This window comes from Dehalobacter sp. TBBPA1, assembly GCF_040931655.1.
GTDB lineage: Bacteria > Bacillota > Desulfitobacteriia > Desulfitobacteriales > Syntrophobotulaceae > Dehalobacter > Dehalobacter restrictus.
On record NZ_CP162385.1, the window covers coordinates 200,172 to 257,842 of the forward strand.

General features: G+C 44.2%; 59 protein-coding genes, 3 riboswitches and 1 other annotated feature (2 of these 63 cut by a window edge). Of the genes, 55 read left to right on the forward strand and 4 right to left on the reverse strand.

The genetic code is table 11. The annotated features are described in order from the left end of the window. From AB3489_RS00995 to AB3489_RS01230, 48 genes are all read left to right on the forward strand, one after another. Window positions 1–396 carry the 3' portion of a DUF3842 family protein gene (locus AB3489_RS00995; RefSeq protein WP_368293624.1) on the forward strand. Its footprint begins 15 nt before the window's first position, so the window shows 396 of its 411 coding nt (coding positions 16–411); its start codon lies beyond the left edge, outside the window; the stop codon is at window positions 394–396. A 10-nt stretch (window positions 397–406) separates the two neighbouring features. Further along, window positions 407–595 carry a CooT family nickel-binding protein gene (locus AB3489_RS01000; protein WP_368293625.1) on the forward strand — a complete coding sequence of 63 codons (189 nt, stop codon included), beginning with the start codon at window positions 407–409 and terminating at the stop codon, window positions 593–595. A 307-nt stretch (window positions 596–902) separates the two neighbouring features. Beyond that, on the forward strand, window positions 903–1,715 hold the full coding sequence (locus tag AB3489_RS01005) for a class I SAM-dependent methyltransferase (protein ID WP_368293626.1): 813 nt from the start codon (window positions 903–905) through the stop codon (window positions 1,713–1,715). Between the two features lie 41 nt (window positions 1,716–1,756). Continuing rightward, the gene (locus AB3489_RS01010; protein WP_368293627.1) at window positions 1,757–2,287 is read left to right on the forward strand and encodes an FmdE family protein; all 531 of its coding nucleotides are present in this window, start codon (window positions 1,757–1,759) and stop codon (window positions 2,285–2,287) included. 40 nt (window positions 2,288–2,327) lie between these two features. Further along, window positions 2,328–3,413 carry an iron ABC transporter permease gene (locus tag AB3489_RS01015; RefSeq protein WP_025205006.1) on the forward strand — a complete coding sequence of 362 codons (1,086 nt, stop codon included), beginning with the start codon at window positions 2,328–2,330 and terminating at the stop codon, window positions 3,411–3,413. After that, window positions 3,410–4,162, forward strand: a complete 753-nt coding sequence (locus AB3489_RS01020; RefSeq protein ID WP_025205007.1) for an ABC transporter ATP-binding protein — start codon at window positions 3,410–3,412, stop codon at window positions 4,160–4,162. The genes AB3489_RS01015 and AB3489_RS01020 overlap by 4 nt, the downstream gene beginning before the upstream one ends. A 70-nt stretch (window positions 4,163–4,232) precedes the next feature. After that, the gene (locus AB3489_RS01025) at window positions 4,233–5,351 is read left to right on the forward strand and encodes an iron ABC transporter substrate-binding protein (protein ID WP_368293628.1); all 1,119 of its coding nucleotides are present in this window, start codon (window positions 4,233–4,235) and stop codon (window positions 5,349–5,351) included. A 122-nt stretch (window positions 5,352–5,473) separates the two neighbouring features. Next, entirely contained in the window at window positions 5,474–5,596 is a 123-nt protein-coding gene (locus tag AB3489_RS01030) for a hypothetical protein (protein WP_368293629.1), read from the forward strand. 10 nt (window positions 5,597–5,606) lie between these two features. Next, entirely contained in the window at window positions 5,607–6,041 is a 435-nt protein-coding gene (locus AB3489_RS01035) for a flavin reductase family protein (protein WP_368293630.1), read from the forward strand. Window positions 6,042–6,090: 49 nt separating this feature from the next. Then, on the forward strand, window positions 6,091–6,585 hold the full coding sequence (locus AB3489_RS01040; protein ID WP_368293631.1) for a flavodoxin family protein: 495 nt from the start codon (window positions 6,091–6,093) through the stop codon (window positions 6,583–6,585). Between the two features lie 559 nt (window positions 6,586–7,144). Next, the gene (locus tag AB3489_RS01045; protein ID WP_368293632.1) at window positions 7,145–7,393 is read left to right on the forward strand and encodes a DUF5320 domain-containing protein; all 249 of its coding nucleotides are present in this window, start codon (window positions 7,145–7,147) and stop codon (window positions 7,391–7,393) included. Window positions 7,394–7,455: 62 nt separating this feature from the next. Further along, window positions 7,456–7,833, forward strand: a complete 378-nt coding sequence (locus AB3489_RS01050) for a DUF134 domain-containing protein (protein ID WP_368293633.1) — start codon at window positions 7,456–7,458, stop codon at window positions 7,831–7,833. A 33-nt stretch (window positions 7,834–7,866) separates the two neighbouring features. Continuing rightward, entirely contained in the window at window positions 7,867–8,238 is a 372-nt protein-coding gene (locus AB3489_RS01055) for a NifB/NifX family molybdenum-iron cluster-binding protein (protein WP_368293635.1), read from the forward strand. Further along, a complete protein-coding gene (locus AB3489_RS01060; RefSeq protein WP_368293636.1) occupies window positions 8,235–9,092 on the forward strand; it encodes an ATP-binding protein in 858 nt (285 codons plus the stop codon). Before AB3489_RS01055 ends, AB3489_RS01060 begins: the two co-directional genes overlap by 4 nt. After that, window positions 9,070–9,933: an ATP-binding protein gene (locus AB3489_RS01065; protein ID WP_368293637.1), complete on the forward strand. Its 864-nt coding sequence runs from the start codon at window positions 9,070–9,072 to the stop codon at window positions 9,931–9,933. The genes AB3489_RS01060 and AB3489_RS01065 overlap by 23 nt, the downstream gene beginning before the upstream one ends. A gap of 80 nt (window positions 9,934–10,013) precedes the next feature. Continuing rightward, a complete protein-coding gene (locus AB3489_RS01070) occupies window positions 10,014–11,252 on the forward strand; it encodes an iron-sulfur cluster carrier protein MrpORP (protein ID WP_019226718.1) in 1,239 nt (412 codons plus the stop codon). 399 nt (window positions 11,253–11,651) lie between these two features. Next, the gene (locus tag AB3489_RS01075; RefSeq protein WP_368294552.1) at window positions 11,652–12,158 is read left to right on the forward strand and encodes a permease; all 507 of its coding nucleotides are present in this window, start codon (window positions 11,652–11,654) and stop codon (window positions 12,156–12,158) included. A gap of 644 nt (window positions 12,159–12,802) precedes the next feature. Then, complete coding sequence (locus AB3489_RS01080; protein ID WP_368293638.1) at window positions 12,803–13,231, forward strand: DUF3842 family protein; 429 nt, start codon at window positions 12,803–12,805, stop codon at window positions 13,229–13,231. Continuing rightward, entirely contained in the window at window positions 13,224–13,412 is a 189-nt protein-coding gene (locus AB3489_RS01085) for a CooT family nickel-binding protein (protein ID WP_368293640.1), read from the forward strand. The genes AB3489_RS01080 and AB3489_RS01085 overlap by 8 nt, the downstream gene beginning before the upstream one ends. A 334-nt stretch (window positions 13,413–13,746) precedes the next feature. Then, window positions 13,747–14,910: a [FeFe] hydrogenase, group A gene (locus AB3489_RS01090; RefSeq protein WP_368293641.1), complete on the forward strand. Its 1,164-nt coding sequence runs from the start codon at window positions 13,747–13,749 to the stop codon at window positions 14,908–14,910. A gap of 29 nt (window positions 14,911–14,939) precedes the next feature. Beyond that, the gene (locus AB3489_RS01095; RefSeq protein ID WP_368293642.1) at window positions 14,940–15,311 is read left to right on the forward strand and encodes an iron hydrogenase small subunit; all 372 of its coding nucleotides are present in this window, start codon (window positions 14,940–14,942) and stop codon (window positions 15,309–15,311) included. A 129-nt stretch (window positions 15,312–15,440) separates the two neighbouring features. Continuing rightward, entirely contained in the window at window positions 15,441–16,133 is a 693-nt protein-coding gene (locus AB3489_RS01100) for a formate dehydrogenase subunit gamma (protein WP_368293644.1), read from the forward strand. A gap of 41 nt (window positions 16,134–16,174) precedes the next feature. Then, window positions 16,175–16,459 carry a hypothetical protein gene (locus AB3489_RS01105; RefSeq protein WP_368293645.1) on the forward strand — a complete coding sequence of 95 codons (285 nt, stop codon included), beginning with the start codon at window positions 16,175–16,177 and terminating at the stop codon, window positions 16,457–16,459. 91 nt (window positions 16,460–16,550) lie between these two features. Further along, window positions 16,551–17,558, forward strand: coding sequence for a cobalt transporter CbiM (cbiM, locus tag AB3489_RS01110; RefSeq protein ID WP_368293646.1), 1,008 nt, complete (start codon window positions 16,551–16,553; stop codon window positions 17,556–17,558). 12 nt (window positions 17,559–17,570) lie between these two features. Then, window positions 17,571–18,362: an energy-coupling factor transporter transmembrane protein EcfT gene (locus tag AB3489_RS01115; RefSeq protein ID WP_368293647.1), complete on the forward strand. Its 792-nt coding sequence runs from the start codon at window positions 17,571–17,573 to the stop codon at window positions 18,360–18,362. Window positions 18,363–18,385: 23 nt separating this feature from the next. Then, window positions 18,386–19,177: an energy-coupling factor ABC transporter ATP-binding protein gene (locus AB3489_RS01120; RefSeq protein ID WP_368293649.1), complete on the forward strand. Its 792-nt coding sequence runs from the start codon at window positions 18,386–18,388 to the stop codon at window positions 19,175–19,177. Window positions 19,178–19,304: 127 nt separating this feature from the next. Then, window positions 19,305–19,364: a hypothetical protein gene (locus AB3489_RS01125; RefSeq protein ID WP_368294553.1), complete on the forward strand. Its 60-nt coding sequence runs from the start codon at window positions 19,305–19,307 to the stop codon at window positions 19,362–19,364. An 80-nt stretch (window positions 19,365–19,444) separates the two neighbouring features. Continuing rightward, window positions 19,445–19,723 (forward strand): hypothetical protein, encoded by a 279-nt coding sequence (locus tag AB3489_RS01130; RefSeq protein WP_368293650.1) that lies wholly within the window; start codon window positions 19,445–19,447, stop codon window positions 19,721–19,723. A 235-nt stretch (window positions 19,724–19,958) separates the two neighbouring features. Next, a riboswitch (cobalamin riboswitch) is annotated at window positions 19,959–20,149 on the forward strand. Window positions 20,150–20,289: 140 nt separating this feature from the next. Next, the gene (locus tag AB3489_RS01135; protein ID WP_368293651.1) at window positions 20,290–21,012 is read left to right on the forward strand and encodes a precorrin-6A/cobalt-precorrin-6A reductase; all 723 of its coding nucleotides are present in this window, start codon (window positions 20,290–20,292) and stop codon (window positions 21,010–21,012) included. Between the two features lie 39 nt (window positions 21,013–21,051). Beyond that, window positions 21,052–21,804, forward strand: a complete 753-nt coding sequence (locus AB3489_RS01140) for an energy-coupling factor ABC transporter permease (RefSeq protein ID WP_368293652.1) — start codon at window positions 21,052–21,054, stop codon at window positions 21,802–21,804. Then, complete coding sequence (locus AB3489_RS01145; RefSeq protein ID WP_019226631.1) at window positions 21,801–22,130, forward strand: energy-coupling factor ABC transporter substrate-binding protein; 330 nt, start codon at window positions 21,801–21,803, stop codon at window positions 22,128–22,130. The genes AB3489_RS01140 and AB3489_RS01145 overlap by 4 nt, the downstream gene beginning before the upstream one ends. A gap of 72 nt (window positions 22,131–22,202) precedes the next feature. Continuing rightward, window positions 22,203–22,994 (forward strand): cobalt ECF transporter T component CbiQ, encoded by a 792-nt coding sequence (cbiQ, locus tag AB3489_RS01150; protein ID WP_368293653.1) that lies wholly within the window; start codon window positions 22,203–22,205, stop codon window positions 22,992–22,994. 89 nt (window positions 22,995–23,083) lie between these two features. Next, window positions 23,084–23,270, forward strand: a riboswitch (cobalamin riboswitch). Between the two features lie 124 nt (window positions 23,271–23,394). Next, window positions 23,395–24,552 carry an ABC transporter substrate-binding protein gene (locus AB3489_RS01155; RefSeq protein WP_368293654.1) on the forward strand — a complete coding sequence of 386 codons (1,158 nt, stop codon included), beginning with the start codon at window positions 23,395–23,397 and terminating at the stop codon, window positions 24,550–24,552. A 91-nt stretch (window positions 24,553–24,643) separates the two neighbouring features. Continuing rightward, window positions 24,644–25,747: an adenosylcobinamide amidohydrolase gene (locus tag AB3489_RS01160; RefSeq protein WP_368293655.1), complete on the forward strand. Its 1,104-nt coding sequence runs from the start codon at window positions 24,644–24,646 to the stop codon at window positions 25,745–25,747. A 60-nt stretch (window positions 25,748–25,807) separates the two neighbouring features. After that, on the forward strand, window positions 25,808–26,836 hold the full coding sequence (locus AB3489_RS01165; RefSeq protein ID WP_368293656.1) for a FecCD family ABC transporter permease: 1,029 nt from the start codon (window positions 25,808–25,810) through the stop codon (window positions 26,834–26,836). After that, window positions 26,833–28,059, forward strand: a complete 1,227-nt coding sequence (locus AB3489_RS01170; RefSeq protein ID WP_368293657.1) for an ABC transporter ATP-binding protein — start codon at window positions 26,833–26,835, stop codon at window positions 28,057–28,059. The genes AB3489_RS01165 and AB3489_RS01170 overlap by 4 nt, the downstream gene beginning before the upstream one ends. Continuing rightward, on the forward strand, window positions 28,056–29,177 hold the full coding sequence (locus tag AB3489_RS01175) for an adenosylcobinamide amidohydrolase (protein WP_368293658.1): 1,122 nt from the start codon (window positions 28,056–28,058) through the stop codon (window positions 29,175–29,177). The genes AB3489_RS01170 and AB3489_RS01175 overlap by 4 nt, the downstream gene beginning before the upstream one ends. 68 nt (window positions 29,178–29,245) lie before the next feature. Beyond that, the gene (locus AB3489_RS01180) at window positions 29,246–30,460 is read left to right on the forward strand and encodes an ABC transporter substrate-binding protein (RefSeq protein WP_368293659.1); all 1,215 of its coding nucleotides are present in this window, start codon (window positions 29,246–29,248) and stop codon (window positions 30,458–30,460) included. A gap of 12 nt (window positions 30,461–30,472) precedes the next feature. Beyond that, complete coding sequence (cobN, locus tag AB3489_RS01185; RefSeq protein WP_368293660.1) at window positions 30,473–34,261, forward strand: cobaltochelatase subunit CobN; 3,789 nt, start codon at window positions 30,473–30,475, stop codon at window positions 34,259–34,261. A 16-nt stretch (window positions 34,262–34,277) separates the two neighbouring features. Beyond that, window positions 34,278–36,266, forward strand: a complete 1,989-nt coding sequence (locus AB3489_RS01190; protein ID WP_368293661.1) for a VWA domain-containing protein — start codon at window positions 34,278–34,280, stop codon at window positions 36,264–36,266. Between the two features lie 25 nt (window positions 36,267–36,291). After that, window positions 36,292–37,338 carry an ATP-binding protein gene (locus AB3489_RS01195; RefSeq protein WP_368293662.1) on the forward strand — a complete coding sequence of 349 codons (1,047 nt, stop codon included), beginning with the start codon at window positions 36,292–36,294 and terminating at the stop codon, window positions 37,336–37,338. A gap of 49 nt (window positions 37,339–37,387) precedes the next feature. Next, window positions 37,388–38,446: a radical SAM protein gene (locus AB3489_RS01200; protein WP_368293663.1), complete on the forward strand. Its 1,059-nt coding sequence runs from the start codon at window positions 37,388–37,390 to the stop codon at window positions 38,444–38,446. A 56-nt stretch (window positions 38,447–38,502) separates the two neighbouring features. Then, window positions 38,503–39,342: an ABC transporter ATP-binding protein gene (locus AB3489_RS01205; RefSeq protein WP_025205049.1), complete on the forward strand. Its 840-nt coding sequence runs from the start codon at window positions 38,503–38,505 to the stop codon at window positions 39,340–39,342. Further along, window positions 39,342–40,076 (forward strand): ABC transporter permease, encoded by a 735-nt coding sequence (locus tag AB3489_RS01210; protein ID WP_368293664.1) that lies wholly within the window; start codon window positions 39,342–39,344, stop codon window positions 40,074–40,076. Before AB3489_RS01205 ends, AB3489_RS01210 begins: the two co-directional genes overlap by 1 nt. A 224-nt stretch (window positions 40,077–40,300) precedes the next feature. Beyond that, window positions 40,301–40,390: riboswitch (cyclic di-GMP riboswitch) on the forward strand. A gap of 511 nt (window positions 40,391–40,901) precedes the next feature. Beyond that, entirely contained in the window at window positions 40,902–41,324 is a 423-nt protein-coding gene (locus AB3489_RS01215; RefSeq protein ID WP_368293665.1) for a sigma factor-like helix-turn-helix DNA-binding protein, read from the forward strand. Window positions 41,325–41,841: 517 nt separating this feature from the next. Continuing rightward, on the forward strand, window positions 41,842–42,087 hold the full coding sequence (locus tag AB3489_RS01220) for a helix-turn-helix domain-containing protein (protein ID WP_368293666.1): 246 nt from the start codon (window positions 41,842–41,844) through the stop codon (window positions 42,085–42,087). After that, window positions 42,065–43,150 carry a tyrosine-type recombinase/integrase gene (locus AB3489_RS01225; RefSeq protein WP_368293667.1) on the forward strand — a complete coding sequence of 362 codons (1,086 nt, stop codon included), beginning with the start codon at window positions 42,065–42,067 and terminating at the stop codon, window positions 43,148–43,150. The genes AB3489_RS01220 and AB3489_RS01225 overlap by 23 nt, the downstream gene beginning before the upstream one ends. A gap of 598 nt (window positions 43,151–43,748) precedes the next feature. Next, on the forward strand, window positions 43,749–45,266 hold the full coding sequence (locus AB3489_RS01230) for a protein O-GlcNAcase (RefSeq protein WP_368293668.1): 1,518 nt from the start codon (window positions 43,749–43,751) through the stop codon (window positions 45,264–45,266). A gap of 432 nt (window positions 45,267–45,698) precedes the next feature. Here AB3489_RS01230 and AB3489_RS01235 read toward each other — a convergent pair whose 3' ends face one another. Beyond that, entirely contained in the window at window positions 45,699–47,615 is a 1,917-nt protein-coding gene (locus tag AB3489_RS01235) for a DUF2334 domain-containing protein (RefSeq protein ID WP_019226627.1), read from the reverse strand. A 306-nt stretch (window positions 47,616–47,921) separates the two neighbouring features. On the opposite strand from AB3489_RS01235, the gene AB3489_RS01240 reads away from it, so the two are divergent. Further along, window positions 47,922–49,373: an aminotransferase class I/II-fold pyridoxal phosphate-dependent enzyme gene (locus AB3489_RS01240; protein WP_368293669.1), complete on the forward strand. Its 1,452-nt coding sequence runs from the start codon at window positions 47,922–47,924 to the stop codon at window positions 49,371–49,373. 3 nt (window positions 49,374–49,376) lie between these two features. After that, window positions 49,377–50,231, forward strand: coding sequence for a polyamine aminopropyltransferase (gene speE / locus AB3489_RS01245; protein ID WP_368293670.1), 855 nt, complete (start codon window positions 49,377–49,379; stop codon window positions 50,229–50,231). A 263-nt stretch (window positions 50,232–50,494) separates the two neighbouring features. Here speE and AB3489_RS01250 read toward each other — a convergent pair whose 3' ends face one another. Continuing rightward, complete coding sequence (locus tag AB3489_RS01250; RefSeq protein ID WP_368293671.1) at window positions 50,495–50,995, reverse strand: demethoxyubiquinone hydroxylase family protein; 501 nt, start codon at window positions 50,993–50,995, stop codon at window positions 50,495–50,497. Between the two features lie 381 nt (window positions 50,996–51,376). Here AB3489_RS01250 and AB3489_RS01255 point away from each other — a divergent pair, with 381 nt between their 5' ends. Beyond that, window positions 51,377–52,522: a diguanylate cyclase gene (locus tag AB3489_RS01255; RefSeq protein WP_368293672.1), complete on the forward strand. Its 1,146-nt coding sequence runs from the start codon at window positions 51,377–51,379 to the stop codon at window positions 52,520–52,522. Then, window positions 52,509–53,141 carry a cyclase family protein gene (locus AB3489_RS01260; protein WP_368293673.1) on the forward strand — a complete coding sequence of 211 codons (633 nt, stop codon included), beginning with the start codon at window positions 52,509–52,511 and terminating at the stop codon, window positions 53,139–53,141. Before AB3489_RS01255 ends, AB3489_RS01260 begins: the two co-directional genes overlap by 14 nt. A 36-nt stretch (window positions 53,142–53,177) precedes the next feature. Here the strand turns inward: AB3489_RS01260 and AB3489_RS01265 are convergent, their stop codons facing one another. Together AB3489_RS01265 and AB3489_RS01270 are read right to left on the reverse strand one after the other, a co-directional pair. Further along, window positions 53,178–53,507, reverse strand: coding sequence for a metalloregulator ArsR/SmtB family transcription factor (locus AB3489_RS01265; RefSeq protein ID WP_019226620.1), 330 nt, complete (start codon window positions 53,505–53,507; stop codon window positions 53,178–53,180). Window positions 53,508–53,622: 115 nt separating this feature from the next. Next, the gene (locus AB3489_RS01270) at window positions 53,623–54,708 is read right to left on the reverse strand and encodes a hypothetical protein (RefSeq protein WP_368293674.1); all 1,086 of its coding nucleotides are present in this window, start codon (window positions 54,706–54,708) and stop codon (window positions 53,623–53,625) included. Between the two features lie 167 nt (window positions 54,709–54,875). Here AB3489_RS01270 and AB3489_RS01275 point away from each other — a divergent pair, with 167 nt between their 5' ends. The 3 genes from AB3489_RS01275 to thrS form a co-directional block, all read left to right on the forward strand. Next, on the forward strand, window positions 54,876–55,520 hold the full coding sequence (locus AB3489_RS01275; RefSeq protein ID WP_019226618.1) for a hypothetical protein: 645 nt from the start codon (window positions 54,876–54,878) through the stop codon (window positions 55,518–55,520). Between the two features lie 121 nt (window positions 55,521–55,641). After that, the gene (locus AB3489_RS01280; RefSeq protein ID WP_368293675.1) at window positions 55,642–56,475 is read left to right on the forward strand and encodes a putative sporulation protein YtxC; all 834 of its coding nucleotides are present in this window, start codon (window positions 55,642–55,644) and stop codon (window positions 56,473–56,475) included. 51 nt (window positions 56,476–56,526) lie between these two features. Then, window positions 56,527–56,769, forward strand: a binding site (T-box leader). 81 nt (window positions 56,770–56,850) lie between these two features. Further along, window positions 56,851–57,671 carry the 5' end (the start) of a threonine--tRNA ligase gene (thrS, locus tag AB3489_RS01285; protein ID WP_368293676.1) on the forward strand. The gene runs 1,105 nt beyond the window's last position, so 821 of the gene's 1,926 nt are visible here — the first part of the coding sequence; its start codon is at window positions 56,851–56,853; the stop codon falls past the right edge of the window.

The following is a 57,671-nucleotide window of genomic DNA, read 5'->3' on the forward strand; positions in this document are numbered from 1 at the left end:
ATAGATGGTCAAGGCGGCGGCATCGGCAAAGCGATTGTCGAAAAGCTTCGGAGGGAACTGCCTGAAGATATGGAAATCATTGCTCTGGGCACAAACGCACTGGCCACATCTTTTATGCTGAAGGCTGGTGCCAATGAGGGGGCTACAGGGGAAAATGCGATTGTTTTCAATGTGGGCAAAGTTGATATCATTATTGGCACGGTAGGAATAATTGCCGCGAATTCTATGCTTGGCGAGTTAACTCCCCTTATGGCCAAAGCAATTGCTGAAAGTCCGGCGAGAAAAATACTTCTGCCGCTAAACCGGTGCAATATTGACATAGTAGGAGCGGATAAAAGCCAACCCCTGCCGCATTTGATAGATAGTGCCATCCAAAATATTAAAGCATTATTTTGAGGTGAGGAAAATGTGTGAAGCGAATGTTTATCTAATTGATGGAAAAGGAGAAGAAAAACTGTTTCTCGAATCTGTAGACAAGATATTTCCAGAAGAAGAAAACCTTGTGCTGGAGAATATCTTTGGTGAAAGGAAAATTGTTAAGGCGAAAATCAAAGGAATGGAACTGGTAGATCATAGAATCGTGCTGGAAAAATAGGTTATTTAATAAATATTTTTTTGATATAGACATGTAAGCTAATATATTTTATAATTTGACTAATAAAATGAGTCATGAAGGCTCATAGGATATTTAGATCCAAAAAAACAAACGAAAGATATGGATTAAAGCAAGCCACGAAGGCTGAGAAACATCCGCAGGAGCGGAGGTTTAGCTTCGTGGTTTTTTATTTTTGCTAAATTCCGTATTTTAGTAACAAGAGAACAATGAGAATTTTAATCCCCCCCTAGCGGATTGTAGAATATGGGAAATCCTGATATTCTGATTTTCAACTGAGGTGATAAAAATGAATATTGAAGAAATCCGCGAAAGATGGAGCCTGAAAGAACAAAACAAAAAAGCCAGCGTAGATATGTGGAATTCAATGGCCGCAAGCTTCGGTGAAAATGTTCGCCCTGGTTTTGAGGAAGATGCGTTTTTGAAGCTGCTGCTAAACAAGAATATGCTGAATCCGGAAGGACTGATCCTGGATGTCGGATGCGGCGCGGGCAAATATGCGTTGGCCTTAGCAGGGAGATGCAGTCAGGTGACCGGAGTTGACCTGTCTCCCCAAATGATTGCGATCGCCGAACAAAAAAAGAAAGAATATAAAACCGACAACGCTGCTTTTCATTGTAAGGATTGGCATAACCTGGATCTTATGCAGGTCGGGTGGCAACATAAATTCGACCTCGTGTTTGCCCATATGACGCCGGCCGTTCAAAGTGCGGATACTTTTGAAAAGCTGAGTGCCGCGTCAAAAGGCTGGTGTATACTCTCCAAGCCGATTCGGCGAACCGATCCGGTGTCTGATGCCGTTAAAGCGCTGGCTGGAATCAAGGATAAACGGGAAAGCAGCGACGAAGAGCTGGTATTCGCGTTTGAGCTACTTTGGCGTCAGGGGTATCTTCCGGAACTGCAATACGAGAAGCAGGTCTGGAAAATGAAGAAAACGTTGGAGCAAGCAAAAGGTATGTATATCAACCGGATAAAAACCTACCGCGATATTTCCTCTGCAGAGGAAAAAGAAATCGAAACCTATTTGGGATCCCTGGCCAAGGACGGTTTTGTTTATGAAGAGGTTGATACAACCGTTGCAACAATGGTTTGGCAGGTTTAATGAAATACCGAATCGATAATAGCAAGCAAGGAGGAACTAAAATGTGTGTAAAACCTACTGAATGGGAAAAGGCGGTGGAATTCCATGGACATCAGTGTCCGGGACTGGCTATCGGCTATAAAGCGGCAGTCACGGCTCGGGAAAAAATGGGCGTGCGCTTTTCTGTGGATGAAGAAATTGTCTGTGTTACCGAAAACGATGCCTGCGGCGTCGATGCGATCCAGGTCATGACCGGCTGCAGCATGGGAAAAGGGAATCTGATCTATAGGGGAACCGGTAAAATGGCGTTCAGTTTTTTTAACCGGAGAAACGGGGAAAGCCTGCGATTAATTCTAAAGCCGTTTGAAGGGGAAATGAACAGGGAAGAGCGTCAGGCATATATCCTGAACGCCCAGGCAGAAGAAGTTTTTCAGATGATGAAACCAAGTTATGAATTGCCTGAAACGGCAAGGCTCTTTACCTCAGTAGTTTGTGAAGTCTGCGGAGAAAACGCGCCGGAACATAAAATCAGATTGCAGGACGGCAAAAAAGTCTGCCTGGACTGTTTCAAAGATTACGGCAGGGGCTGGTAGAGATATAACGGTAGAAAAAAATTAAAAGGAACAAGACTTAATGAAGCATAAACAAACTGATGCGGGTAATTTACAAGAAAAGGATATTTATCACCAATATACGCATAAGAAAAAAATAGTGATTTTGGTGTTGGCTTTTTTAATTGTCTTGTTAGCTATAGCCGCGGTCAACGCCGGCTCATTTAATCTCAATCCGCTTCAGGTAATTCAATCGCTCCTGGGAAAAGGAAGCGATGCTTCCAGTGTTGTCATCTGGCAAATACGGATGCCCAGGATTCTGGCGGCGATAACTGCCGGCGCCGGGTTGGCGGTGGCCGGATGTGTCATGCAAAATAATCTGAGGAACCCGCTGGCCGCGCCCGATACGCTGGGGGTCTCCCATGCGGCGGCTTTCGGAGCGAATATTGCTATTATTGTTTTAGGTGCCGGCAGTATTTCCAGTACAAGTACGGATGCGGTGACCATCAATAATCCCTATCTGGTTACGCTTTGTGCTTTTGCCTGTTCCATGGCGGCAACGCTGGTGATTCTGCTGTTGGCAGGAATACGGGGGTTTTCGCCCGAAGCCATGATCCTGGCAGGGGTAGCGCTGAATTCCCTGTTTATGGCCGGAACCATTCTGATCCAATATTTTGCCAGTGATGTCCAGGTGGCTGCTGCAGTTTTTTGGACTTTCGGGGATCTGGGAAGGGTTGCCTGGCGGGAAGTATTGATTCTGGCCTGCCTGGTAATTTTCGCCTTTATTTATTTCCTGTTTAAAAGGTGGGACTATAACGCGCTGGACAGCGGAGAAGAAACCGCCAAAAGTCTGGGCGTTCACGTAAAAAGAGTCCGGCAGGGAGGTATGTTTGTTTCGGCGTTAATAGCGTCTGTAGCCGTATCTTTTCTCGGTATTATCGGTTTTGTCGGACTTATCGCGCCTCAGATCATGCGCAGGATTATCGGCGGTGATCACCGCTACCTGATACCGGCTTCCGCTCTGATGGGATCCGTGCTGATGCTTTTTTCTGATACAATCGCCAGAACCATGGTTGCACCGGTGGTTCTTCCGGTCGGGGCTATTACTTCTTTTTTTGGCGCGCCGCTCTTTTTGTACTTGCTGGTGAGGGGGTATCAAAGACGATGATTTTATCCGTCAAAGGATTGGCGTTTCAATATCCGAGCCGGGAGGTATTGCAGGATATTAATTTTACCGTGGCCAAAGGAGATTTTCTGGCTATTCTGGGAGTAAACGGCGCGGGGAAATCCACGCTGCTGAAATGCCTGAATAAAGTGTTAAGCCCTCATGCCGGCACGGTGTTTATCCGGGAGGAAGATACCGGCAAGCTTAGCCGGAGGGAACTGGCCAAAAGAATCGGTTATGTTGCCCAACGCCAGGAAGGTGCCTTCGCCACGGTATTTGATGCTGTTCTTTTAGGAAGAAAACCGTATATTCAATGGGAAGCTTCCCAAAAAGATCTGGAAATCACCCGTAAGGCTTTAAAATCGCTGGATCTGGAAGGATATGCCTTGCGTTACCTGAATGAACTCAGCGGAGGAGAACAGCAAAAAGTTGTCATTGCCAGGGCCTTGGCGCAAGAACCGGAACTTCTTTTGCTGGACGAACCGACCAGCAGCTTGGATTTGAAAAACCAGTTTGAGGTCGCCAAAATTGTCCGGAATGTTGTCCAAGACAACCAAATGTGCGCGGTGGTCACGATGCATGACTTGAATCTGGCGATCCGATATGCCAATAAGTTCCTCCTGCTGAAAAACGGCGTTATTTTTGCAGCCGGAGGTCTTGAAGTGATGACGCCCGAAAATATTGAAAGTGTTTATGCTGTACCGGTCAAAATCAAAGAAATCGAGGATATTCCGGTTGTGGTGCCGGTTTAAATATTCCGACCCAATGAGAGTATCAGGACAAAAAATTAAACTGAAGGAAAATATGAATTGGAGGATAAAAATGAAAAGAAAGTTTATCTCACAAAGACAATTAATCGCACTGACACTGGCGGTGCTATTCTGTCTGACATTTTTGATCAGCGGGTGTTCCGCCCAATCTTCCCAGAATGCTTCTGCGAAAATCACTGTGACGGATACGCTGGGAAGACAAGTTGAAATCAACGGAACAGCTAAAAAAGTGGTTGCGATCGGTCCAGGAGCCTTAAGGCTTTGCTGCTATTTCGAGAATACGGATATATTTGCGGGTATTGAGCAAATGGAAATCGACAGTCCGACAGGAAGACCATACCTTTACGCCAATCCGTCGCTGGCGAAGCTTCCGGTTATTGGGCCGGGAGGACCCAATAACGCTCCGAATCCGGAACAAATCCTTGCCGTAAAACCGGATGTTATTTTTACAACTTACGCAGCGGATCAAGCCACTGCCGATAACTTGCAGTCCAAAACCGGTATTCCGGTTGTGGCGTTAAGCTATGGCCAAACATCAACTTTTGATCCCAAGGTTGATGCTTCCCTGACACTTATCGGCAAAATTATCGGCATGGATAAAAGGGCTCAGGAATTAGTCGGCCTGATGGCCCAATATAAGACGGATCTGGATACCAGGACCAAAGATGTGGCTGACACTCAGAAACCATCCGCTTATGTCGGCGGCTTAGGAATGAAAGGCGTCCACGGCATAGAGAGTACGCAGGGCAATTACTCGCTCTTTAATGCCGTCCATGCCAAGAATGTAGTTGATGAAACCGGAAAAACAGGTTCTTTGATGATTGATAAAGAAAAACTGATCAGTTGGAACCCGGATAAGATTTTTCTTGATGGAGCCGGATACCCTTCCGTACTTGAAGACTATAAGAAAAACCCTAAATTCTATCAAAGTTTGTCTGCAGTAAAGAACGGGGAACTTTATGCCCTGCTTCCGTATAATTACTATACGACCAATATTGATACATCAATCGCTGATGCTTATTACATCGGCAAAGTCCTTTATCCGGAGCAGTTTAAGGATATTGATCCGGAGAAAAAAGCGGCTGAAATTTATCAGGCGCTTTTAGGAAAAGATGCTTATGCCCAGATGGCTAAGGATTTTGGTGGGTTTAGGAAGCTTGAGCTGAAGTAAAACGCTTTTTCTCAGTCAATCGTTAGCTTTTAATTGATATAAACATAGAAATTAACGCCCATCAGGTTGAAAAACACACCTGATGGGTTACTTCTAATCATGATAGTAAAGAGGTGTTTCATGTGATGCTGGAACCGCGTAAAAGAGAACAGATTATGCCTTTGTCGGTCGCCCTTATTTCCACAATGAGCAAAGATGGCGTGCGCTCCCTGGTCGAACATTACCCCGATTCTAAGACCCTATGAGGAAATCGTTTTGGCTTCCTGGATTAAGAGAGATACATTAATCAATATTCGACAAACCCGAGAATTTGTCATCAATATCCCTCCGGCTAATCTGGCTGATGCAGTGATGGTTTGTTCCAAGAACTATCCTCCGGAAGTTGACGAGTTTCTGAAAGCCGGTTTAACTCCGTTTCCGTCGAAACAGATCAAGGTTCCGGGAATTGAAGGATGTTTGGCCTGGGCGGAATGCAAGCTGGTTGAAGAAATACTCAGGGAAAAGTATTCGTTGGTGATTGGTCAAGTTGTTCACCTGGAGGTAAATGCGTCTTTTTTCAATGAGAACGGAGACATGGATTTTGAACGTGCTCGGCCGCTTTCAGTCATGTTGGGTAATGAACAAATGTGGTTTACGAGGCCGGTTTTTACCGGAAGGAAAGCAGACTATGCCGAGATGTTTGATAAATGAGCAAAATAGTTGAATAGAACTATCGTCCTTCAATATCAAGGGGGTTAACATGAAAATTACAGTCTTATATGTCAGCGTTACAGGCAATACGGAAAAAATGGCGGGCTATATTCAGCAAGGAATTGAAGAGGTTGGTTGTATAGAAGTAAAGCTGATGAATCTGGTGCAGGAAGATACTGTCGATTATGAATTTGTTGAGGACAGCCAGGCGGTCATTATCGGGACCCCGTCCTATGCGGCAGACTTGAGCTGGCAGTTGAAAAAGTGGTTTGATACGGATTGGAATTGCAGCTTGGCAGGAAAACTCGGCGCAGCGTTTGCCACGGCAAACTGTCTGCATGGCGGGGCAGACCTGGCCATTTCCAGCGTCTTAAGGCATATGCTGGTCAAAGGTATGCTGGTGTACTCATCCGGGATGGGCTGCGGCAGACCGTTCATTCATTTGGGACCTGTTGCGTTAAAAGACGATCTGGAGGGGAAAGAAGATCTATTTCAGCTGTTTGGAAGACGGGTTGCGGAAAAAGCGGTGGAATTATTTAACTAAAGTCGTAATTGGGGATGCGTCATAGCAGTTAAACGCTGAAAGAAAACAAGAAGGTTTCTGCTTTGCTTTAATTGTATTCGTTTTCATAGCCCTAATTATCAAGTTGAACAATAAGCTATGGAAATTTGCCATCAGACAATAATCAGAATGGGAGTCTTGAACATTATGAAAGTTATGTTCCTGGATTAGTTAGTATCATCTGCTTGCAATGCAAGAAAGCTTTTCCTCGCGGGGATAGTATGGTAAATTCTTTTAAAATCATTGGTGCTTGAATAATTGTATTTGTTCTAACATTGACAAAACTTCTGATTGTATTTGCTAGAGTAGGTTTCGTTATGATTTAATGTATTTAATTTTTTTCGACCAAGTTTTTAACAGGAAAATAATTGATTTAAATAAAAGTTGGCAGGTTATATCTTTGTACTGCCGACTATTTTTAATTTTATAAGGATGAAATTAAATGAAATCAATACAGCAGGTTATTGACATATGTTCAAAAATATCTATAATTATAATCATAAAGGGCATATGTCAATAACCAAAAGAGGAGGGAATTCTTATGCCGGGAAGAGACGGAACAGGTCCTTTGGGCCGCGGAGCAATGAGTGGTAAAGGTCTGGGGTTATGTACCGGAGTGAATGCTGCCAGAAATGGTAACGGATCTGGTTTGGGCCGAAGAAGAGGCTATGGCAGAAATTTAGCGGATAATATGATGCTTTCTTCATCGAGAAAGGAATTGCTTTTAAGTCAAAAAGAACTCCTTGAAAAAAGACTCCATTTGATCAACAAACAAATAGAAAGTAAATAATAAACAAAGAATAGCAGGAGGACGCTCCTGTTACTTTCTTACAAAAAGAGGGAAAGCCAATTATGCCAAGACCAAGAAAAGGTAGAAAAGTATGCTGCTTGCCGGAAAGCAGTCTTTTTGGGCCACTTAACGCTGTCATCAATCAGGAGGATTTAGTCTTAATGCTGGTTGATGAGTATGAAACAATACGGCTCATTGACTTACAGGGTTATACGCAGGAAGAGTGCGCAGAACAAATGCATATTGCACGTACCACTGTTCAGCGTATTTATAACGATGCCCGGAAAAAGCTGGCGGAATCTCTGGTGAACGGAAAAGTCCTGCGGATAAAAGGCGGAGATTACGAGCTTTGTGAAGGATTGGAAAAAACCTGCCGTTGCGGGGGTTGCCGCAGGCACCGTTGGGCAGAATTTTCAGGGGCTGATAACAAAGAAAACTAAGTAGTCTGAAATTAAGCACAGGGAGGATTGATTATGAAGATTGCCATACCCGTAGACAACAATTCGATGGATTCGAGCGTTTGTATTTCTTTTGGACGGGCTCCATACCTACTTATTTACGATACCGAAACAGAAGGAAGCAACTTTTTGGATAACAGTGCCGCTGCCAGCCAGGGCGGAGCGGGAATTAAAGCTGCCCAGAATATTGTAGACAGTGGAGCAGAGGCAATCATTACACCGCGTTGCGGAGAGAATGCGGCGGAAGTACTCAAAGCGGCGGAAATTAAACTCTATAAAAACACCAATAACTCAATCCGGGATAATATAGAATCTTTTAAGGAAGGAAAATTAAATTTGCTGGACGATATTCACCCCGGTTTTCACCAGCATGGAGGAAACCAATGAAAATCGCTGTCTTAAGCGGCAAAGGAGGTACGGGCAAAACCCTTGTCTCTGTCAACCTGGCTGCAGTGGCACTGGACGCCGTTTATATCGACTGTGATGTCGAAGAACCAAACGGCCATTTATTCTTTCAACCGAAGGACTTACAGAAGGAACGGGTCACGGTTAAGCTTCCCCAGGCTGACCCAGAGCTGTGCACCGGGTGCCGTACCTGTGTCAATTTCTGCAAGTTCAACGCCTTGGCTTATATTAAAAATAAGCTGATTGTCTTTAACGAGGTTTGTCATTCCTGCGGAGGATGCCTGCTTTTCTGCCCGCAAAAGGCGATTTCGGAAAAAGAAAGGGAAATAGGTCTGATCCAAAGCGGAATATCCGGCAATGTCCGGGTCGTGTCCGGAATGATGAATATAGGAGAAGCATCAGGGGTGCCGGTTATTAAAAAGCTTTTGCAAGATAGCCGTAAGGAAAATAAAAATGTTTTTATAGACTGTCCTCCAGGGAGCGCCTGTATGGTCATGGAGAGTATCAAAGATGTCGACTATTGTATTCTGGTAGCGGAGCCAACTGTTTTTGGCGTTCATAATTTAGAAATGGTGTATGAACTCGTAAGGCTTTTTCAGAAACCATTTGGCGTTGTCCTCAACAAATGTTTAGAAGAAGAAAACCCTGCCGAAGATTTTTGTCTGCAAAACCAGATTACAATTCTGGAAAAAATCCCGTTTGATTTGGAATTGGGCACCATGAATTCCAATGGACAGATCGCGGTAAGAAAGCATCCAAAATACAAAGACCTGTTTCTAAACCTGTTGAAGACGGTAAGTAAGGAGGCTAGGCATGAAACAGCTTCTGATACTTAGTGGCAAAGGCGGTACCGGAAAAACGACCATCGCAGGTGCTTTTATCAAGCTTGCTGAGGCCAGGACTTATGCTGATTGCGATGTGGATGCACCTAATCTTCACCTGATCAGGCCTCACGCTTCACTGTACAGGCGATCGGATTATTATGGCATGGAAAAAGCGGTTATGGATGCGGATTTATGCAAGAGTTGCGATCTTTGCAGGCAAAACTGCCGCTTTGAGGCCATAAAGGAAAGTAACGGCAAATATGCGGTTGAGTCTTATGCCTGCGAAGGCTGCGGCGTGTGTGAAGCAGTTTGTCCGATAGGGGCGGTTTCTCTTCAACCGGCTGTAGCCGGAGAGTTGATGCTTTATAAAGATAATGGGGTTTTCTCTACCGCCAGGCTTAAAATGGGCAGCGGTACTTCCGGCAAGCTGGTGAGCGAGGTTAAAAAGCAGTTGAAGCAGGAAGCAGCGGATGCTGATCTGGTCATTATCGACGGTTCGCCGGGAATCGGTTGTCCGGTGATCGCTTCGCTTAACGGAGCGGACATGGTCCTGATCGTTGCCGAACCATCTCTGTCAGGGATTAGCGATATGAAGAGAATCATTGCAACAGCAGAAAAGTTTAGAATAAAAATCGGAGTTTGCATTAACAAGTATGATACCAACAAAGAGCTCGCCCAGAAAATAGAGGCATTTTGCCAGGAGCGGGATCTGTCTATCGTAGGCAAAATTCCTTTTGACACTGCAGCAATAAAAGCTATAAACAAGGGAGAAGTTATTGTAGATATTGATTGTCCCGCAGGATGGGCGGCAACCAATGTTTTTTATAAAACGTTAAAGCTAATGAATAGCTGAATGATCAGTTTCGAAGGTAAATCAGGATAACGATCAACCGAAATTAAATTGATAACTTAAGTATAAGGAGAGAACGTAAAATGAGCGAAAATTGCAATCAAAATTGTAATACTTGCAGCGATGAATGCGCCGACAGAAAAGAGCAAACAGACTTTACCGCCAAACCGCATGAACTGAGCAATATCAAAAAAGTGATTGGTATTGTCAGCGGCAAAGGTGGCGTCGGTAAATCGCTGGTAACTTCCATGCTGGCTGTAACCATGAATAGAAGGGGTTATAAGGCCGCCATACTTGATGCAGACATAACAGGCCCATCCATTCCTAAGGCCTTTGGCATTACGCAGAAACCTGATGCCAGCGAACTTGGCCTGTTTCCCCCCAAGAGCAAAACTGGCATCCAGCTTATATCGATCAATCTGCTGCTGGAAAATGAGACAGATCCGGTTATTTGGCGGGGTCCGATACTTTCCGGCGTAATTAAACAGTTCTGGTCGGAAGTGATTTGGGGGGATGTGGATTTCATGTTTATCGATATGCCCCCTGGTACGGGCGATGTGCCGCTGACGGTATTCCAATCTATCAAGCTGGATGGCATTATTATCGTGGCTTCGCCTCAGGAGTTGGTTTCCATGATTGTTTCCAAAGCGGTTAAAATGGCCAAATCAATGAATATTCCTATTTTGGGGCTGGTAGAAAACATGTCTTATTTTAAGTGTCCGGAATGTGACAAAGTATATAAAATATTTGGGGAAAGCACCATTGAGAAAATTGCTGAACAGCATCAATTAAAAGTTCTTGTCAAGCTTCCTATTGATCCGAAGATAGCGGCAGCCTGCGATAAAGGGATGATCGAGTTTTATGACGGGAATTGGCTTGACGGAGCAGCGGACATTCTGGAAAACTTAGAGGAGAATAAAGACAATACGATTTTGGAGGATAAAAAAAGGAGAAATACCAATATGAAAATTGCCGTAGCGATTGAAGGAAAAGAGGTTGCCAAACATTTTGGACACTGTGAGGGTTTCGTGATTTTTGAGACGGAAAATCAACAGATTATGAATAGTGAAACTATACCGAACCCCGGACACCGTCCTGGATTTTTGCCGAACTTTTTAAACGATATGGGAGTTAAGGTGATTATTTCAGGCGGCATAGGAGGCGGAGCAATTGAAATATTCAATGAAAAAGCTATTGAGGTCATAACCGGTGCCTCAGGAGATGCACAAGCTGCCGTAGAGCAGTATTTGCAGGGAAATCTGAAATCGACTGAGTCTGTTTGTCATGAACACCAGCACCATGACGAGTGCGACGGACATTAATTTTGTTTTTAATTGCTCACCTGGTCCGAATATCGGTCAGGAAATTTAACGATAACAGCGATATTAACATATGACTCATGCAACTTTTAAACCTAAAAACAAATTGATATTATTTATTGGAGCCTGCCTGTTTGGCGGGCTCTTAAAGCAGTACTTACGTTAATTTAGAGTGCAAATAGATGCATTAATAACATTTGGAGTAATTTCAGTATAGCCGGATTGGAAAAGGCCCTTTCATTCAGGCTTAATTCCACCCTGAATGAAGATATATTTTCTACCTTACAATTCATAATATAAAGGGTGGTTAAGCATGTTTACAATTATTCTTTATGTTCTGGCGGCAGTACTTCTCCTGCTTTCATTTCTCAAAGATAAAAAAAAAGACCAAGATGGCCCTGACTGGCAGTCATAAACTTAGGCCTTGTTATTATTTACCCTTCAATAGGAAAAACTTCTTTAAGCATAACTTGGATCAACACTCTTGAGATGCTTTCTGTTATACCTCCAATTTTTATTCTTCTTGGACTTCTGGATGTTTGGGTTCAAAGAGAAACTATGATCAAGCTCATGGGAGAAAAATCAGGATTTATTGGCGTAGCTTTAGCTTTCTTTCTAGGTTCGGCGGCAGCGGGTCCATTATATGCAGCGTTTCCTATTGCTGGGGTTCTTCTGAAAAAGGGAAGCAAACTTTCCAACGTGCTTATTTTTATAGGGGGATGGTCAACAACCAAAATACCTATGCTGCTTTTTGAGACATCAGCGATAGGTTGGAAATTTATGTTGACAAGGTTTATTATCGATATTCCGGGAATTGCTTTAATTGCTTTAATTGCTTACATTACACAAAAAGCTTTAAGTGAAAAAGAAATGAAGCATATATTTGAAAAGGCTAAAAGTCAAATATAGAAATATGGAGGAAGAGTCATGGGAAAAGTATTGTCAATTCATATCAGCCCAGAAAGGGGTACGGTTGAGTCGGATGTACAGGAAGCATTGATCATAAAAGGATGGGGCCTTTCACTTATTTCATAAGAGAAATTTGGATGAGGCCGGAAAGTATATCCCCCCTACCAGGATTGTAAAGAAACGTAAGAGTATTCTATAATTATTTCAACAAGATGTTTTATAGTATGAATCATAATGGGGTTACGAAAGCCCTGCCAATTTTCAGTATAGATATTGCAGTCGATATTTTGAATAATTCGCTTATTACATATGCTTAAGATATTTTTTTACCACGAAGGTTGAAGACACCGTAGGAGCGGTTATTTATTTTTGTGGTTTTATTTATTGCCTTAGAAACTATCCCAATTAACCAGTTTCATCATGCGGAAGAGCATTTCGTGTGTTCGTAAAATGTTAGAGGGGAGTTCATTCATGAAGTATGCCTATTTGGGTCGGACAGGAATGAAGGTAAGTCGTATGTGTTTAGGTACGATGGACTTTAGTCCATATACTGAAGATAAGGAAGCTTTTGCCATTATGAAAATGACTTGAATTTTTATATTGAATCAAAATAAGAATAGTATTGGTGCGTTGAGGGGGAAGATATGAGAATAGCTGTTATTGATGGGCAAGGTGGTGGTATAGGCAGGGCAATTATTGAAAAACTCCGCAAAGAATTGCCTGAAGAGACTGAAATTTTAGCTTTGGGTACAAATGCGCTGGCTACATCCAGCATGATCAAAGCAGGTGCGAACGAAGGAGCTACAGGGGAAAATGTTATCTTTGTCAATGCAGACAAAGTGGATATTATTATGGGAACGGTAGGAATTATTGCGGCTAATTCTATGCTTGGCGAGGTTACGGCAAACATAGCAAAGGTAATTGCCGAAAGTCCGGCAAGAAAAATACTTCTGCCGCTCAACAGGTGTAATATTGAAATTGTGGGAGTGGATAAAAATATGCCGTTACCGCATTTAATCGATCATGCTATTAATAATATAAAAACTCTTTGTCGAGGTGAAAAAAATGTGTGAAGCAAATGTTTACCTGATTGATGAAAGCGGCGAGGAAAAATTATTTTTGGAATTCGTTGACATAATAGTACCGGAAGAAGACGAGCTGGTGTTGGAAAATATTTTTGGCGAGAGAAAAATAGTGAAAGCAAAGATTAAAGAAATGACACTGGTAAATCATCGGATTGTGTTGCAAAAATAATTACTGATTACGAGAGGATTGTTTGACAAATATTAGAAAGCGTTATATACTTCAAATAATATTCATATAATTCTGATAATTAAACCACGAAGGTTTTAGCTTATACAAATATAGTTACTAAGGTGAAAATACTTAACCACGAAGGTTGAAGGAACCGCAGAAGCGGGAATTTGACTTCATGGTTTTTATTTTTTGCCTTAATTTTATTTTAAGGAGAGGTTGCATAGAGGGTGAAAAATAACTCTTTACAAGAAAAGATGACATAGGAATTTGAAACTACCTTGAGATTATTGTTCATTTTAAGCTTACAAAAGAGCAAAGGGGAGGACGAAAATTGAGTTCATTATACGCCGAAAAAATTATTCAAATATCTGATCGCTGCCGGTCCTGTGATCATTGTACTTCGGTTTGTCCAAGCGGCGCTATTGCCGGGAAACTAGGCGAACAGCACTACATTGACCATAATAAATGCTTAAATTGCGGGCAGTGTCTGATTAATTGCCCTGCGGAAATAATTAAAGACTTGAGCATGGCTGAAGAAGTAAAGGCGGCCTTGGCTAACCCGAAAAAATTTGTTATTGTTCAGACTGCTCCGTCAGTCAGGGTTGCATTAGGTGAAGAGTTCGGCAAGGCCCCTGGCTATAATGCCAAAGGTAAAATGTTTGCATCTTTAAGAAAATTAGGATTTGATAAAGTTTACGATACGGAGTTTACCGCCGATCTGACCATTATGGAAGAGGGCAGTGAATTAATTAACAGAGTATTTAAAGCAGTCGGGCAGCCGGGCTATGAAACAAGCGGCCCCTTGCCTCAGTTTACAAGCTGCTGCCCGGCTTGGGTAAAATATGCGGAAGATAATTACCCGAAAATATTGCCCCATGTGTCTTCAGCAAAATCTCCGCAGCAAATGTTCGGCGCTGTAGCAAAGACATATTTGCCTCAAAAATTGAATATTGAACCCGCCGATATTTTTTGTGTTTCGGTCATGCCTTGTACCGCTAAAAAATACGAATGCAGCCGTCCGGAAATGATCAGCAGCGGTTACCAGGATGTTAATGCTGTCCTGACTACGCGGGAATTGGCCCAACTAATTAAAGAAGCCGGGATCGATTTTGACAGTCTGCCTGAGGAAGCTGCGGATTCTTTCGTGGGACAGTCCACAGGCGCGGCGACAATATTCGGTGCTACCGGAGGTGTTATGGAAGCGGCGTTGCGTACGGCGTATGAACTGTTAAGCGGTCAGTCTCTGGAACAAATTGATTTTAAAGCTGTGCGTGGTCTAAGTCCGGTAAGAGAAGCTACGGTTTCGATTCCGATAAAAGCTCTGGGTGGTGCGGTTCTGCCGGTAAAAGTGGCGATCGTAACAGGAACTAAACATGTGGCCTCGCTCATTGAAGATGTCTTAGCGGGACGCAGTAATTATCATTTTATTGAAGTCATGAATTGTCCGGGCGGATGCATTAACGGCGGCGGACAACCGATCCGCCGGGATGCTTAAATAGAAAATAGAGAAAGGGAGAAAACGGGATGGCTATTTTTTACGAGAAAGATGGGATTAATAGGCGGCAGTTTTTAAAGGGAGCGGGTGCGGTAATAATCGCCGCTGCTTTTCCTGGGATCTTTACAAAGATCGGGCTTGGCCGGACTCATAAAAGCACCGAATATATTGCGCAGAGAGCTGCCGGTTTATATTCGTTAGATGAAAAGATGACTATCCGCAAATCACACGAAAATTCGGAAGTTTTGCAATTATACAAAGACTTTCTCTCTCCGGGAGAGGTGAAGCCGCTCAGCTCGACTTCCCATCATTTGCTGCATACCAAGTATGGCAAGGAAGTTACGGCTTATATTGAAGAATTAAAGGATGAGAGTGCCGGTAAGGAAAAAGTTGCTTCTTAATTTTATCTGAAAATTTGAACCCATATTTTCATCTTCGATATTGCTTTTTTGCAGTATGGGGTTGTGTCGCAAACATTAAAAAGATAATCTAACCAATAAATTTAAGTAAATGGGAAGAGAGGATAAGACATGAGTGAGAAAAATGTTCAAGATAGAGTTTTAAAACATAGTACCCAAACAAGAAGTATGCATTGGATACATGTAATTGCTTTTATCCTGTTAGCGGTGACAGGGATTGGTTTTTACTGGAAGGTTGGTGTCATCAATAATTTGTTTGGTGGAGGAGCATATGCTTCAATTATTCATCGCTGGGCAGGAGTCGTTTTTGTTGGCGCACCGGCTGTCTATATTTTGTTAAACTTTGACCGGTTTGCCCGATTTATCGACACAATTACAACTTTCGGCAAGGATGATTTGGCCTGGATAAAGATAATAGGAGGTTATGTGCCTTTTATTAAAGTTAAAGAAAGACCTCCGCAGGATAAATATAATGCCGGTCAAAAAATATTGGGCTGGTTGATTATTATTGGCTGTGTTATGATTGGCGTTACCGGTTTTTGCATGTGGCTGGGAAGGTATAGTTTATCACCTGCTTTTATAGATACCTGCTATAGAATCCATTTTTGGACGGCGGTATTTCTGGTTATAGTGGTAGCCGGTCATTTCTTCTTGGCGGCAATTTTCCCGAAATCCCGAGAAGAGTTTTCTTCAATGATGATAGATGGCTACGTGGATGCGGAATTGAGTGCTCAACATAACGGCAAGTGGTTTGCTCAGCTGAAAAAAGAAGACCAGTCGTTAACTGAGCGTAATATAAGTTGAACCTAACAAAGGAATGATAATTTATCAAAAGGGGAATTTTTATGTACAGTTTTTCTATAACCTCCCGTTATCAGCAATTAGAAAGTGAAGAGGGACTTTATTTCAGCGAAGCAAAGATGCTTTATTGCGACCTGATAGAATTAAGGAATGCCCAAAGAAATAAATTGCTGGAGTTGAAGCAAAACAACGAAAATAAGGACGATATTCAGCAAATTCAAATTGAAATGAATAAATACAATCAGATGTTGGTGAATTTGGAAACACCCTTATTGAAATATTGGTTAAAACATATCCCCCCTGCCCGGATAGAAATAAACAGACAATAAATTTATAATATCCTTTGGGAGATGCTGTACAGTATGCCTAATTTAGCTTAATGATAATTGACCAACAATTAATAAAAAAGGAGTTTTAAGAATGCATATACCTGATAACTACTTAAGCCCGTCAACCTGTGCGGTGATGGGAGCGGCGATGCTTCCGGTATGGGGGATCGCAGTAAAAAAAGTCAAGGAAGAAATCACTAAGGAAAAAATGCCGCTTTTAGGGATAGGCGCGGCGTTCTCCTTTTTAACCATGATGTTCAATGTTCCTTTGCCGGGAGGAACCACCGGCCATGCTGTCGGCGGTACTTTGCTGGCGATTCTTCTGGGACCGTATTCGGCATGTATTGCAGTTTCAGTAGCATTGCTGATTCAGGCTTTACTGTTTGGAGACGGCGGCATATTGGCCTTTGGGGCAAACTGTTTCAACATGGCTTTTATTTTGCCCTTTCTAGGGTACTTTATTTATAAATTTATTAAAGACAGATTTCCGTCCGAAAGGGGAGAGTATGCGGGGATTGTGCTGGGTTCTTACCTTGGAATTAACTTTGCGGCCCTGGCGGCAGCCATCGAATTTGGGATTCAGCCGCTGCTCTTTACCAATACGGCAGGGCAGCCGTTGTACTGCCCCTACCCCCTGGCAGTGTCTGTCCCAGCCATGACCATCCCTCATCTTCTGGTAGCAGGCGTCGTAGAAGTAATCTTTACGGTTGCCATTATTTCTTTTATTAAAAAGGTTTCTCCCGGAACAATTTATCAGGGAGCAAAGCAGAAAACTAAAGCGATCTATGGATTGATCGTCGCGCTGATATGTTTGACCCCACTTGGACTTTTGGCAACCGGGACAGCCTGGGGCGAATGGGGTGCGGAAGAAATACAGGATGTCGCCTCTGGGGGCAACGTACTTGGCTTTGTGCCTGAAGGCATGCAAAATGGATTCAGCTTTAATGCAATCATGCCGGATTATGCAGTCAGCGGCTTACCGGAAATAGCAGGGTATATCTTGTCGGCAGTGGCCGGGGTTGCAATTTTGCTGATTATCTTTAAAATAATAGGTACATTGAAGAAAAATAAAGACGGGAATCTATCCGGTCAATCGTAGGGAGAATTTCAGATGATGCCCGAATGGCTGTTAAGAGGGGAACCCTATACGCCTCAAACGGATAAGGATACTTTTATCAACAAAAGTATCCTGTCTTTATTTGAGGTAATATCCAGAATAAGAACCCAAAACGAAGCTCAGGCGGACCGCCTTTATGTCAATGCCGTACTGAAGGTTGTCTTTGCGCTATTGCTGGTTGTCCTGCTTTCTCTTTCCAGAAACCTCACTTTTGTTGTGGTGGTCGGCGTCTATTTGCTGGTTATTTTAAGTTTAATGCGCGGAGAGGAAATTATCCGTATATTAAAGATAAGTCTGGCGATGGCGCTATTTTCTTTTATTCTGCTCTTGCCTGCAGTTTTTTGGGGAAATACCTATAGCGCTGTGATGATTACGTCCAAAGTATTTGCAACGGTCACCGCAGTCAACATTTTGTCGCATTCTTCAAGATGGAGCTCCCTTACCAGCGCCATAAAAGTATTCCATGTGCCGGATATTTTTATTTTTGTGCTGGATATTACCATCAAGTATATTGTCATGTTAGGTGAGCTTTCGCTCAGTATGCTTTATGCGTTGAAACTGAGGTCGGTAGGCAAAAATAAAAGCAAATACACATCGCTTTCCGGTATTGCCGGAACTATGTTCATCAAGTCCAAGGAAATGGCTGAAGAAATGTATTCCGCTATGGAATGCAGGGGATTCACAGGGGAATACCGTGTTTATCATCAATGGAAATTTTCTTGGGCTGATGGTATTTTTATTTTGATAAATGCAGGGATCATCTTTGCCTTTCTATATTTAAAATAACTTCAGAAGGGAATTTACTTTACATGATCGAGTTAATTGATATATCCTACGCCTATTCAGGAATCAGCGCTTTAAAAAACATTAATATTCATGTTGAAAAAGGCGAAGCAGTGGCTCTAATGGGAGCCAATGGGAGCGGAAAATCTACCCTGCTGAAGATCATCAACGGACTAATATCTCCAGACAGCGGAGTTTATAAATTCGACAAGGAAGAAATCACGGCGAAGAAGCTGCGAGAAGCTAAATTTGCCAAGCTCTTTCACCAAAGAATCGGCTTTGTTTTTCAAAATTCAGATACCCAGCTTTTTTGCGCTGATGTCTATGATGAGGTTGCTTTCGGACCCCGACAGATGGGTCTAAGTGAAAGCGAGGTTGAACAGAGGGTTAATGATTGTCTAACCTTATTAAGTATTGAAGCTTTTAAACATCGGCAGCCATATCATTTAAGCGGTGGTGAAAAACGCAAAGTTGCTATTGCCTGTGTGTTGGCTTTAAACCCTGAGGTTCTTGTCATGGATGAGCCTATGAATGGGCTCGATCCGAGAACCCAACGCTGGCTTGTCGAGTTTATGGTGAAGTTGAATCAAGCGGGCAAAACACTGCTTATATCTACGCATAATTTAGAATTGGTGCAGGAAATATCCCAGAGGGCGATTTTATTTGACGAAAACCACAGTATTATAGCCGATATGCCAACAGACATATTACTGATGGAAATTGAACTTTTGAAAAAAGTGAATTTGGTTGATGAATATTATCATCGGCATGAAGGGGAACATCACGCCCATTTTCATAACCATAATTATAACTTGTAGTTTTTCATGGATATTTTTAATATTAAGATATTAGTTTGTGATGATGCTATACAAATTTTAGAAAAACGTGATATAAGAACTGTTTCTCGAATCGGTATACAAGATATTTCCAGAAGAAGAAAACCTTGTGCTGGAGAATATCTTTGGTGAAAGGAAAATTGTTAAGGCGAAAATCAAAGGAATGTAACTGGTAGATCATAAATTGTGTTGCAAAAATAGTGGAATCCGGACAAGATCTTTCTTGACGCCAGCGGACTTCAGTCAATTATGGAGGATTATAAGAAAAACCCCGGATTCTATCAGACCCTTACAACGGTAAAAAATGGCGAAGTCCATGCCCAACTGCCTTATAATTTTTATATAACCAATATTGATACGGCGATAGCGGACGCTTATTATATGGGAAAGATACTCTATCCAGAACAATTTAAAGATATCAATCCGGAGAAAAAGGCGGATGAAATCTATAAATTCCTTTTAGGCAAAGAAGTCTATGCCCAAATGGCTAAAGACTATAGCGGCTTTAAGAAAGTAGTGTTGAAGTAGTTATAGAAAGGATGTTTTAAAGGGATCAAATTTGTTGAAAAAAAGAGCATGTTTGGCCTTTAGTCCAAAACAAACATGCTTTTCTCCATGACGGGTCAATATACTGTAAGCAGGTCTTCTGGTTCAAGGTTCATTGCTTTTGAGCTAGTGATACGAATAAATTTTAAGGACTTCAAACAATAAGTCCAAATTTGTTCGTGACATAAGCTCTTTTATAAGATATAATAATAGAAAAATTGAATATGTGGTAATGAGCGATTCTTGCCCGAGGGCAAGAACTGAAAAGGGAAGTCAGTGAATGCTGACGCGGTACCCGCCACTGTACGAGGGAGTCGATCCACAAAAATGTCACTGGGATTTGCCTGGGAAGACGTGAGTCGATGATGATCTTGAGCCAGGAAACCTGCTCTTGCCAGCCGCTACGGCAACCTACGGGATGTTAGGGAGGTGAATACTCTGTGTTTTCTGGATTCTTACCGTTTTTTGATACAGGTTAGACTCTTTACCCTTCCATGGTAAAGAGTTTTTTTGTTTTTCGGATTTTGTTATTAGCTATGGAGGTTTAAATGATCATCCTTCTGGGAGAAACGCCTGCAGCTCGTGAGATTAGTGAACATCTCCAAAACAGGGGGATCAACTTCATCAAGAAGTCTTCTTGGACTGGCAGAGACAACCTGACGCTTCCTTCTGTTATTGTCGATATCAGCCATCCTTCCAGTGATAAGTTTGTTTCGCTAAGTCAATTTTGCAAACAATCCGGAGTCCCTTATCTTAGGTTAGAAAGGCCTGAAACCAATATTCCGGATAGTTCCTTAATTTCTCAGGCATATAATTGGGAGGAAGCGTTGCTTCGTCTGAATGAGCGCATCAGCACATTATACCAGAAAAAAGAACGGCAGGTAAAAGTCTTTATCACTACCGGCAGTCATCAACTGGAGAGTATTGTGCATAGCCCCTTTGCCTCTATGGCCCGTTTCATTGTCCGTGTTCTTCCCGAAGGCTGTCTGGTGCAGAAATGTCAGGATTTAGGCATTCATCCCCGGGACATCCTGGCCATGCAAGGTCCTTTTTCCAAAGATATTAATAAAGCACTGTTTAAGTTTTACGGAGCGGACATCGTTTTGACAAAGGATAGCGGGCTTGCCGGCGGAACGGATACAAAAATATCGTCAGCTTTAGAATTGGGGTTAGAAATTCTGCTGATACGGAAAAATAAAGCTGGCTATGGTTTAATCATGAATAATGTCAACGAATTAACAACATGGCTTGATGAGAACATTTTAAAATGATTAATTTTAAATTTTTGGATAAAAAGAAAGGTGACGCTAATGAATAGTAAAAGAATAATGATGATCGCAAGCATTACGTTAATGCTGATCTTATTGCCTCAAAACGTTTTCGCCATGCATATCATGGAAGGATTTTTGCCCCCGGCTTGGTGTATTTCCTGGGGTGTCCTAACAATCCCGTTTTTAGCTTATGGCTTGTATTCCCTGCGTAAGTTAACGACAGAATCTTCAAAAGTGAAGTTGCTGCTGGCGATGGCCGGTGCGTTTGTCTTTGTCTTATCCTCTCTGAAAATACCCTCCGTTACCGGAAGCTGTTCACATCCCACCGGAACAGGGTTAGGCGCAATTTTATTCGGTCCGGCGATCATGAGTGTCCTTGGCATCATTGTTTTATTATTCCAGGCTATTTTGTTGGCCCATGGAGGGCTTACGACTCTAGGAGCGAATACATTTTCCATGGCGGTTGTTGGTCCGTTTGTAGCCTTTGCTGTTTATCTTATTGTGCTCAAAGCAAAAGGACCCCGGTCACTGGCAATCTTCTTAGCGGCAACACTTGGGGATTTAGCTACCTATATTACAACATCAATTCAGCTGGCACTTGCTTTTCCTGACCCAACGGGAGGGATTACAGTTTCTGCAGCTAAATTTTTGGGTATTTTTGCTGTTACCCAAATCCCCTTGGCAATCAGTGAAGGAATACTGACTGTGATTATCTTCAATGCAATTATGAATTACCTTAAAGGCGATGAACTTCAATCCTTAAAAATATTTTCCAAGGGGGCCGCACGATGAATAATACTTATGATAAACAGGGCAATAAAAAAAGAATTACTACCAATCTTATCTTGATTGTTATTGTTATCCTGCTGGCTGTCATTCCGCTTATTATCGCTAAAGATGCGGAATTCGGCGGAGCGGATGGCCAAGCCGAAACTGCGATTACCGAGATTAACCCTGAATACAACCCCTGGTTTTCTTCAATTTTTGAGCCTCCCAGCGGTGAAATTGAAAGCTTGTTGTTTGCTCTGCAAGCAGCGTTAGGTTCCGGCATTCTCTTTTATGGACTGGGTTACCTGAAAGGGCGCAGTAAAAAAGAAGAGAACAGAAATAAAGCTTAGTGGCAACATCGTAAAGTATGAGTATTCTGCGTAAGAATATAAGCAAAATTCGTATGAAATAAGGAAAAAAGCATGATAAATATTGACAATTACGCCTATGCTTCAAAACTGAAACGTAAAAATCCGATGGAAAAAGTTGCCTTTGCTTTGTTGACCCTGGGTGTCTGTCTTTGGGGGAATTCCATCCTGCTCTCGCTTGTAGTTTTACTGATCATGACGTGGTTGTCCGTCAGGAAGGGTGGGATCCCGCTCCGCTTTTTTCTTAAACTGATGCTCCTGCCGATGTCATTCTTAATCTTGGGAGTGCTTATGATAGCCTTTCAAATCTCAAATGATCCCCAGCAGTTTGTTATGTCTGTGCCGGTGTTCGGTACATTTTTAGGATTTTCTAAAATCGGTATAGAGACAGCCGCACAGCTATTCTTCAGGGCCTTAGGAGCGGTATCCTGCTTATATTATTTGTCCCTGAATACGCCGATGGTTGACCTCCTATCTGTACTGCGGAAGCTGAAATGTCCTAAAATTCTGGTGGAATTGATGAGTTTGATTTATCGGTTTATTTTTGTATTGATGGAAACAGCGGAGACAATGTATACGGCTCAAAATTCCCGCTTAGGTTATTCCAGCCTGAAAGCGGGGTATCATTCGTTGGGGGCTCTGGCATCAACTCTTTTTATCCGGGCCTACAAACGCTCGGATGAGATTTATACGGCCATGGAAGCCAGGGGATATGACGGGGATATTGAAGTATTGGAAGAACTGGCTCCTTTCTCTTGGCAGGGTTTCTTACCAGCAGTATTGATAAATATGATTTTGATCGGTTCCGTATTGTTGGGAAGACAGTATATAGGGAGATTGCTTTGATGAATTCGGAATGTCCATTTGAGGCTTCCGCGCATCGGACACTTGATGAAAATACTGAAATAAAAAGTTATTACATGTTCTAACTAACTGAATACTGACAAAGCTCAGGTACCAAAGTCCGAGGATTTTGGTTGAAAAGGGAAGCAGGCGCAAATCCTGCACGGTCCCGCCGCTGTAATGGGGAAATGTTTCATGAATGCCACTGGTTTATTCCGGGAAGGCGTGAAACATTGATGATCCGGAGTCAGAAGACCTGCCTGAGTAGTTTACTTCAACTCTGCGAAAGACAGAGGAGGTGCTGTATGTTAAACATCATATATTTTACTAAATATATTGTTGACACCTCTTGACGTGAAGTTGAGAGGTGTTTTTGTTAAAGGATAAAGATGGAGGAATTTTCATGATTAAGTATCAAAAGAATTTTTTTATTGTCGTCATACTGATTATGATTTGTTCGCTGATAGTGGCAGGCTGTTCCGCCGGAAGCCAGGAAAGCAATAAGCCCTTAACCGGCAAAGAGGTCAGTTTAAGTTATACAAACGCATTTAAGATTGCTGATTATGGCAACAATATCAAGCTGTTGACGGATGCGGAAAACAATCAGTTCCTGCTGGTGCCGGAAGGAGTGAAGACACCTAAAATACCGGAGGCCGCAGGGGCGACGGTTATCAATACACCGCTGAAAAAGGTAGTTTACTGTTCGACCACACAGGTAGGCTTGCTTCAGGCAATATTCTCAGACAAGGACTGGGACAGTATTGCCGCCGTCACTACAGATACAGCAGAATGGTATGTTGATGAAGTGAAAACGCGCATGGAGAATGGAACGATTCAATATGTCGGCACAGGGGGCATGGCAGATCCGGATTTTGAAAAGATCCAAGCACTGAACCCCGATATGGTCTTTGTCTATACCGGAGATTACGGACTGCAGAAAACGCTCGCCAAAATGAAGGAACTTCATATCCCCTGCGTGGTCGTCAATGATTATACGGAACCTACGGATATGGGACGTCTGAAATGGCTGAAATTTTTAGGCGCTTTCTACAACAAGGACAAGGAAGCCGCCGGTTTTATTGAAGAGAAAGCGGCGATGCTGCAGGAAATCACAGCTGCCGTTAAAGATAAGCCGAGTCCAAAAGTTGTCTATGGCATGGTCTACGATGGCAAGGTGTATATTACCGACGGCGGATCCTATGTGGCAAAACAAATAAAGGAAGCCGGGGGAGATTATATATTCGCGAATGTTAACCCGGATAAAACCGGCAGTTCCCAAATTTCCATGGAAGAATTCTATGAGAAAGGCAAGGATGCGGACGTATTTATTTATTCCTCAATGGTTGCCTATATGCCCTCTGTTGAGAGCCTGCTAAAGACCGAACCGTTATTAAAAGATTTCGAATCTGTCAAGAACGGAAAAGTGTATTGCTTCGCCCCTTGGTACTACATGTCGATTAACAAAACGATTGAAGGCGTGAAAGATATGGCCTCGCTCTTCCATGAAGGACTTTACCCGGACTGGAAACTTGTTATGTACCAACAGCTGCCGGAAAAATAGAGCACGGAACAAAAGCGTGTCAAACCAACCTTGTTTTGACTGCAAGACCTGTTTGAGCGGTGCAATCATAACGTGTACAGCGGAGGAAAAAATGAAAATTCATACTTTATCGACTGGGGATGAAGTCCACAGGTATCAAAAGAGCATCATCATTCCGTTCCAAGAGGAGCGCAAGGTGCTAAGCACCTCCGTTCTAAACGGAGGATACAGCGAAAAGCTCAAAGCGGCCTTCAACCAAGATTCCAATTCGGGAGCAGGGATGGCCTGCTCTCTCAGGACAGATTCCTACCTGAACGACCTGAAGCTGCTTGCCATAGAGATCGGCCTCGATCCGGAAACTGCCACGGGTATTTCCACAGCCGCGTCCATGGACAATGTTTCGATCAAAGCGGTTTCTTATGATAACCTGACGGTGACTGCCATTGTCACCGGGGGTGTGGAAGTCAACGGCGGAAGGGTTGGAGATCCGGCATCTTACCATGAAGCTCAGGGCAAAACCGTCATGACAAAGGAAGGAACCATCAATATTATCCTGAATATCGATGCGGATTTACTCCCGGGTACGTTGACTCGCGCTTTGGTAACCTGCACGGAGGCCAAAACGGCAGCCTTGCAGGAGCTGATGGCGGGAAGCAATTACTCCCGGGGGTTAGCGACAGGTTCAGGAACAGACGGTACGATTATCATTGCCAACAGCCAATCCAATTTAAAACTGACCTATGCGGGCAAACACAGCAAGCTGGGTGAACTGATCGGCTTAGCGGTGAAGCCGGCTGTCAAAGAGGCGCTGTTTTTGCAGACCGGTTTATGTCCAAAGAGCCAGCACAGTATGCTGCGACGCTTGAAGCGCTTTGGAATCACGGAAGAAAGTATCTGGAACAAGCATTGTGACTTGGGAGAAAAAGCATTGGCCAAACCCTTATTTATTCAGCAACTGGAAATCCTGGACAGACAAGAGGAACTTGTCGCCCTGACCTCGCTGTATGTCCACCTGATGGACCAAGTGGATTGGGAGCTGATCTCTCCCGGGCGTGCAGCACAGGAAGGCAAGGCTATTGCCGACAGAATAAGACAAAAGTACGGGCTCGACGCTGAATATGCTTATTGCTGGCAATCCGCTGAGGAGACAATAACCGGAATGCTGGAAAATTTCGCGGATCTGACGGCAAGAATCACCACAGTACGCTCGGATTAATGGTACTTACCGGGATCAATGTACATGTTTCCGGCAAGCACAATAAGTAGGGGAGAAAAAATGGATCAACAAAGACTGAAATTGAAAATGCATGTGTTTTTTATTATTTTACTGGCGCTGCTGGCGACGATGGTATTTCTATTGAATGTTTCAGCCGGTTCTGTAAATATCGGCCTGGAACATGTTGTCAAAATATTGACGGGACAGGAAACCGGAAATGACACCTATGCATCGATTGTCATGAACATCCGTCTGCCAAGGGCGTTGGCAACGCTGGTCGGCGGCGCTTGCCTCGCCGTGGCAGGACTTTTGCTGCAAATCTTCTTCAGGAACCCGATCGTAGAACCCTACGTGCTTGGCATCTCATCGGGCGCCAGTTTGTTTGTAGGGCTCGTGGTCTTAGGGGGATATACTTTCGGCATGACACATATGACGCCGATGTTTCTGTTCGGAGGCGCGTTTCTGGGTGCGATGATTGTAATGCTGGTTGTGGTATTAGCCGCCAAAAAAGTCAGGAATATCACAACCCTGCTCATTATCGGGTTAATGGCGGGATTTATCTGCAGTGCAATGACCAGTATGCTCACGGCGTTTGCCGATAAAGAAAAAATTCATGCGTTTATGATGTGGACGCTGGGGAGCTTTTCCGGTTTTTCCTGGACGCAGGTGGAGTGCCTGTATCTGATCGGTGTTCCGTTCCTGCTGATGTCCTTGTTTATTTGTAAACCGCTGAACGCGATGCTTTTCGGAGAAAAATACGCCTTATCGATGGGGTTGAACATCAAACGGTTCCGGATGCTGGTTATCCTGATTTCCAGCGTGCTGACCGCGGTAATCACGGCGTTTGCCGGCCCGGTTTCCTTTGTGGGACTGGCCGTCCCCCATATGGTCAGAATTTCTTTTGGTACTTCCGACAACCGTGTTTTGCTTCCGGGTGTTATCCTGGCCGGCGCGTTAATGACCGGAATTTGTGATTTGGGAGCGCGGATGCTGATGGCACCGACAGAATTGCCGCTGAGCGCGATTACTTCGTTGATTGGCGCGCCGATTGTTGTCTATCTGCTGCTTAGAAAGGGGAGTGAACTGTGAATAATGTGATTCTTGCTGAGAAAATGGATGTCGGATATGAAAAAACGGTGGTGGTGGAAAATGTCGACCTCCGGGGCATCAAGGGACAGCTGATTTGCCTGCTAGGTCCCAACGGAGCCGGAAAATCCACCATCCTGAGAACGCTGTCAGGACTCCTTGCGCCTGTCAGCGGTACGGTCTATATCAACGGCAGGGATTTAAAAAGCATCAGAAAAACAGAATTGGCGAAGAAGTTAGCCGTAGTCTTGACGGAACAGGTATCATTAGGTCTGCTTACCGTTTTTGAGATTGCCGCCATGGGACGCTTTCCGCATACCAACCTGATCGGCAAATTGACGGACGAGGACAAAGGAATTATTCAGGAAGCCCTGCAGGCGGTAAATGCCGTCCATTTGAGGGACAGATATTACGCTGAACTCAGTGACGGTGAAAAACAAAAAGTGATGATTGCCCGCGCCTTGATCCAGCAGCCGGAGCTGATTGTTCTCGACGAACCGACAAGCCACCTGGATGTCAAACATAAAGTTGAAGTCATCAGTATCCTGCGCAGGTTATGCCTGGAAAAAGGCATAACGGTCGTGCTCTCGCTCCATGACATTGATCTGGCCATTAAAGGCTGTGAAACCATCCTGCTGATCCAGGACGGAAAAATTGCAGCCCAGGGTACGCCTGAGGAGATCATCAAGGCCGGAACGATTCAATCGTTGTATGAGATTGAAGGGGCGCAATACAATGAATTGCTGGGAAGCCTGGAATTTTTCAGCCGTCAGTATCCCGAGATTTTCATTGCCGGGGGGAATGGAACGGGCGCAGGCGTGTATCGTGCGCTTTCCCGGGCCGGATACGGAATGTGCTGCGGGGTGCTGCACAGCAATGATATTGATATCCATATCGGTAAGGCCTTAGGTTGTGAAATTATTGAGGAAGAGGCTTTTAACGCCATCCATGAAGATAAATATCATCAGGCCAGGGAGATTATAAAAACCGTGGATTATATGATTGATACCGGTTTTCCGGTAGGAAGCATCAATCAGCGCAATATGGACCTGGTGATTGAAGCGGTGAAAATGGGGAAAACCGTGTTCTCCCTGTTTCCGAAAGAAAATGCATTTCGGCGTTACGGGGAGTGGACGGATAAAATCCGCTATTGCTCGAAAGCGGCGGAAGTTGCCAAATGCATTGAAGACAAAAAACAATGGAAAGGGTGTGAGGCATTATTATGATCATTGCCCGACTCGCTACGGGAGATCAAGTTTACAAGTATAACCGCTGCCTGGTGGTACCTTTCTCAGGAAAGCGCAAGGTCATGAGCACCTCCATGCATAACGGAGGCTACCGCGAAGATTTAACGGCGGTGTATAACCAGGATGTCAACCCGGGTCCCGGCCGGGAATGTGAACATTGCAAACCGGGACAGGAAGAAAAAATCAAGCGGTTTATAATCGACGATCTGGGACTGGATTACGACACAGTGGCCTATATGGCGACCATTGTCTCCATGGACAGCGCTGCCGTCAAAACGGAAACCTATGATGAGCTGACCGTTACCGCCATTGCTACAGCCAGTCTGGAAGTCAACGGCGGACGGGTGGGAGAGAAAGCCACAAGCTATGAAAAACGCGGGAAAAGCGTTAGTCTCAAGCCGGGAACCATCAATATCATGGTCTTTGTCAACGCCGATATGACACCCGGATGCCTGGCACGCAGCATTGTCACAGCTACAGAAGCCAAAACCGCCGTCCTGCAGGAACTGCTGGCCGGAAGTTTGTATTCATCCGGAATTGCCACCGGATCAGGAACGGACAATGTGATGATTATTGCCAATGCAGAGTCGGATAATACCTTGACCTATGCCGGGAAGCACGGCAAACTGGGGGAATTGATCGGCCGGATGGTTATGGATACAGTCAGGGAATCGCTGGGGAAACATATGGGCCTTACCAGAGAGAGCCAGCACGGTATGCTGGCCAGACTGAAACGGTACGGCATCACTGAAAAAAGCTTCGGCGACAAGTGCCGCGAGGTCTGTTCCGGAGTGAGCCTGGCCGATGCAATCGGCCGTATCCATGTGCTGGATTCACAGGATGAAATCGTTTCCTTAACGTCACTTTATGTTCATTTGCTGGATCAATTGTCTTGGGGATTGCTTTCAGTAAAGGAAGCTGAATTTTCCGGAAAAATTATCTTGCAGAATCTCGCCGAACACCTGAAGACGACAGCGGAATGGACCGCCTGTGCCAATGCGGATCAAAAAGAATGGGTGCAAGCGATGCTGGATTCATTTGTTACGACAGTCTGCCGGGGAACGGCAGCGGCAATTCAAACGAATCAAGAAGATTAATGAGGGTTGACCGTAGGGCTTTCAGACGAAATGTATTTCATATTTAAGTTATAAGGAGAAAAATAATAATGAAAAGAAAATCTCAATTGCAATGTTTTTTAATTTTAACAATGGTACTAACTTTGCTGGTGATGCCCCTGGGGTGTGCCAAAGAGACTGCGCAAACGGATTCCGGTATGGCCGCCGCCATTGGCAGTGTTAAAGACGTGAAAGCCATGTATCCTGCCGGGAGCAGCATGAATTTGAAATTTGCCAAAAACTTCAGCATTCAGTACATGGAAGACGGCATGAAACTTGTTACCGACGGCCAGAAGAGACAGATGCTTCTCTTACAGGAAGGACAGCAGGCGCCTGAGGAATACAAAGGTTTACCGGCGGTCACCCTGCCTTTAAGTCAGGCGATCTACTCCAGCTCGACACAGGTCGGTTATCTGCGGGCATTTGATAACGATAGGCTGTTTGACAGTATCGTCGGCGTTCGGATGAAAGCGGAAGACTGGGACTTCGATGCGATGAAGAACCGTATGCTCAGCGGCCAGATCAAGGATATCGGCGATAATACCACGTCAAGTACCAGCTATAACCATGAAATTATTCAATCCTTAAACCCAAAACTTGTTTTTACGAGCCAGGGAATGGGGACAGAACAGCAGAAACTGATGGAAATGCTGAATCAGGCAGGGATTCCTTATTTGTTCGACGGGTCGAGTACGGAGCTTGATTATCGGGGAACGATGGAATGGCTGAAATTCTATGCGGCCTTTTACAATCTGGAAAAAGAAGCAGACATTTACTTTGATCAGGCGATCGCCCGGATTGACGAAATGAAAGAAAAGGTCAAGGACGCTCCGAAACCGAAGGTCGGCTGGGGAATCATCAGTATGGGCAAAGTCTATGTGGAAAACGGCGGCTCCAAAAGTGCGCAAATGGTCAGAGACGCAGGCGCTGAATATATTTTTAACGATATTGGCGCCGGTCAGGACGGTGTGACGAGCATCAGCGTTGAGGAGCTTTACAACCGTCTGGCGGAAGCGGATATTTTCCTCAACAGAGGGATGCCGAAATATGGGCCGGATATAAAATCCATCACGGATCAGGCTCCGGTCTTGGCTGAGCTGCCTTGTTTCAAAGATAAAAAAGTCTGGCAGATTACGGATAGTTACTGGAGTACGTACCATAATATCGACCAGAAATATATAGAGCTGGCGGCGATCTTCCATCCCGATCTTTACCCGGATGAATCGTTTGGAAACTTCATTCTGATGCCGGATGTTGCGGAGTAAGGGAGGAGAGTCATGGTCAATATTGTTGTGATTCTGACACCGATGGAGCCTTTTTTGACATTCAGGGAAGCACAAGCGGAACTGGACAGCCAATATCCGGGACAATTTCAGATCCATTTATTTAATACAACGGAACTCGACAATGACAAGGAGCAGGCTGCGGCCTGCCTCGAGGCCAGTCGCAACGCGGATTTTGTCCTGATAAAAATTCACGGATCCTTATCTTTTTTCAAAAGTTTTCTCAATCTCTTCACCTGTCTGAAGCAAAAACAACGTCTTTTTGTATATACCACGATAGAAGAAGAGAATGCGGAAGTTTTTCCGGATTGCAGCATCCTTCCGGAGGATTTTAAGACGATCAATAAATACTATCAATCCGGCGGGCTTAAGAATACGGTCAATTTAATCAAATGGCTGGGCAATCAGTACGCCGGAGCAGGTGTTCCTGTGGAAGCGCCTGTTTGCCCGAAATGGAGCGGGATCTATGATCCGGATGAGAATACGGAAGACGAAGACGCATACCTGACACAGGTGAAAAACAGCGGGCTGCCGGTCATCGGCATCATTATCAATGTCCTGCTGGTTCAAAAGAATAATCTGGTCCATGTCGATGCCTTAATCCGGGAAATAAGAAAACAAGGCGCGCATCCTTTGTGTGTTTATTCGGATATGCTTCCGGACCAAGACCTGGGATGTGAGGGAATCAGAGCCGCTCTGGAGCGCTGCATGATGTCTGAGGGAAAACCTTTGGTGGATTCGATCATTAACACCACCGCCTTCAGTCTGACCATCCTGGCTGATCCGGGTGACGGGTCCAAGCCGAGGGAAAGCAGTATTTTTGAACTTTTGCAGGTTCCGGTTTTTCAAGCCATGACCACATTGCAGTCTTTTGAGGAATGGAACCATTCGGTCAAAGGGCTGGACGGCCTGTCATTGAGCTGGAGCGTTTTCCAGCCGGAATTTGACGGACAGGTCATCACGTTCCCGTTCGCGACGACGGAAACAGTCGAAACGGCGTTGGGGCCAAAAAGAGAGGCGCAGCCGATTGCCGAGCGGGTGGAAAGTATTACAACCCTGGCAATCAACTGGGCCAAACTGCGATACAAGGATAACACAGAGAAAAAAGTCGCAATCATCCTGCATAATAATCCGCCCCGCAATGACAACATCGGCGGTGCTGCCGGGCTTGATACCCCGGTATCGCTGCAGCGGATGATCAGCCGGCTGGAAGAATGCGGCATTAAGACGGATTACCATTTTGCCGACGGCAAAGAAATCATTGACCGGATCACTGCGGGGCTGACCAACGACGGTCGGTGGTCTTCTCCGGAAACCATGCTGGAAAAGAGTATCGACACCGTCAGAAAAGAGCAGTACGGACGATGGTATGAGGAATTTATTCCCCGGGTGCAGGAGAATCTGGTCAAATACTGGGGCGAACCGGTAGGCGATTTCATGGCGGTAGACGAACAATTGCTGGTTCCGGGCATTCTGAATGGGAATGTTTTTATCGGGCTGCAGCCCCCGCGGGCGTTTGAGGAAAAAGCGGAAGAGATGTACCACAGCACGGATATTCCGTGCCCGCATCAGTATATCGGCGTTTACAACTGGGTGGAAAAGGTGTTTCAAGCCGATGTCATCATTCATGTGGGGACCCATGGCACCATAGAATGGCTGCCCGGAAAGGAAGTCGGGCTGTCGAAGGATTGCTACAGCGATATCTGCATCGGCACGGTTCCGCATTTGTATGCCTACATCATCAATGCTCCCGGTGAGGGAACGCAGGCGAAAAGAAGGACCTACGCAACCATCCTGGACCATATGGTTCCTTCAATGATGGAAAGCGGCGTTTACGATGAACTGGCCGAGGTCGACGAGCTGATGAAGCAATATTACCATATCCAAAGCGCCGATCCGAAGAAACTGCCGGTCATTCAAAAGCAGATACGGGAGCTGGCGGTCAAGATCAATCTCAACAACGATATCGGTCTTACCCCGGAGATGCTGGAAGAAGATATCGACGGCTGTATTAGGCAGATGCATTCCTGGGTCAGCAAGGTTCAGGCCTGTGATATTTATGACGGGTTTCATATTTTTGGCATGGTTCCGGAAGAGGACCGGTTCCGGAATATGCTGAAGATGTTGGTAAGAAACAGAAACGGGGATACGCCGTCGCTTCGGGAAGGCGTCTGCGATCTTCTGGGTCTTGATTTTGAAATGCTGCTGGCAGCGCCGGAGACACCGACAGCAGACGGGAAATCCTATGGGATTTTGCTGGCTGAAGCAGATGAAATGGGAAGAGAAATCTTTCTGGAACTAGAAAAACATCATTATGAGCTTCAAGCAGTGGAGGGAATAATTGAACAGTTTAAGGCGAAGTGCGTTCGCTGTTCAGAAAGCACGGACAGTTTCCGTAAAATGAACAGCACGGATAGGCTCAGACAATGCCTGAATTTTGTCTGTTCCTTCATTAAGCCGCGGGTGATGCGGATTACAGATGAACTGGACCGCTTTATCGGCGGTGTCAACGGGAAATTTGTGCCTCCCGGCCCTTCAGGAGCGCCGACCAGAGGCAATGCCCGAATACTCCCGACAGGCCGCAATTTTTATTCCGTTGATCCGGGAGCCATGCCCTCGCGGTCATCCTGGGAGATTGGCCAGACCTTAGCGGACCAGCTGTTGGAACGTTATCTTCGGGATGAGGGAAAATACCCGGAAAGCACTTCGATTTTAGTCTATGCCACCGAAGCCATGCGGACGTACGGGGACGATATTGCGGAAACCTACGATTTGCTGGGGGTACGGCCTGTCTGGCTGGGCAATACGGACCGGGTCATCGGGATTGAAGCCATTCCCCTGGAAGAACTGGGACGGCCGCGCATCGATGTGACTTTAAGAATTACCGGATTGTTCAGGGACGCTTTCCCCAACTTGATCGAACGGGTGGAGGATGCGGTGAATTTAGTCGCATCCCTGGATGAACCGGAAGAGCAGAATTACATTAAAAAACATGTCAAGGAAGAAGTAGCCGAACTGGTCGCCCAAGGCATCGAGATGGAACAGGCTTATGAATATTCGCTGATCAGAGTCTTCGGAGATGCTCCGGGCGCTTATGGCGCCGGGACCAAAAATGTGGTGGAAAGCAAAAAATGGAATGACGTCACCGATCTGGGCAAAGTTTATACCACCTGGGGCTGTCATGCTTACGGCAAGAAACTGCACGGGGAAAAACTGCCGGAAGTGTTTGCCTTGCGGATGAAAAAAGTCAATGTTGCGGTGAAAAACGAGTCTACCCGGGAGTTTGACATGCTGGACAGCGATGACTTTTACAATTATTTTGGCGGCATGGTGGCGGCGATTACCACCCACAGCGGTTCCCAAAAACCGGCCTATGTCCCGAGCACATCCGATACCGATCATATAGAGACGCTGTCATTGCATGAAGAAGCGTCACGGGTCATGCGGGCCCGGGTCAATAATCCCAAGTGGATCGAAGGATTGAAAAAGCATGGCTACCGGGGGGCGAAACAAATCTCGGCCATGGTCGATATTACCTTTGGCTGGGATGCGACGACCAATGTAATTGATGACTGGATGTACGACTGTATTGCCCAGCGTTATGCGTTTGACCGGGAAACGGCGGACTGGATGCGGGAAGTCAATCCCTGGGCCCTGCATAATGTGGCCGAGCGCTTGCTGGAAGCCAATCAGCGCGGCATGTGGCATGCGCCGGAAGAAAGTGTGGAGAAACTGAAAAAGATCTATCTGGAAATGGAAGGCAGCTTGGAGGAACTGGGATAGAAGGAGAGGTAAGAAATTGGGACAGAACAGCACCGTTTTTCCCTTTGCAGCCGTGGTCGGCCAGGATACCGTAAAGAAGGCGTTAATTTGGAATATGGTCAATCCCAGCATTGGCGGTGTGCTGATCAGCGGTGAGAAAGGGACGGCCAAATCCACGCTTGTCAGGGGAATCAGCTGCATTGCACCGGATGTCCGGCTGGTGGAATTGCCGCTGAATGTGACTGAGGACAGGTTATGCGGCAACATCAACTTTGAACATGCCGTGAAATACGGGGAAAAACGTTTTGAAGCCGGTATTTTGCAGCATGCCCACGGCAATGTTCTTTATGTGGATGAAGTCAATCTTTTAAGCGACCATATCGTGAAAACGCTGCTCGAGTCGGCATCATCCGGGGTGAATATCGTCGAAAGGGAAGGGATCTCGTACCGGCACCCCTCCCGTTTTATCCTGGTGGGTAGTATGAATCCGGAAGAAGGGGGACTGCGTCCGCAGTTCTTGGACCGTTTCGGCTTATATGTCGAAGTCAGCGGCGAACAGGATACTCGGATCAGGGCGGAAATCATCCGGCGGCGGGTGGAATATGAAAAAGACCCGGCGGCATTTTGCGAAAAGTGGCAGGAAAAGAGTGAACAGCTGCGTATTGACATCCGGCGGGCAAAAGCAGCGATCAATCGGATTGAAGTAACGGCAAATGCCATGCAATTGGCTGCCGCCATTGCCAGGGAAGGTAATTGCGCCGGTCACCGGGCGGAATTGGTCATTGTGGAAACGGCCAAGGCGATTGCAGCCATAGATTCCCGTATTGCCTTAAATATATCGGACATCAAAGAGGCGGCAAAATATGCCTTGCCTCACCGAACAAGAGAAAAGCAGGAACAGCCGCCGTATTCACAGCCGGAGCAGGAAGATCAGGAACAGGAAGATCAGGAACAGACCCAGGAAGAAAACGAAAATCAGGAACAGGATCATCATACGGAGCGAAATCAGGATCACGATCAAAGTCAGAACCCGGCTGATTCCAATGAGGCGCAGCAGGAAAAACAGAATCAAGACGATAATGACCGACCGGATGAAGGATCGGAGGACTCTCCGTCTTCCGAGCAGCAAAACCGAGATGACCGGGAACCAAATGAGGAACAGGAAGGCACCGAAGGACCGTCTGAAACCTTGGATCTTCCGGGAGAATCCTTTATTGTTTCCAGATGGCTCTCTGATGCAGGCATTAATACCATCCGCAAGGGAAGCGGCAAGCGGAGCTTGGTCAAAACATCATCCAAGCAGGGAAGGTATGTGCGCTATCGTTATCCGGGCAGAGACGAAAGCTATGATCTCGCTTTCGACGCCACGCTGCGGGCGGCAGCTCCATACCAGGTTTTCAGAGAAAAAAACGGCAGAGCGGTGGCTGTCGAAAAAACGGATATCCGGGTGAAGGTGCGCGAGAAGCGGACAGGAAATACCATTATCTTTGTCGTGGATGCCAGTGGTTCCATGGGGGCGAACAAAAGAATGGCAGCGGTAAAGGGGGCAATTCTCTCTCTGCTCAATGACGCGTATCAGAAAAGAGACAAAGTCGGGATGATTGCGTTCAAAAACCGCTCGGCAGAGCTTCTTCTGGGAATCACCCGAAGTGTGGAATTGGCGGAGAAAAAGATGGCTGCGCTTCCTACCGGCGGCCGGACACCGTTGGCCGCAGGGCTCAACCTGGCCTACGAAATTGTTAAAGCGGCGAAAATAAAAGACAAAGATACGCTTCCGGTCATCGTTCTGGTCTCAGACGGCAGGGCGACTTACTGTGAAAGCGGATTGGATGCTTTTGAGGAAGCCGTTGCCGCAGCCCAAAGGATTGGAGCGGAGAAAATCAAATCTGTCGTCATTGACACCGATCAGAGCTTTATTAAATTGAACCTGACGGAGAGGATTGCCAAGAGCATGAATGCGGACAGCTTTGTTATTGAAGACCTCCGGGCGCAAAATCTTGTCGCGGCAGTATCATTATCGATCTAGGGATTGAAGCAAAGGAGAATAACGAATGAATAATGAGATTAAAAAGTACCCGTTTACAGCAATTGTCGGCCAGGAAAAGATGAAATTGGCATTAATTCTGAATGTGATTAATCCGTTTTTAGGCGGGGTCTTAATTCGCGGCGAAAAAGGAACAGCCAAATCAACGGCTGTTCGGGCGCTGGCTGATATGCTGCCGGAACGCGCGCAGGTGGAAGGATGCCAATTTTCCTGCGACCCGCTGCAGTCGGATAAAGTTTGCAGTGAATGTGCGGAAAAGATGCAGAATGATCAACCGATCAAGAGTATCACGACAAAAATGAAAGTCATTGATCTGCCCGTCAGCGCCACGGAAGACCGGGTCGTCGGAACACTTGATATTGAGCATGCCATCAAAAAAGGAGAAAAGAAATTTGAGCCGGGTATTCTGGCCCAAGCCAACCGGAATATCCTTTACGTTGACGAAGTCAATTTATTGGATGACCATGTGGTGGATATCCTGCTTGATTCGGCAGCAATGGGGATCAATACCATCGAAAGAGAAGGCATCTCCTTTTCTCATCCGGCAAGATTTACCTTGGTTGGAACCATGAATCCGGAAGAAGGGGATTTGAGACCCCAGCTTTTGGATCGCTTTGGACTCGTTGTCGATGTTGCAGGGGAAAATGACACCGCCCAAAGAGTGGAGGTCATAAAGAGAAGGCTGGCTTACGAAAAAGACCCGGAAGCCTTTTGCCGCTCCTTTGATCACGAACAGTCGGCGTTGGCGGAAAAAATTCAAAAGGCAACCGCACTGTTGCCCCGGGTAAACTTTGAGGATGAACTTTTAGAAATGGCTGCTAAAATATCCATAGCACTCGGCGTTGACGGGCACCGGGCGGATATTGTCATGATCAAGGCTTCCATGACGATTGCTGCTTTCTATGGCAAAGATAAGGTGACCAAAGAAGAATTAAAAGAGGCGGCTGCCTATGTTTTGCCGCATAGAATGCGGCGGAAGCCTTTTGATGATTCGCAGATGAGTATCGATACAATAGAAGAGATCATAAATAAAATCATAGAACCGTGCGTTTAGAAAGCAAAAAATGTAACATACCGGAAAATAGAAGGACGAATAAATATTAATGAGTAATGAACAAGGTAAGTTAGCAATGAAGAAAGAAAGAACCTTAAAAGAAAGAACCCTGATTGTATTATGGACCACAAGCAAATGCAACCTGCAGTGCAAATACTGTTATGCCTCGGCTGCCGGAGAGCAAAAAAACATGGATTCGGATACGGCGGTAAAAATCTTGGATTATTTTGCAGATCAGCCCGTGAAGCTTCAGTTAACAGGCGGAGAGCCCTTGCTCAATTATGACCTGGTTTGTACAATATATGACTATATTGTCCAGCGCGGCTATGACGTCTCGCTGCAGCTGCAGACAAACGGGACGCTTATCAATCAGGAAGTCGCTATCGGCATTAAAAAAATGAAGATGGCTGTCGGCGTGAGCCTGGACGGTCCTCCGGCGGTGAATGAAAGTATCAAAGGCGGAACGCAGCAGACCGTTCAGGGCATTCAGCATTTAGCCAAAGCAGGGGTCATGCTTAACTTAAACAGCGTGGTGACAGCGCAGAATGTCGAGAAGCTGCCGGAACTTGCAGATTTTGCGCTGTATCTTGGCAATGTGGCCGGTATTGGCTTCGATCTGCTGAGAAACGCAGGACGGGCCAAAGAAAACAGCGGAGCGGTGGGCAGGCCTACAGGCGAACAATTGAACACCGCGTTAAGACGCCTTTTTGAAAAATCGGAGTCAATTTATCAACAGTTCGGCAGAAAGATTATGATCCGCGAGGTCGAAGAAGCGAAGAAGCGCCTGTCCTCTCCGGCTGGCACTCAGGAATATTGCTATGCTTCCTGTGGACGCTCTTATGTTTTCTTACCCAATGGCGACTGCTATCCTTGCGGCTCGCTGATCAACAATCCCGACTTTTATATGGGCAATATCGGGAATCCGCCGCTGAAACCGATTGCCATAGTCAAGCAAAGAGCGGGCCAGTGTGAGGCGTGCTGTTATCACCCCTTCTGTCCGGGAGGCTGTCCCTCCAGACTGATCGTCAATGCGGATGAGGCAGAGGATACATTAGACTGTGTTTTAAAAAAATCGGCTTTTGATATTGCCTCCGGTTTATTGAAATAAAATATTAGGTATTTCGGAAGCAATCGTTATGAAGATAAATTGAGAGGAGCATACCCATGTTACGTCTTATCAACTTGACTAAAAAATATGGAAACCTGACAGCGGTTAACGGGCTGAACCTGGATATTGAAGACGGGGAATTCTTTGGACTGCTGGGGCCGAATGGAGCAGGAAAGACCACGACGGTCAGAATGATCAGCACCCTGACGCCCAAAACTTCCGGCGACATTGTCATCAACAATGAAAGCATGGACCGGAATCTGGTTGCAGTTAAGATCAAAATCGGCGTTGTCCCCCAGCATAATAATCTGGAGAATGAGATGACCGCCTGGGAAAATCTTGAGGCTCACGGGATGCTTTATAACATGTCGAAGGCCTTAAGGAAAGAACGAATTGATGAACTGCTGGAATTCACGGAACTGACAAAACGGAAAAACGACCTGGTGGGCAAATATTCCGGCGGCATGAAAAGAAAACTGATGATTGCCAGGGCGTTGATGCACAATCCGGAGATTTTGCTTCTGGATGAACCGACTGTCGGACTGGATGCCTCGGCCAGGAGGAAAATGTGGGACCTGTTAAAAAGCCTGAAAAGCAGAGGGCTGACCGTGCTCTTAACAACGCACTACATTGAAGAAGCTGAGGTGCTGTGCGACCGGGTAGGACTCATTAATGGCGGGGCCCTGGTGGAATTGGATTCACCCCAAAAATTGATTGAAAAAGTTGGTAAATTTGCCGTTGAGAATTTTGTTAATGGTAAGACCAAAGAAGAATTTTTTGAAACAAGGGAAGAGGCTGTCGCCTATGCAGCGGCTTTAGAGGGAAGCGTCAATATCCGGCCGTCCAATCTGGAGGATGTTTTCCTAAAATTAACCAATAGAAGGGTGGAATCCTGATGGCTGCCTTATACGGAATATTGTGGCAGGAGTTTGTTTTATTTAAAAGAAAGTTTTGGAGCACAACGATCGGCGCCATGGTTTCACCGACACTGTATCTGATCGCTTTCGGCTGGGGATTAGGCAGCGGGATGCAGGTAGAGGGGCGCTCCTATATGGAGTTTGTGATTCCGGGGATTATCGCCATGAGTACGATGTTGGTAAGCTTCAGCAACGCCGCCAACTCCATTAATATCGCCAGAATGTATTACAAAACGTTTGAGGAATTTATGGTCGCGCCCGTGAATATGACGGTATTTGCGCTGGGCAAAATCATTGCCGGAACGTTTTACGGCATGTACTCCGCACTTTTGATTATCGTTTTGGTATCCGTTTTTGCAGGAGGACTTCCTTTGTCGCCTTATTTTATCCTCATAACACTGCTGAACTGTTTTGTTTTCTCTGCCGGTGGCTTTCTGGCAGGTTTAATGATCAACTCACACGGTGGGATGGCCAAGTTTTCCAACTTCGTGATTACCCCGATGTCATTTCTCTGTGGGACGTTTTTTTCTATTGAGAAGATGCCCCTGGTATTGAAGTATTTCATCCAGGTGCTGCCGCTTACGCATACCAGCATAGGTCTAAGGAGCACAGGAGAAGGGATCGCAGCGATGGCCCTGCATTTCGGTGTATTGGCAGGCTATTTCATTGTGCTTTTTATTGTTGGGGCGTGTTATTGTAAAAAAGTAGAATGAAAAAGTCAGAAGAAAACGATTCGATGATAACGAATATCTTGCCTATTGGTTATAAGTCTCGTTTTTCAGCGTTTAAAAATCGTGGTAAAACATCTTACAAATACCTTTATTTCATCTTCAGTCAGTTGCCGGACATAATGTTCGGACAGTATCCGGAATTTCTTGAAGATTATCTTTCGTGGAGCCTCGAGGTTCAAGAAGCCTGTAAAAGAGCAAAAAATTAGTTGCGTTAAAGGCAAACTCATCAAAAGATGGGGACGCAAAGCCGCAGGGGCTAAGGTACTTACTCGTACTATGGTAGCCTGGCTGCCGTAGAGACTTTGTCTAACCTGCCTTTAACGGCAGTTTTTTTTATGCATTGTAAGGAATCAATTTACTATTATTACAATATTAGAAAATATCGACATATTTCGATCAATTTATCAATGCTCACGAAGCTATTATCTTTACTTTTTTTTGTAAGTAAGTTGATGACAGATAAAAAATGGATTTATGTTAAAGGAGCTAAAACAGTATATGTACAGGATTAAATTTAACTTTTATCTTTATAGGATAAATTACGGAATCTAACTGCTGTACAATAAAATACAATATAACCTGGAAAACCGCAGTTTGCAAAAATTAGGCTGCGGTTTTCTTATTGACAAAAACAACGCTTTTTCGACTTTAAATAAATTAAAACAATCTCTTTATGATCTGATGATATTGAAGAATAAAGGGATAGCGAACAAACTGGTTTTTGCTGTTTTCTTTGAATATTTCCCAGTATGCCGTTCTCCGCCTCTGTTTTGGTTTTTCACAAAAATCAAAATGGAGGCTTTTTATATGATTAAGATCAATTTACGAGATTACTATCCGGATAATCAATCCGATATTTTTGTTGAAGTAACTACAAACGTTGAGAACTTGCTGAAACAGTATAGAAGAAAAGAGCACGCGGACTATGAGCGTAGGCGCATATACAAGGCATATTATTCTCTTGATGCCGGCGATGGCATTGAAAAGGACGTTCTTTTATTGGTTTTATCCCCGGAGGAAGCCTATGAAAGAAAACTGAGCAATCAGGAGTTGTATGCCGCTATCAGCAGCTTGCCGGAAAAGCAAGCTAAGCGCCTCTATGCTTATTACTTCTTGGATATGAGCATAGCACAAATCGCCAGGATTGAAAGGGTTGGTAAAAGCAGAGTATCCCATTCCATAAAGCAGGCGCTGAGAAATATTGAAAAATATTTAAAAAATTATCTTTAAGGGGGGGTACAAACGACAAAAAAATCTGCTGATTAATAGAGGGACTTGTTCTACCCCCTTGAGGTCTTTGAAAATTGAATATGTGTTTTATCCGGTACGTTCCCCATATGTCCTGTAAAAGGAAAGCCAGATTGCAGGTACGCAAAGATCACCTGTCCGGTAATTCTTGAGGATTGCAATAAGAGGATCAATAATGCTTAATCGGGTTGATGAAGGTAAGGTTGAAGCGATCAATACCCATGCAATAAATAAATGTTGGTAGCATTTATGGCCATGACACATATGGCGGGATAATGATACTTGCGTGCAGTCGAGGTTAAGTCCCAGAGTGCGCCCCGGTCGTTGACGGGGAGGTGAATTTCCTATGAGACGGTTAACCGCCGTCTGCCGGATAAGATCGTGATTGAAAAACCAAAACAGAGGTGCAGTTATAGGGGCACGCTTATTTTTTACGTATTAATCTATCACAAAGGTGTGCCCCTGTAATTGCAAATATATAAATAGGAAGGAATTATAAATGGACGAGAAATTTTATACGGTACCTGAAGTTGCTGAACTTCTAAAGGTAAGCAAAAATTACATATATGAATTGATTAATCGAAAGCAAATTAATTATTTACGTTTGTCGGAAAGAAGAATAAGGATTCCTGCCAGTGCTTTGGAAAATTGCAAACTACAAGATTTGGACACTCTTGGTTATAATCAGATTGTCCAATCCCCAAAGGCTAGGAGGCCAAGAAATGTCTGTAAGAGAGCGCGGTGAGAGTTGTTGGCAGATCCAAATTTATTTAGGGAGAAAGGAGGACGGCGCAGAAGATTATCATTATGAAACATATCATGGAAATGAGACTCAAGCGAACAGATATCATGATAAATTGAAAAAGCAAATAAAAAAACAATTAAAGTCTGCTTCAGGAAAATTGCTGTCTGTTGAAGATCTAATTGACAAGTGGGCCAATATATTAGGAAAAGAAATTGAGGATACAACCAAAGATACTTACAAGCGGCAAGCGAATGCAGTAAAGCCGCTTGTTGAAGGGCTGATGCTCTATGAATTGAATGTAGAAATAATCGAAGAAAGATTAAAGACTCTTGACGGGAAAATTGACGCCGGCATCCTAAAGGTCAGAACAGTGAGGAATTACTATTCGATATTAAAAAGAATTCTTGCTTGGGGAGCTTCGAGGGATTTGGTTCAGCCGGATTTAATGAAAGATATAAAACCCCCGAAGGTCTCCAGGATCAAAAGAGATGTTTATTCTCAAAGCAACTTAAATATTTTCATCGATACTGCTAAAGAATATAAACACTATTTGCCCCTTAGAATCCTAGGAGTAGGCGGCTTACGCGTCGGGGAAGTAATCGGCGGCAAGTGGAAGAATTTAGACCTGACTCATGAGAACGGGAAAATGAAAATCGTAGAAGCCATGAATTCCAGAACGAGAAAAGATAATAAAGAGACAAAGACCTTGAATAGTGAACGAACGATTATCTTCGATGTGGAAACAACAAAAGAATTGGTAATTCATAAAGAATCTATGCAAAAGCTGAATAAAGCGAACGACAACGATTTCATTTTCCTAAGTGAAGACGGCAACCCGTTACGGTATCAAGTTTTATTCAGAGCGAAAGAACGTGTCCTTAAAAAAGCCGGACTGCATCATATCCGGATTCATGACCTGAGACATGGGGTGGGGTCGATCTTGTTAGACAAAGGTTATTCACTAACAACCGTGGCAGAATTTTTAGGACAAACCCCGGCAACGACAGCCGCGGTTTATGGCCATTCCTTACGACTAGGTAACTGTGAAGACGTATTGCGGTGAATTACCAAAATCCAGTCAAAAAACCCAGTCAATTCATGCAAATTGAATAATACCAGCGGTTTAAGGGTTGCGTTCAAAGCTTCGAGTCCTCTCAAACCCACCAAAATTAAAAACAAGAAAACCTTGTAATCCTTGATATTAGCGGATTTACAAGGTTTTTTGTATTATTACGAGTATTTTTAGTAGTTCATTATAGGCGCTAAGCTTGGATGACCGCTTGGGAATATTAAGATTCGAATCCGGATTCGAATCTGGCAAGTTCCCGCCGGGAGAGGTTGGTTTAGGGTCAGAATTCCTCGTAGATCCACTTCCCATCAAAACAAAAGACTATATGATTTGGTTAAGTACGGTCAAGTAATTAAATTATAATACAAAGAATACACTCAAAATACAAAACATTACATTCTCAACTTTGAAAAATAGCCTCCTTTATAGTTAATTTATAAAACAATTAACTATAAAGAGAGGTTATTTTTTTATTTGGGATAATCGTATAAAATAGGTACATCGTTATAAGGTTCTTAAATTGGGATAAAATATAGTATAAACAATACGTGGAAGGTTTACTTGTAAGGGAATATTAAAGGAGTGACTGGCCATGAAGAAGAAAATTGTCTTGCTTTTTTTAACAGTACTTCTATTTGGGTTAGGCATTACAGCCATCGCCTATTATAATACGCCTATTAAAGATTACCAACAGCCACAGGCAGGAGAGGACAATGAACAAACCCCACCTACAGACAGTTTTGCCATCCGCGGAGTTATTGAGGGGTTCTACGGAACTCCCTGGACTATGGCGCAAAGAATCAACATGCTTACCTTTATTGGCCAACACCATTTAAACACGTATGTCTATGCTCCCAAGGATGACCCTTATCAGCGGAGCAATTGGGAGGACCTCTACCCAATTGGACAACTACAGCAGATGAAGAATTTGGTGCAAAATGCAAAAGCGAATGGAGTTAATTTTGTTTATTCTATTTCTCCTGGTATCCCGTCACCGCTGCCTGGTGAAACATTGACCTCAGCAATGGTTGCCAACTCCATTACCTTTACATCTAAAGCCGATGTACAACTGCTTGAAAGCAAAATTGATCAGTTGCGTTCGATTGGAGTTCACACTTTTATGCTTTCATTTGACGATGTTCAACACTACTTGAAGAGTTCTGACCAACAAGTGTATGGTTCTGATTATCCTAAGGCTCATATCGATTTAGCAAATAAATTGCTTGAGGATGAGACTGTAAAAGATTCAAGTTTCAGGCTTTGGCTTGCTCCCACAGACTACTATGGTCTTAAGGACAGCGCCTATTGGACTACAATACGGTCACAGCTAGATCCCTCTATACAGGTGATCTGGACGGGGTCTTGGGTTTTAAACAAATCCATTACAAGTAGTGAAGCTGACCAAGTACGGCGGCTTTTGGGTAGAAAACCTCTTATCTGGGACAATTATCCGGTCAACGACTATACCTATGCGGTAAAGAAAGCGCCACAACTATTTATGGGACCATTGATCAATCGTTCGGAGGATTTGTCGGCATACACGAGTGGCATGTTAGCAAATCCCATGCTCCAACCCGAAGCGTCAAAAATCGCACTTTATACTGTTTCTCAATATCTGTACAATCCCAGCACATACCAGCCGCTTCAAGCCTGGGATGAAGCGCTCCAGAGCATGTCTGGCATAGGCGATGCATTGGCCTTCCGTAAATTTTGTCAATATTCAAGCCAAAGCACACTTGATACGGGTGACAATACCGGGTTTTCCAAATTAGCCGGCGCCTTTTGGCAAGAATACCAATCAGGCCAGCATGGACCTAGTGAATTAGAACTTCGTAAAGAGTTACAATTACTGAGTGCTTTGCCCGATAATCTTACGAAGACAATAACCAACCAACAGCTCTTGGCAGAAATTGGCCCATGGGCAGTAAAACTGGGTGAAGAAGGGCAAGCGGGACTACAGGCTTTAGTATATTTAGATTTATCCAACAATGATCCGCAAAAGCTTACGGCTAAGCAGCAACTTCAAGCAAGCTTGCAACAGTTACGAAACAACAACTTACAAATTGGATCGGAAGTACTATCATTTATTAATAAGGCCGAATCTAATTAGGAATTGCTAAAAATGGATAAGATCCAGTAATAAATCGAAAGTGTGGAACACTACAAGGATCAGCACGGATACTACCCCGAGTGCCATACATCAAACCCAGGCTAATGGTATAAAGTTCTCTAGTTGGTAATTATTGTATTGTATATTATTAATTTAGAAATATATTTATTTATTAAGTATTTAAGTTTCTCTGTAATGATGGCCAAGGCCTAAAGGCTAAAATTAACTCCAATATTTATTATTTATCGGAAAATGTAAGGCACTAATATTTTCTTAAGTCATAACCCCCTTTTGGGAATTGCATTTTTTCTTTCAGGCACTATATTATTGAAAGAAATCACCTCTTTTCTGTAATTGGTTTTGGATAAATTCCTAAATCAAAAGAAAAGAGGTGATTTTTACTTTAGGTAGATTAATATTATCTGAATCAGTTTATCTGCCTGAAACTGAAATAGCGGTATTAAGGTTGGAATACCCGGTATTATGATCGATCATAACCAGATCAGCCCGATTGTCACCATTCATGTCTGCAGCAAGTGCAGCATCTTCATTCCTGGATCCCCATGGGCCAAAGGGTCTGTCGGCGATGAATTTACTGCCGTCGGAGATATAACTTTGCCAAAAACCGTCAGAGCCGTGTACCAGTAAATCGTCCTTACCGTCACCGTTAATGTCTGCTGCGAATATCTGAGAATCCGGTTTGAAGCAAAATGGACTGTTCCAGGTTCCAGCGGCAAGAGAGAATTTGTTTGCTTTTCGCCCGACCAGCATTTTCGACTGCTTGGTATCATGATCCATTACGAAAAGTTCACTGTTCCCATCACCATTAAAATCTCCTGCTGCAAGTTTTAGGTTCTTGGCTTTAAGCAGGCCAAAGCCTTGCCAGGTGATATCTGTAAAAAAACCGCCTTGATTGATTGCCGAACCAATTCTGCCATGTTCTTTGTCATACAGGAACAGGTCTGTGAGCCCGTCATGATTAAGGTCAGCAGCCAGGGGACGGATGGTCTGTGATTGATTTAAAGCCGGCCACTTTAAATGATAAGGAACAAATTTATTCCCGTCGTTTGCAGCTAAAATTAGATTCCCGGAGGCAGCATTGAACAACAGGAGATCTTCTTTGTCCTTATTTTTAAAATACCCGATTAAAGGAACCGTTCCTTTTTCCAGCGTTAAGTCCTTGAGCCATACACCTGAGTCTTGAAATGAGCGCGTGGCTCTGGGGGCATACCAGGAAGCTGTATATCGGAACATATGCCATTGATTTGCGCGCTTGTTCCATAGCAGCAGAGCTTTCCCCGAGGCATGCGGTACGAACTGACCGGCAAAAACTTCATCTCTCGGGTCAAACTGAATATTTTCCGCCCTTTGGGCAGGGACAAAGCCTACGAGTGAATAGATCGAGACAAAAGTGTATCCTCTGTTTTTTAGCTCCTTTACAAGCTGGTGCAAAAGGGAATTTTCATCATAAATATACTGAACTTCTCCGTTTTCTTGCTGGACTTTTTTTATAAACTGAAACTCATAGGTAGGATGGACGTATAAGGATGCCAGTGTCCCGCTTTTTGCCGGATCATCCAAGACAGCCAGCATAGCGGTAAGCCGTTCCGGGGAATTTAAATGCCCTAAAGGAGCAGGTACAACATCGAGGCCGCAATAATATTCTTGATGCTGATTTACAACGTTATTGCTTTTCCAGGCCTCAGGATAGTAATAATTGTTTTCATAGATCAAACCGATCTGTTCTTCAAAAGCGATCAGCTGCTGGGGCGAAGCGCTGTAATGCGGGGTCTCCCAGTAGGCCGGATAAATCCCTGCTTGATCAAACAGCGCGATCGCTTTTTCAGCCCGCTCTTTGGCATAGGCGTATGTATTGGGTACGTCGGGATTTTTTGCCGAGCTGTAAAATTCATACCCTGACACGCTATTGCTGTTCCCACTCTGGTGGGTATAGCCGTGGACCCCGATGATACCGCCTCTTTCTTCCAGGCTTTTAATGGTAGAGACGAATCTTTGGGCATATTCCGTATGATCGGTAATGGCAACATCATAGTTCCTGCCGGGAACAACCATCCTGGGAATTAAGGAGACTTCAAACGGTATCCCCTCTTGCTTAAGATAATCTGCCAGTACAATCAGTTTATCGAGGTTTTCCTGGCTTGCATATTCTTGCCCGGGACCTACATCCTCTAATCTTAATAAGGCCGACTTTTTTCCTGAAAATTGATCTTCTGACGTATTGTTGACATCAGCAGGTACGTTCGTATGTATAAGAATTGTTAAAAAAAGAACAAGTATCAGCGCCATTGCAAAGATTTTTTCTCTAGACATCAATTTTTGTTTAAACATAAATAATTACCCTCATAATATTTAAATTTTATAGAAAGATAGGATAATCATAATCGATCTGAACATATTGTCAATATGTATTATCAGGTATCCTGGAAATGTATCCTGAAAAATATAGGGTGGAACGTAGTGAGTTTACGCTGTAATGGATAGACTGCGCCAAGCGAAGCACGATGTGAAGCGTGACCTTTTTGTTCCAAGGGTGCAGCGATTTTATTGACATTGTCAAGATTGTCTACTATAGTAACGTTGATAGTTTTATAAAGTTTATAAAGACACAGACCATAGCAGAGGGTGGAGATTTTCATGCATTCGGCTTCCCAGGACAGAGCGCCTATTTATGAGGCCCTTCAAAAATATAAAGCAATGCGGATTGTACCGTTTGATGTGCCCGGGCACAAACAAGGGAGAGGCAACCCGGAGCTCAGGGAGTTTCTCGGGGAAAGGTGCCTTTCTGTTGATGTCAATGCCATGAAACCTTTAGATAATCTTGGACATCCTGTTTCGGTCATCAAAGAGGCAGAGGAACTTGCTGCGGATGCCTTTAATGCCTACCATGCTTTCTTTATGGTCAATGGAACGACCTCAGCAGTCCAGGCGATGATCATGAGCGTATGCAAACAGGGCGATAAGATCATTATGCCGCGTAATGTTCATAAAAGTGCCATTAATGCACTGATTATCAGTGGGGCCATCCCGGTATATGTGAATCCGGGAGTCAATAATGCGCTCGGCATACCTTTAGGAATGTCGATCAGCGAAGTGAAAAAAGCGATGGAGCAGCATCCCGATGCAAAGGCTATTTTTATTAATAATCCTACCTATTACGGGATATGTTCAGACTTAAAGACCATTATCGAACTTGCTCATCAAAAAGGTATGTTTGTACTGGCCGATGAAGCCCATGGCACCCATTTTTACTTCGGTGAAAACCAACCGCTGAATGCCATGGCCGCAGGGGCAGATATGGCGGCGGTCAGTATGCATAAAACTGGAGGAAGCTTAAGCCAAAGCTCTTTTTTGTTAATTGGCAGCCGTTTAAATATTGGACATGTCCGGCAGATTATCAATCTGACCCAGACGACCAGCGCTTCTTACCTGCTTTTGTCTTCTTTGGATATTTCCAGACGCAATCTTGCACTTGACGGGAAAAATATCTTTGCCAAAGTAACTTCCCTGGCCAACTATGGACGCGACGAAATTAACAAAATTGGCGGATATTATGCATTCTCGAAAGAACTGATCAATGGAGATTCAATTTTTGATTTTGATACGACCAAGCTTGTTGTACATACCCGGGATATAGGGCTTGCGGGAGTGGAGGTCTACGATATACTTCGGGACAATTACGATATCCAGATCGAATTCGGCGATATTGGAAATATTCTGGCCATTATCTCTGTTGGCGACAGGGCGCTGGCCTTGGAACGTCTGGTCTCGTCTCTGTCGGAGATCAAAAGGCTTTATATGCGTGATAAGACAGGTATGTTTGATCATGAGTACATTACGCCTGATGTCGTCATGGCTCCGCAGCGCGCGTTTTATTCAGAACAGCATTCCCTGCCTATAAGAAAGAGCGCGGGACAAATCAGCGGGGAGTTTGTGATGGCCTATCCCCCCGGAATTCCAATACTCGCGCCTGGAGAGCGGATCACTGAGGAAATCATTGATTACATTGTCTATGCCAAGAGTAAAGGAAGTTTTCTTACCGGGACGGAAGATATGTTTATTGAAAATATTAGGGTTGTGGGGGAATGAAATATGGAATTATGGTATACGGAACAGCATACCCAAAACGTCCGTTTTACCATCAAAGTCGATGAACAGCTCTATAACGGACAGAGTGAATACCAACGAATTGACGTCTTTAAGTCCAAGGAGTTCGGCACGTTCTTAACGCTGGACGGGCTGATGATGGTTACAGAAAAAGACGAATTTATTTATCATGATATGATTGTGCATGTCCCTATGGCAACGAATCCAGAGATTAAGAACGTCATGGTTATTGGTGCCGGAGATGGCGGCACTGTCAGAGAGCTTACCCGCTATAAGGGGATTGAAAACATCGATATGGTGGAAATTGACAAGATGGTGGTCGACGTGTGCCGGGAATATCTGCCTCAGACAGCCAGCAAGCTAGATGATCCCAGGGTGCATCTTTATTTTGAGGACGGACTGAGATTTGTCCGTTCCAAGGAGAACACCTATGACCTTGTGATTGTTGATTCTACCGATCCATTCGGGCCGGGGGAAGGACTCTTTACCAGAGAGTTTTATGGCAACTGCTTTAAAGCGTTAAAAGAAGACGGCATTCTGGTCAATCAGCATGAAAGCCCTTACTATGATGAGTATGCGCAGGCCATGCAAAGGGCCCATAAACGCATTCAGGAATATTTCCCGATTTGTAAGGTATACCAGGCCCATATTCCAACCTATCCTTCGGGCCACTGGTTATTTGGTTTTGCTTCTAAAAAATATGATCCTGTCACGGATATTAAGGAAGAATCCTGGAACAGACTCGGGATCAAAACCAAGTATTATAATACCGATATTCATAAAGGAAGTTTTGCGCTTCCGACGTATGTGAAGGACCTCTTGACAGATACCGTGGAGTAAAAGCAGAGCGATATCAGCACGTGCACACTTTTCAGTAATGACATATTGCATAAATAATCGCCCTGGAGCTCAAGAGACTTCAGGGCGATTTAATTCTGACACTGTGTTTGGGTAATTCTGTGGACTAAAGACTACTAAAATATATTTGGGCCTGTCTGCGTGCCACAATACCGCTTTCGGCCGTTGCGTCCTCCTTGACGCAAAAGGCCGCGCAGCCCGAGCAAAGCTATCATTGTTCTTAACGGGATATAGAAATCGGTCTGCTAGGCATTTAAATGCTTCTGTAAAGTTTCGATATGGTGATACTCATCACTTAAATTCTTTTGGATTACGGCGAGTGTTTCGGGCTCCCATTTCGCTGAATTGATGATTTTCTGATAGTCGGTCACGGCTTTTTGTTCTGTCCAGATCCCGGCATTCAGCATGGATTTTTCTCCCCGCAGGCGGCTGAAAAGACCAATGAACATTCCAACAAGCCAGAATAACCACCGTAAAGGGCTTGGGCTCCAGCCATATTCATAAAGTTTGATCTGATAATCCTGGACATGGGTCATCTCATTGGCCATGGCCTGAATGATCAGTCTGTTCAGATCGTTTGAAGCGCCAGCAATCTGAAATTTATAAATATTGACGGCCATGATCTCAAAAGTATGCAGTTTTCTCAGACCCTTGCGGATCATTGTGAGCTGGGCAGGGTCAATATTATCTGCGCGGAAGAAAATTTCCTGGGGTTCAACTGCTCCTCGGATCATGTAATTAGCCATTGATTAATCTTCCCCCTTTATTTATCAATGATAGATCAATTATATCGGCTGGAAAAGTAAGGTACAAGAACCATCCTTTGAAAATTTTCTGGTTTTAATTAACGGGCATTTGCGTTATGATGTAATGGAAATAGTATAAAGGTCCTAGGAGAAAAGACCAAAGTCCCGGATAAATAGCCTATTAGTCCTATTAGTCCGAATGGTTTGCAGAATCGAGCCAGATCAGTTATTAAATATTTTGTATTTTTGACACAATAACGACAAATTTTACCTAAAATATTCCAGAAATGATCAAAAAAAAATAAAGGATATTAAATTATTTTCAAGAATTAATATCAAAAATATTTCCACAAAAAATAAAAAATGGGATAAAAAGGAATTATGGACAAGATCAATCGGGATAAGGATAATTGGAGACGAAAACTTTTCTTGTATAATGCCTGTATAATCGGAGCTTTTGTTATTGTCTATTTGTTTATTGGGGATAATGATAAGCTGTTTTTTTGGCTGCCAATCATTATTATTTTGTTTATATTCTCCTTTGCTTTAAATGTGGGGATGCATAAGGAGATTCATAAAAAACGAATGATAGAAAATGCCTTGAAGCAAAGTGAAGCGTTGTACCGTGGGGTAATAAATAATGCAGCCGCAGGAATTGCCTTGCTGAACCAGGATGGGCATTATCACTACGTAAATGCGACCCTGTGCCAGATGACTGGTTTTTCACAGGAAGAGTTAAAAAGGTTAACCTTTTTTGATTCGATTGTGCCTGAGGACCGGCAGGAGAGCATCATACATTGCAGGGAAGTATGGGAAGGCAAAGACGCGTGGAAGAAATGTGAGAAACAATTCCGATGCAAAGACGGACAGTCCTTATGGGCCGAAATCAATTTATCCACAGTTTGTGACAGCGGGGACAATGTCATTCATCTAATTATGATTGTCCTGGATATAACTGTCAGGAAAAAGTTGGAGAAGGAATTGCTGTACCAGGCAACCACAGACTTTCTGACGGGTATTGACAACAGACTTGCTTTTATGCAAAAAGCGCAGGAGGAATTTTCGCGCTCGGAGAGATATAAGCGGAATTTTACGATGCTTTTAATTGACATTGATAAATTTAAAAGCGTGAATGATCAGTATGGCCATCTGGTTGGTGATCGCGTGCTGAAAGAGGTCGTCAAGGCTTTTAAGCTTGTTTTGCGTGAGATGGATGTCCTGGCCCGGATCGGGGGAGAGGAATTCGCGGTGATTCCAGTAGAATCCGACCTTATGATGGCCCAAACGGTGGCAGAGAGAATTCAACAGAAAGTCCTGGATGTCGTCGTAGAAATGGAAAATACCGAAAAGATCCAGGTTTCTGTCAGCATCGGAATTGCTGAAAAGAAAGAACTGGACCTCGGTGTTGATGACATATTTAAAAGAGCGGATGATGCACTTTATGAGGCTAAAAACACAGGCCGGAACAGAATTGTCGTAGGAAACGAATTAGTTGAAGATATTGGAGTTTGTAATGGTAATCCATGATATAACGATCCCGCTTTTTCCGGGAATGGTCTCTTATCCCGGGGATCCGCCGTTTCAATCAGAACCTGTGTATTCCATAGACAAGGATGGATATTGTCTTTCGAGGCTCTCGATGGGCTCCCATTGTGGAACCCATCTTGATGCGCCGTCTCATTGCCTGACAGGAGGAGGATCTGTTGACAGGATTCCTCTGGAGTTGCTTATCGGAGCGGCCAGGGTAATCGAAGTGGCGGCTGCGGGGAGTATCCTGCCTGACCATCTGATCCCCAAAGGAATCCGCGAAGGGGACAGGATCTTGTTTAAAACCCGGAACTCAGGCCTTTTAAAGGACCCTATGTTTCAATCGGAGTATACTTATCTTTCTTCCGAAGCCGCTGAATACCTTGCAGCAAAAAAGGTACAATTGGTTGGGATCGATTACTTGTCCATTGATGATTCTACGAGCAGCGCTTATTCAAGTCATACCATTCTGCTTTCCGGAAACAGTGCTGTATTAGAAGGACTAGACTTATCGGAAGTTAATGAGGGAGATTACTTTCTTGTTGCACTGCCTCTAAAAATAAAAGACTGCGACGGCAGTCCCGTAAGAGCAGTTTTGATCGAAGGCATCAATCTATAATTTATAACTTAGAACCTATACCCTATAACCAATCAATCAGGGAGAAAGATGTTCGAGTCCCTGGGTCAATATCCGATAAACATGGTCGTCACTCAAAGCATAAACACTTGTCTTGCCAGCCCGGCGCACCTTGACTAATTTGTATTGCCGGAGAATCCTTAGTTGGTGGGAGACGGCAGATTGGCTCATACCTAAAATTTCCGCCAGTTCATTCACATACAGCTCATTATCCAGTAGTGCAAAAAGGATACGTATTCTGGAGAAATCCGCAAATACCTTATAAAAGTCTGCCAGTTCCAGGGATAGTTCTATACCTGGAATATGTTTTTGGGGCTGTTCCGGGGCAGGAGCGTGAAATACCGACATTTTAACGGCCTCCCAAAGAAAAATATAATCAGGACTGTACATATGCGCATATATGCATATGTACATATTTATAATACTAAGTATTGTTGGGGGCTGTCAATACGAACCCCAAAAGTCATTTAAATTTTCCAGGTTTGAATATACTGCTGAAGCTATCCCTGAACTGCGTAAACAACAGCCCTCCGAGGAAGATCAACCCGGCAAATCCGATCAAAGGATATATGGCAGAGACTGCCGCGGAAAAACCGTACTGGGCAGCGATAATTGCACCGATGGAAGCAAGGGTAGCACCAAGAATCCTTTGCTTGTTATCATAAGCAATCCTGGCTGTAAAGCCGTAGAGAATACTTACGGCAGTTGTATAAATTTCCAAAAGCAAAATTAGCCCGTAAGCATAGCCTACCAGTGGATTCAGTCTGGTAGCGAGAAATACCATGGGAACCTGAAAAGGAAGAATTTCCGGAGACCCGCAGATGATTGCCAGATTAATTGCCAGAATCCCGGCGCCCAACCCAAGACCACCCAGCAGGCCGCCCCAAACAAGACTCTTTTCACTCCGGCCTTCCACACCTAAAGGGGACAGGATAGCTACAGAAAGTACAATATTATAAGAAACATAGAGAATGGCGGCAGTAGACCAATGGGATGCTGTCGGAGATTCTAACGATCCGAGCAGTGCAATTTTGGATGGCGTGATTGGATCGAGGACAATCGAGATTATAGCAACACTGAAGACGGCAAGGAGCAGAAAAGGTACAACCAAACCAATTGCGCGTATGACGTTTCTGACCCCGGAAATGACGGTGAGAAACGAAAGCAGAATAACGGTAATACTGCCTAGAAGTGGGGAAAAGCCAAGCTGCTCTTCAACGACAGCGCCGGATCCTGCAGCCATGACGATCAGGACACCCAAGAAGCTCAAGGTAATAAACCAATCCATCAAAATGCCAAGAGGTTTCCCAAATGTGAATCTGACCAGTTCCAGGTGCGAATCGGCATTTTGTTCTCTGGATATCCGCATGATGAGAATCCCAAAATAACAAAATAAGACAGTGCACACGGCGATACCGGCAAAACTTTTTATTCCAAATACAGTAAAGAATTGGAGAACCTCCTGTCCGGTCGCAAACCCTGCTCCGACAATTGTTCCGATGAAGGCGGCAGCAATTGAAACTGTGGAAAACTGTTTTGTATTTTTCATACTTCACCTGCTTTCCCTCTGAACATAGGGTTCTAGGAACAATATCCTTAAAGATTATTATGTTAAATATCTCTGGAAATGAACTTCAACGCATGCAGAATAGGTAATAATGGTGTAGAATAATATAGGCACAAGGGAATTAGTTTGAATGCTTATGGGGGGTAAAAATGTCACCGGAAAAGAAAAAAATATATGCTGTCATCATCATTGCTGTTTTTTGCCTGATTATTGTCACGGGGGTAGGAAATTTCCGAGCCAAACAGCTCGCAGTAGATTTGGCAGGCCAACGGGTCAGCAACACGCTTACTCTGGCCGTGGCTGATTTTGATAACGAAAAACTGCAGGAGCTTATTCAAACGCAGAATCAGCAGAATGCTTATTACGGAGAACTTCGGGCGAAGCTGATGCAGTTAAAGACAGAGCACCAGCTCGAAAATATTTACATGTTGTACAAGGATGAGCAGAATAAGGTATGGTTTTTCGTCGTTGATGCGAGGGCTGAGGATGACCCGGCACATTTGGCTTTGGGACAATTGGAGAACAACGCCTCGTCGGCAGTAGAGAACACGCTGAAGGGCAAAGTTGTCCAGGGAGAGTATCACACGACTTCACTGGGGACATTCGTATCGAGTTACCAGGAAGTGAAGGATGCCGGCGGAAAGACGTATGCTGTTCTGGCAGGGGATATCGATGTTAAGAATGTGACAGAATTCCTGTACTTAACCAGATATGTACAATTCGGGATCATGGCGGTTAGTTTGCTGCTGATTGGCCTTATTGTTTATTTAAGCGGCAGAAAAAATATTAATTAGACAAGAAACAATGTAATCCTAACCAATATAAGAATATATAAGAATAGATAAGAATAAGAAAATTCCTTACCGGAAATATTAGGAAGGATGATGCATATATTTCCAGGGGGGGATTTTTCTTTTGAATGATTATTATTTAGAAGTTGGGACTTCTGATTATAAAGAAGAGCTTTCTCAAGCAGTATACGATTTGTACCATAAAGACGGGCTGCCGATTGAAATATCTGAAGTCTGCCATGAGCCAAACTATCTGGTCAGCTTCATTTATGCCAATTTGAAGGGGAAAAATGTCCGGAATGAGCTTACCGTCAAAATCGTTCAGTACTATATTGCCCATGCACTGGGTAGCGTTGTTCTTCAGGGATGGGAAGAACGTTATATCAGAAAAAAATTAAAAGATGACTTCAGCATGTTCGGGAGCGAAATCGACGAGGCTTATCCAAAGGTTGCCGGATATCTGAATGACCAGGCAGAGACTGGTTTTCTTCGGCTTAGAAACAGAATCCTGGTAAAGTCCATTCTGGAATTTTTGAATGACCATCAAAAAATTGATCTGGAAGGATTTATGAATTTCAGATCGGGCCAATATAAGAGAGAATTAAAGAAACAGATTGCACGTGCTGTAAATGTTTATGCCCTTCAGCAGGAGCATGAAAGCTTTGTACGACTCCTGAAAAGATTTTTTGAATCCCAGCGGGATAACAAAAATACGATGCATATGGTCATTAATCACAAAGATGAAGTGGCATTTTACGATGACAACCATTCTGTTCTGATAAATTCCAGTGCTGAAAGCGAAGATCACCCCATCAGTGTTTTGCTGAAACGCTCTCCGAATCGCCTGATTGTTCATGTTGCAGCAGAAAAACAGTCCGGAATTGCCCGGATCGTTCAGGAAGTTTTTGGTGATAAGATGACCTATTGCCGGGGATGCAGCCTGTGTAAAGACAACTGATTGACAACATACTTTAAGTGGTATAATCTAAGACTATATAAAAGGAATAATGAAGGCACGATGAAGAGGACAGTATCCTAATCGTTCGCATTTAGAGAGAAATGCCCTGGGCTGTGAGCATTTTTGCGATATTTGGGAAAAGACCGCCTCCGAGTTCCTCGCCGAACATGATATGCGTAGGCTGGACGTTTATCCGCGTTAAGGATGCCAAGGAAAATTAGCTGCCGGTATAGCAGGCGGTCGTATTTTTGAATTTGGGTGGAACCACGGGTTTCTATCGCTCTCGTCCCATAAGAAGGACGGGAGCTTTTTAGTATTAATACCAAAGAAGTTTGAATGGATAAATCATGAATAAAAACAAGGAGTGATAGGATCATGTTAAATGTAACCTTAAAGGATGGTTCGGTTCGTCAAGTGGAGCAGGGTTCAACTGTTCTGGAATTGGCTGCTTCTATTTCTCAGGGTCTGGCCAGGGTCGCGGTTGCAGGCAAGGTGGACGGGGAGGTCAAAGACCTCTCGTTTCCGATAGAAGATGACGTAAACGTAGAAGTACTTACGCTTGACAGTGAAGAGGGACTGGAAGTAATGCGCCATTCAGCTTCTCACCTTTTAGCTCAGGCTGTGAAGAATCTTTTCCCGGGAACCATTCTGGGTATCGGGCCCGCGATTGCGAATGGTTTTTACTATGACTTTGACTCTGAATACACTTTTACCCCCGAGGATTTAGGTAAGATTGAAGAGGAGATGCGCAAACTGGCGAAGAATGATTATAAGTTTGAACGCCGTGAGGTTGCGCGCGAAGAAGCGATTGACTATTTCCAAAATAAAGGGGAAAAATATAAAGTCCAATTGATCAACGATCTCCCCGAAGATGCTAGAATATCCATGTACACGCAGGGGAATTTTACAGACCTCTGTGCCGGACCGCATGTTCCCGGAACAAAGGTATTGAAGGCCTTCAAATTGCAGAGCCTGGCTGGTGCATACTGGCGCGGCAGTGAGAAAAACAAAATGCTTCAGAGAATCTACGGTTTAGCTTTTGCCAAGACCTCTGATCTTGATGATTATTTATTTAAGCTTGAAGAAGCCAAAAGGCGTGACCATCGGAAGCTTGGGATGGAGCTTGACCTTTTCAGTCTGCACGATGAAGGTCCCGGCTTCCCGTTCTTTCATCCGAAGGGGATGGTTTTAAGGAA

Coding starts and splice junctions, on each gene's coding strand:
- cbiM (WP_368293646.1), top strand. CDS start 16,551: ATGCATATACCTGATAACTACTTAAGCCCGTCAACCTGTGCGGTGATG.
- AB3489_RS01215 (WP_368293665.1), top strand. CDS start 40,902: ATGATTAAGATCAATTTACGAGATTACTATCCGGATAATCAATCCGAT.
- AB3489_RS01205 (WP_025205049.1), top strand. CDS start 38,503: ATGTTACGTCTTATCAACTTGACTAAAAAATATGGAAACCTGACAGCG.
- AB3489_RS01200 (WP_368293663.1), top strand. CDS start 37,388: ATGAGTAATGAACAAGGTAAGTTAGCAATGAAGAAAGAAAGAACCTTA.
- AB3489_RS01095 (WP_368293642.1), top strand. CDS start 14,940: ATGGCTATTTTTTACGAGAAAGATGGGATTAATAGGCGGCAGTTTTTA.
- AB3489_RS01265 (WP_019226620.1), bottom strand. CDS start 53,507: ATGTCGGTATTTCACGCTCCTGCCCCGGAACAGCCCCAAAAACATATT.
- AB3489_RS01275 (WP_019226618.1), top strand. CDS start 54,876: ATGTCACCGGAAAAGAAAAAAATATATGCTGTCATCATCATTGCTGTT.
- cbiQ (WP_368293653.1), top strand. CDS start 22,203: ATGATAAATATTGACAATTACGCCTATGCTTCAAAACTGAAACGTAAA.
- AB3489_RS01085 (WP_368293640.1), top strand. CDS start 13,224: ATGTGTGAAGCAAATGTTTACCTGATTGATGAAAGCGGCGAGGAAAAA.
- AB3489_RS01195 (WP_368293662.1), top strand. CDS start 36,292: ATGAATAATGAGATTAAAAAGTACCCGTTTACAGCAATTGTCGGCCAG.
- AB3489_RS01140 (WP_368293652.1), top strand. CDS start 21,052: ATGAATAGTAAAAGAATAATGATGATCGCAAGCATTACGTTAATGCTG.
- AB3489_RS01000 (WP_368293625.1), top strand. CDS start 407: ATGTGTGAAGCGAATGTTTATCTAATTGATGGAAAAGGAGAAGAAAAA.
- AB3489_RS01220 (WP_368293666.1), top strand. CDS start 41,842: ATGGACGAGAAATTTTATACGGTACCTGAAGTTGCTGAACTTCTAAAG.
- AB3489_RS01250 (WP_368293671.1), bottom strand. CDS start 50,995: ATGGCTAATTACATGATCCGAGGAGCAGTTGAACCCCAGGAAATTTTC.
- AB3489_RS01230 (WP_368293668.1), top strand. CDS start 43,749: ATGAAGAAGAAAATTGTCTTGCTTTTTTTAACAGTACTTCTATTTGGG.
- AB3489_RS01160 (WP_368293655.1), top strand. CDS start 24,644: ATGAAAATTCATACTTTATCGACTGGGGATGAAGTCCACAGGTATCAA.
- AB3489_RS01235 (WP_019226627.1), bottom strand. CDS start 47,615: ATGTTTAAACAAAAATTGATGTCTAGAGAAAAAATCTTTGCAATGGCG.
- AB3489_RS01260 (WP_368293673.1), top strand. CDS start 52,509: ATGGTAATCCATGATATAACGATCCCGCTTTTTCCGGGAATGGTCTCT.
- AB3489_RS01175 (WP_368293658.1), top strand. CDS start 28,056: ATGATCATTGCCCGACTCGCTACGGGAGATCAAGTTTACAAGTATAAC.
- AB3489_RS01025 (WP_368293628.1), top strand. CDS start 4,233: ATGAAAAGAAAGTTTATCTCACAAAGACAATTAATCGCACTGACACTG.
- AB3489_RS01105 (WP_368293645.1), top strand. CDS start 16,175: ATGTACAGTTTTTCTATAACCTCCCGTTATCAGCAATTAGAAAGTGAA.
- AB3489_RS01020 (WP_025205007.1), top strand. CDS start 3,410: ATGATTTTATCCGTCAAAGGATTGGCGTTTCAATATCCGAGCCGGGAG.
- AB3489_RS01135 (WP_368293651.1), top strand. CDS start 20,290: ATGATCATCCTTCTGGGAGAAACGCCTGCAGCTCGTGAGATTAGTGAA.
- AB3489_RS01005 (WP_368293626.1), top strand. CDS start 903: ATGAATATTGAAGAAATCCGCGAAAGATGGAGCCTGAAAGAACAAAAC.
- AB3489_RS01210 (WP_368293664.1), top strand. CDS start 39,342: ATGGCTGCCTTATACGGAATATTGTGGCAGGAGTTTGTTTTATTTAAA.
- AB3489_RS01155 (WP_368293654.1), top strand. CDS start 23,395: ATGATTAAGTATCAAAAGAATTTTTTTATTGTCGTCATACTGATTATG.
- AB3489_RS01015 (WP_025205006.1), top strand. CDS start 2,328: ATGAAGCATAAACAAACTGATGCGGGTAATTTACAAGAAAAGGATATT.
- AB3489_RS01255 (WP_368293672.1), top strand. CDS start 51,377: ATGGACAAGATCAATCGGGATAAGGATAATTGGAGACGAAAACTTTTC.
- AB3489_RS01115 (WP_368293647.1), top strand. CDS start 17,571: ATGATGCCCGAATGGCTGTTAAGAGGGGAACCCTATACGCCTCAAACG.
- cobN (WP_368293660.1), top strand. CDS start 30,473: ATGGTCAATATTGTTGTGATTCTGACACCGATGGAGCCTTTTTTGACA.
- AB3489_RS01045 (WP_368293632.1), top strand. CDS start 7,145: ATGCCGGGAAGAGACGGAACAGGTCCTTTGGGCCGCGGAGCAATGAGT.
- AB3489_RS01050 (WP_368293633.1), top strand. CDS start 7,456: ATGCCAAGACCAAGAAAAGGTAGAAAAGTATGCTGCTTGCCGGAAAGC.
- speE (WP_368293670.1), top strand. CDS start 49,377: ATGGAATTATGGTATACGGAACAGCATACCCAAAACGTCCGTTTTACC.
- AB3489_RS01065 (WP_368293637.1), top strand. CDS start 9,070: ATGAAACAGCTTCTGATACTTAGTGGCAAAGGCGGTACCGGAAAAACG.
- AB3489_RS01040 (WP_368293631.1), top strand. CDS start 6,091: ATGAAAATTACAGTCTTATATGTCAGCGTTACAGGCAATACGGAAAAA.
- AB3489_RS01240 (WP_368293669.1), top strand. CDS start 47,922: ATGCATTCGGCTTCCCAGGACAGAGCGCCTATTTATGAGGCCCTTCAA.
- AB3489_RS01055 (WP_368293635.1), top strand. CDS start 7,867: ATGAAGATTGCCATACCCGTAGACAACAATTCGATGGATTCGAGCGTT.
- AB3489_RS01010 (WP_368293627.1), top strand. CDS start 1,757: ATGTGTGTAAAACCTACTGAATGGGAAAAGGCGGTGGAATTCCATGGA.
- AB3489_RS01080 (WP_368293638.1), top strand. CDS start 12,803: ATGAGAATAGCTGTTATTGATGGGCAAGGTGGTGGTATAGGCAGGGCA.
- AB3489_RS01130 (WP_368293650.1), top strand. CDS start 19,445: ATGGAGGATTATAAGAAAAACCCCGGATTCTATCAGACCCTTACAACG.
- AB3489_RS01100 (WP_368293644.1), top strand. CDS start 15,441: ATGAGTGAGAAAAATGTTCAAGATAGAGTTTTAAAACATAGTACCCAA.
- AB3489_RS01180 (WP_368293659.1), top strand. CDS start 29,246: ATGAAAAGAAAATCTCAATTGCAATGTTTTTTAATTTTAACAATGGTA.
- AB3489_RS01165 (WP_368293656.1), top strand. CDS start 25,808: ATGGATCAACAAAGACTGAAATTGAAAATGCATGTGTTTTTTATTATT.
- AB3489_RS01070 (WP_019226718.1), top strand. CDS start 10,014: ATGAGCGAAAATTGCAATCAAAATTGTAATACTTGCAGCGATGAATGC.
- AB3489_RS01145 (WP_019226631.1), top strand. CDS start 21,801: ATGAATAATACTTATGATAAACAGGGCAATAAAAAAAGAATTACTACC.
- AB3489_RS01225 (WP_368293667.1), top strand. CDS start 42,065: ATGTCTGTAAGAGAGCGCGGTGAGAGTTGTTGGCAGATCCAAATTTAT.
- AB3489_RS01120 (WP_368293649.1), top strand. CDS start 18,386: ATGATCGAGTTAATTGATATATCCTACGCCTATTCAGGAATCAGCGCT.
- AB3489_RS01060 (WP_368293636.1), top strand. CDS start 8,235: ATGAAAATCGCTGTCTTAAGCGGCAAAGGAGGTACGGGCAAAACCCTT.
- AB3489_RS01270 (WP_368293674.1), bottom strand. CDS start 54,708: ATGAAAAATACAAAACAGTTTTCCACAGTTTCAATTGCTGCCGCCTTC.